The organism is Streptomyces sp. NPDC048637, from assembly GCF_040650675.1.
Lineage (GTDB): Bacteria > Actinomycetota > Actinomycetes > Streptomycetales > Streptomycetaceae > Streptomyces.
In genome coordinates, this window is the sequence record NZ_JBEZHQ010000055.1 from 1 (window position 1) to 45,313 (window position 45,313).

Genomic DNA, 45,313 nt, shown 5'->3' on the forward strand with positions numbered 1-45,313 from the left:
CTTCGCTTTACGTCCCACACCCCTGCCCCTCCGGCCCGTCCCCTCCCGTTGGAGGGTGGGAAAAGGCCGGTGGGGGTGCACGTGAGTGGTGCACCCCCACCGGCCGATGGTTCAGACGGTCTCCGCCACCGCTATCCGGTCCGCCGGAGCGTCCCCGTTCTGCGGGTTCTCGGCCGGAGTGGCCGGGCCGCCGCGCAGCGGTACCTCCTTGAGGAACCAGGCCGCGGCGAAGCCGACGACGCTGATCACGGCGCCCCACAGGAAGACGTGGTGGGTGCCGGTGGCGACCGCGTGCGAGTAGGCGTCCTTGATCACCGGAGGGAGCTGGGCCAGCCCCTTCGGGTCCACCTGGGCGCCGCCACTGGTCATCTTCGCGCCGGCCTTGCCGATCCGTTCGACCATCGTGGCCTGCACCTGGTGGGTGAAGATCGCGCCGAGGATCGCGACGCCGAAGGAGCCGCCGATCGTACGGAAGAGGGTGGCCGAGGATGAGCCGACGCCCATGTCCTTCATCTCGACGCTGTTCTGCGCGATCAGCATCGTGGTCTGCATCAGGAAGCCCATACCGGCGCCGAGCACCGCCATGTAGGCACCCGAGGTGAAGCGCGTGGTGTCGGTGTCCATCAGGGACAGCAGCGTCAGGCCCAGGGTGATCAGGCCGCCGCCGACCACGACGAAGACCTTGTACTTGCCGGTCCGGGTGGTGACCCGGCCCGCGAACAGCGACACGGCCATCATCGCCAGCAGCATCGGGAGCAGCAGCAGACCGGAGTTGGTGGCCGAGGCGCCCTGCACGGTCTGCTGGAACAGCGGCAGGAACGTCATCGACCCGAACATCACAAAGCCGACCAGGAAGCCGATCACGGTGACCAGCGAGAAGTTGCCGTTGCGGAAGATGTGCAGCGGCAGCACCGGCTCGCCGACCTTGCGCTCGACGAGCACGAAGAGGGCCAGCGCGACCACACCGAGGACGCCGAGGCCGATGATCTGGCTCGACAGCCAGTCGTACTCGGTGCCGCCCCAGGTGGTGATCAGCACCAGCGCGGTGATGCCGACGGTGAGCAGCGCGGCACCGACGTAGTCGATCCGGGTCTGCGACCGCTTCTTCGGGAGGTGCAGCACCGCGGTGACCATGGCCAGCGCGATCGCGCCGAGCGGCAGGTTGATGTAGAAGCTCCAGCGCCAGCCCAGGTGGTCGGTGATGGTGCCGCCGACCAGCGGTCCGCCGATCATCGCGACGGCCATGACGCCGGCCATCATGCCCTGGTACTTGCCGCGTTCCCGCGGCGGAATCAGATCGCCGATGATCGCCATGACGCCGACCATCAGACCGCCCGCGCCCAGGCCCTGGACAACGCGGAAGGCGATCAGCTGCCCCATGTCCTGCGCCATGCCGGAGAGTGCGGAGCCGATCAGGAAGATCACAATGGACGTCAGGAAGACACCCTTGCGTCCGTACATGTCGCCGAGCTTGCCCCAGATCGGGGTCGAGGCGGCGGTCGCGAGCGTGTACGCGGTGACGACCCAGGACAGATGTTCCAGTCCGCCCAGTTCACCGACGATGGTCGGCATCGCGGTGCCGACGATCATGTTGTCCAGCATCGCGAGCAGCATCGCGATCATCAGCGCGAACAGCACCATCCGTACGCTGGCCGGCTGCTTCTCCTGGCCCGTGGCCGCTCTCCCCTTCACGGCCGAGGTCTGTCCGTCCCCCGTCGGGGTCGCATACTGCGACTTCCCCATCACTCACTCCCACTTACTTGCCGCCCGGCTAGTTCAGTACAGTGAGGAAGGTAGGCGGCCAACTAGCCGGGCGTCAAGTAAGTTTCTGTGGCGCCCCACTGGGCAGCCCTCTGACCAGTACCGACGACGCAGGAGAGCACACCATGAGCACACAGGCGCGCAGGGGAAATACCCGCCAGCGCATTCAGGACGTCGCTCTGGAGCTGTTCTCCGAACAGGGCTATGACAAGACCTCGCTCCGGGAGATCGCCGAGAAGCTCGACGTCACCAAGGCGGCGCTGTACTACCACTTCAAGACCAAGGAAGACATCGTCATCAGCCTGTTCCAGGACCTGGGCAGGCCCATCGACGAGCTGATCGCCTGGGCCGAGGGACAGCCGCGCACCCTGGAGACCAAGCAGGAGGTGCTCCACCGCTACAGCGAAGCGCTGCGTTCGGCCGAGCCGCTCTTCCGCTTCATGCAGGAGAACCAGGCCGCGGTACGCGATCTGAGCATCGGCGAGACCTTCAAGTCGCGCGTGCTGACCCTCTTCGGCCTGCTCAAGGAGCCCGAGTCGGAGCTGACGGATCAGGTGCGCTGCCTCACCGCACTGTTCTCCATGCACGCGGGCATGTTCGCGATGCAGAACGTGGAGGGCGACCCCGAGGAGAAGCGCAAGGCCATCCTCGAGGTCGCCACAGAACTGGTCACGGCGGCAAACCCGCCGAACCGCCGGCCAGCCCGGCCGGACTCAGCTCAGACGGTGTCGCCGTGAGCCCGCAGGAATCCGGTCGGCTCGATGCCCGACCCGTAGTTGGGGCCGGTGCGGACCTCGAAGTGCAGGTGGGGGCCGGAGGAGTTACCGGTGCTGCCGGACAGGCCGACCTTCTCACCGGTACCGACCTGCTGGCCGACGCTCACGTTGAGCTGTGACAGGTGCGCGTACTGGGTGTACATGCCGTTGGCGTGCTTGATCACGATGGCGTTGCCGTACGCCGGGCCGTCACCGCCACCGTTGGGACCGGCCTTGACGACGGTGCCGGAGTAAGCAGCCTTGACCACGGTGCCGCTCGGCACGACGAAGTCCTGGCCACTGTGGCTGCTCGACCACATGTTGCCGGCCAGACCGAAGGTCGAGCCCAGGGTGTACTTGTCGACCGGCGTCACCCAGGCGTTGGCCTTCTTGGCCGCGGCCTTCTTCGCCTTGGCGGCGGCGGCCTTGGCGTCGGCAGCGGACTTGACCTGCGCGTCGGCCTGTGCGGACACGGTCGAACCGACACCCGAGGTGAGGTTCTGCAGACCCGCGTCGGCGGCGGTGGCAATACCGGCACCCAGGGCGGCGGTAACGCCGACACCGGCGGCGACAACGGCGACGCGATTGCGCAGCGCGAACTTCTTCGAATTGCGGAGAGCGGTGAACTTCGACATGCGGGTTTTCCTCCAGTGAATTGGTTGGTTTCCCGGCTGCGGACCGGGATCGCCATTCCTTGGTAACCCGCCTTCGCCGCCCCGCCAAGGGGCGTTTCTACTAACCCGGCCCGTACGAGATGCCGGGTGACCGAGGCCCTTGCGTGCCCGCCGAACTTCTGCGCGAAACCCCCAAATACGGACATCTCGCAACGCCGCCCGAACCCGCACCACACCCCTTGAGCAGGCCTTTTCTCTATATGCCGCACGGGCCTCACCTCCCCCGCACCCCTCATCCGCCCTCAACCTTGCCCCCGGCCCCGAAAACCCCCACTCCCCCGCGGCCCACTTCCCCTAATTTCTTTAGTAGGCCTCAAATCGCCTGTGTGCCATGTCACCGATAACCAAGATCCAACCCCTTTTCGCACCCCTTTCGGACGCCCGATTCGAGGCCCTGGGCGCTTGTGACGCAGGCAACCCACGCCTTTGTGACGTGGCTTACCCGGCCTTTGTGACCCCGATTACCCGGCATTTGTGACCCGGGTTACCCGACCTTTGTGACCCGGGTTACCCAGGCTCGCCAAATGTCCAAATTGGGCGGGAATGGGGCCCCGATATCCGTGACCGCCGCCACACCGTTCCGCGCCTCGCGTGAACCTGGCCGATCCCCACCCGCCGCCGCGAGAGCCGATCTAGCCTGGCCCGACGCCAGCACCGGCCACGGGGGAGGGCGGACCGCACGATGGACCCGTCAGCAGTGGGTGTCCGACTCGCCTCCGGCGTGGTCGCACCGCTCGTCAGGAAGCTCTTCGTCAAGGAAGGGCCGGGCGCCGGCCTGGTGGCGAAGCCGGTACGGATCTCCGGGCTGGTCAGCTTCAAGGGCGAGCAGCGGACCCTGTCCGACAAGTACCTGCGCAAACTCGCGGCGGAGCTGGTAGACCGGGCCGTACAGTCCGCCGGGCCCGGCGAGCGCCCCCTGGCCGCGGACGAGGAGCGGGCGGTGGCCGATGCCCTGGCCACCACGCTGCGCGGCCTGGGCGACCTCGACATGGACGACGTCCAGGCCGTCCGCCTGGGCGCCACCGCCCTCGCCGAACGCCTGGAGGCGGCGAGCCCGCACGCCGTCCGCGGCCTCTCCCGGGACGCCGGGCTGCTGCACGCCACCCTGCTCGGCACCGCCTGCCTGCACATCGTGCACTTCTTTACCCAGCGGTCGGCTTTCGTGGCCCGCACCCTGGTCCAGCAGAGCAGGAGCCTGGACCGCCTGATCACACTCGTCGACGAGTTCCTGGAGCGGCATCCGTCCCCACGGGCCGCGGACGCCGCGTTCGAGCGCGGCTATCTCGCGTACATCGCCCGTAAGCACGGCCGGCTGACCATCTACGGCATCGATCTCGCCCACTCCCCGGACCGGTGGCGGCTGGATGCCGCGTATATGAGCCTGGAGGCTGCCCCGGCCCCCACCGTCCTCGATTACCAGGACGTCGTCGCCGACCCCGGCCTCGCGGCCCGTGCACGCCCGCCCGCTCCCCTCCCCGCTGACCAGGCCCTGGCCGGCCGCGACCGCGTCCTGCTGCGCGGTGTCGCCGGCTCCGGCAAGAGCACCCTCGTCCAGTGGCTGGCCGTGTCCTGCACCAAGGCCCCCGGCGAGACGGTCCTCCCCCACCTCTACGGCCGGATCCCCTTCGTCCTCCCGCTGCGCACTCTCGCCCGCGACGGTGCGCCGCTGCCCACCCCCGACCGCTTCCTCGCGTCCGTCGGCTGCCCGGTGTCCGGCTCGCAGCCCGAGGGCTGGGCCGACCGCGTCCTGGCCTCCGGGCGGGCCCTCCTGCTGATCGACGGCCTGGACGAGATCCCCGACCGCGAGCGCGAGCTGACCCGCCGCTGGCTGCGCGATCTGACCGACGCCTTCCCCGACAACCTGTGGCTGGTCACCTCCCGCCCCTCCGCCGTACGCGACGACTGGCTCACCGCCGACGGCTTCGGCGAGCTGACGCTCTCCGCCATGAGCCGCACCGAGGTCGCCGCCTTCATCGGCCGCTGGCACGACGCGGCCCGCTGCGACGCCGACGACCCCGAACGCCTCGACGCCTACGAGCAGTCCCTCCTGGCCGCCGTGCACACCAAACAGGACCTCGCCCGGCTCGCCACCAACCCCCTCATGTGCGGCCTGATCTGCGCACTGCACCGGGACCGCCGCGGCTATCTGCCCACCGGCCGCAAGGAGTTGTACGACGCGGCCCTCGGCATGCTGCTCTCCCGCCGCGACCGCGAACGCGATATGGCCGCCCCCACGGGCATCGAACTGAGCGACGAGCCCCAGATCCAGCTCCTCCAGCGGCTCGCCTACTGGCTGATCCGCAACGGGCGCAGCGAACTCGACCGGGAACGCGCCGAACGCATCCTCGGCGAGGCCCTGCCGGCCGTGCCCGCCGCCGCGGAACAGGGCGATGCGACGGCCATTTTCCGCCATCTGCTGTTACGGAGCGGACTGCTGCGCGAACCGGCCCCCGGCTCGGTCGACTTCGTCCACCGGACCTTCCAGGACTACCTCGGCGCCAAGGCGGCCGTGGAGGACGGCGACTTCGGACTGCTGGTGGCGCATGCGGAGGACTCCCAGTGGGAGGACGTGATCCGGATGGCGGTGGCACATGCGAGGCCGCGGGAGCGGGCGGAGATTCTGCGGGGGCTGATGGCGCGCGGGGACGATGCCGGGGACACCAGCGTTCGTCTGCGTATCCACCTTCTCGCCATGGCCTGGAACATGCGACGGAGATCGATCCGCGGGTGCGGGACGAGGTGAATGAGCGCGCACGGCTGATTCTGCCGCCGCGCAGCCGCGAGGAATCGCAGCTGCTCGCCGAAGTGGGGCCCCTTGTGCTGGAACTGCTGCCCGGTCCGGAGGGGCTGGCGGGCGACGAGGCGCAGGAGGTGGTGGCGACCGCCGCGCTGATCGGATCGGACGCGGCGCTGGAGGTCATGAAGCGCTTCCGGAATCACCCTGCGATCGGTGCTCAGCACCAACTCGCCGTGTCATGGCCGCAATTCGATACCACCACGTATGCCCGGGAGATTCTCCGGCACCTCGACGCCAAGGTGACCTTCACCGCGACGTCCCCGGCCGAACTGCACGCGCTCCGGGCGCTCGGACGGCCACGCGTCGCGGTGAGCGGCTCCTTCACGGCTGCTGAAATCCTTGGCGCGTTGCCGCTCGGCCTGATCGAAAGCCTGGACATCACCGAGAACCCGGAGATCGCCGATCTCGCGTTCCTCCATGAGTTCCCCGCACTGGAACGGCTGTGGCTTTGGGACTGCCCGGCGCTCGAAAGCGTCGCCACGCTCGCAGACCTGCCACTCAGCACGCTGGGCTTCTCCGGGCCGCGCAAGAAGAACGTGCCGATTCCGCAAGGCCTTCATCGTCTGCGCCACCTCCGCACCCTGCTGCTTCACTGCGCGCTCCCGCCGGAGGGCTTGGCAGCGCTCCCCGCGGATGCCCCGTTGAGCCACTTGACCCTCAGCCGACCCGTCGGCGCCGAATTCACCGGTATCACGCGCTGGCCCCATATAAGCAGCATGCACCTGCAGCGCCTCACCGATGCCTTCGGTGCGGACCAATGGGGTGCGCTCGCGTCACTGAGCGAGCTGGAGAATTTCTCGTTCGGTCTGGCAGCGGAAGGGGTCCCCCTGCACCTGCCGGCCGGCCTTCGGCTTCCGCAGGTGAAAAGGCTCAGCATTCTCAACGCCGCGCTCCTTCCCCTGTCCGAAATGACCCGCATGCTGAACTCGGCCCTCCCGGCTTTCCCCGGTGTCCGGAAACTCCAGCTCTACAGCAACACCAACGGCTCCATCGACCTCTCCCCCACGACGGTCCTGCCGGAACTCCAGGAGGTTCATCTCTCCTACCTCCGCCCGAAGCCCGGCCACTCCCTCCCTCCCCACGTCAAACTCACCCTCTTCCCCCGCCCCCGCGCATAGGCTTACTGCCAGCGCAGCCCCTCAACCCCCCTATTCAGCACCGCAGTTACGGGGAACCCATGGATCCCACGAACATCATCGCCCGCCTCACGCCCCATGCCGTCGCTCCGCTGATCCGCAAGCTCCTGGCCGCCGACGGGCCGGTCGCCGAGCCGGTCGACCGGCCGGTGCGGATCTCCCGGCTGCTCTCCTTCACCGGCGAGAAGCCGACGCTGAGCGAACGTGAGCTGTACGGCCTCGCCTCGGCCCTCGTCGAGCGGGCGTCGTCCGACCGCCCGGATGCCGAGAACCAGGCCGTCGCCGCCGCCCTGGCCCGCACCCTGCACGCCCTCGCCGCTATCGAGATGGACGATGTCGATGCCGCCCGCCTCCTCCCGGCCGCGTTCGCCCGGCACCTTTGCGAGACGGTGCCCGGTGTCACCCGGCAGCTGACGCACGACGGAGTCCGGCTGCACGGCCTGCTGCTGGACGTCGCCGCCCTGCACCTGCTGTACCTCTTCACTCAGCGGTCGGCCTTTGTCGCCGGGACGCTCGTGGAGCAGACCCGGACCCTCACCGAGCTGATCCACGGGCCGAGCGCCGCCTCCTCCGCCGCCGCCACCGTCGTGCTGCCGCCCCGTACCGCCGACTACCCCACCGCCAAGGAAGCCGCCGATGAAGAAATCACCTTCCAGGACAGCGGCTCCCCGCCCCACTCCTCCGTATCGGATCTCGCCTCCCACGACGCCGCGTTCGAGGCCCGCTACGCCCAGGACACCGCCGCCCTCCACAACCACCTGACGATCTTCGGGATCGATCTGACGCACTCCCCCGACAGCTGGCCGCTGGACGCCGCCTATCTGGGGCTGCAGTGCGAGCCGGTTCCCCAGGACGCCGAGATCACGCCGGACACCGCCGGCCAGGACGATCCGCCGCTCCCCGCGGAGCAGGCGCTGTCCGGCCGCGGCCAGGTCCTGGTCCGCGGTGTGGCGGGGTCGGGCAAGACGACCCTGCTCCAATGGCTGGCCGTCGCCGCCGCCCGTGATGAGCTGCCCGAGGCACTGGCGGGGCTGCGCGGCCGGGTGCCGTTCCTGCTGCCCGTACGCCGCTTCGCCCGTGAGGGTCTCCCCTCCCCGGGCACGTTCCTGAGCGCCGTCGGCCACCGGGACGCCGGGGCGGCGCCGGACGGCTGGACGGAACGGGTGCTCGATGCGGGGCGCGCGCTGCTGCTGATCGACGGGATCGACGAGGCCCCCGAGAGCGAGCGCGAGCAGGTGCGCCGCAAGCTCGGCGAGTGGACGGTGCGCTATCCGGGCAACGTCTGGATCGTCACCTCCCGGCCGTCAGCGGTTCCCGGCAGCTGGCTCGCCGGTGAAGGGTTCAGCGAGGTGTCGCTGGCGCCGATGAGCCGCGAGGACGTCGCCGCGTTCATCCAGCGCTGGCACCGTGCCGCGGCCCAGCGGTGCCCGGCCGACCTCGACCGGCTCGGCCATTACGAGCGGCCCCTGCTCAATGCCGTACGGATCACCCGCGATCTGGGGCGGCTGGCGACCAATCCGCTGATGTGCGGGCTGCTGTGCGCGCTGCACCGTGACCGGCGGGGCTATCTGCCGCATGGCCGGAAAGAGCTGTACGACGCGGCGCTGTCGATGCTGCTGGAGCGCCGGGACCGGGAGCGGGCCATGGTCGCCACCGACGGGGTGGAACTGACCCGGCAGCCCAAGATCCAGCTGCTGCAGAAGCTCGCCCAGTGGATGCTGGTCAACGGCCGCTCGGAGATGGACCAGGGGACCGCCGTCGACACCCTCGGCCGGCATCTGCCCGCGATACCGGACGCGGCCCGCCAGGGCGGCCCGGAGGACGTCTTCCGGCATCTGCTCAACCGCACCGGGCTGCTACGCGAGCCCACCCCCGGCACCGTCGACTTCGTCCACCGCACCTTCCAGGACTATCTCGCCGCCCGCGCGGCCGTGCAGCGGCACGATTTCGCGCTGCTCCTCGACCACGCCCACCACGACGACTGGGAGGACGTCATCCGGATGGCCGTGGCGCTGGCCCGCCCCGATGAGTGCGCGGCGCTCCTGGACGGGCTGCTCGCCCCGCATCCCGGGGTGCGCGCCGCCGAGGCGCGGCACCGCAAGCTCCTCGCGGCGGCCTGCCTGGAGCACGCCACCGAGCTGGACCCGGCGGTCCGGGCGCGGGTGCAGCGCTTCACCCGCGCCATGGTGCGGCCCAGTACCCCGTCCGCGGCCCGTGCTCTGGGCTGGATCGGGCCGATCGTGCTGGAAATGCTGCCCGATCCCACCCAGGTCTCCGACCACGAGGCCTATCTCCTCGCGATCACCGCCACCTCGATCGCCGACGACATGGCCATCGACTATCTGACGGGGCTGCGCGACCGGGCGCATCACGAGGTACGGGCGCAGCTCGCCGGGGCCTGGCGGCGCCATGACACCGCCCGCTACGCCCGCGAGATCATCGCCCACCTCGAACCGGCCGAGCTGTACTTTCCGGTCTCCGACCTGGAGGAGCTGCATGCGCTGCGCCGGCTGGGCGGCCGCCCGCATCTGCAGATCGCAGGGCCTTTCACACCGGACCAGCTCGTCGGGGGCATTGCCCCGGCCGAGGGCCTGACGCGGCTGTGGCTCGCCTACGACCTGGGCGTTTCCATGGAGTGGCTGTCCGCCTTTCCGCATCTGGACACCCTGCGGATCGGCCGCCGTATTCCGCCGGTGAGCGGCGTTCCCGAGGGCATTCGCCTCGTGCAGATGTAGCGTGCGGATGCCTGCCGCACACCGCGTGAACGGCCGAAAACAGCCCCTGCCAAATGCGTGCTGTATTTCCGCGCCGCTAAAGACCGGGGGCACCTACAGAACTGCCCCGGAACCGTAAGAAACGATTCCGGGGCAGTGCCGTAGGCGGGTTATGCGCGTGCTGCGCTGTGCCGCTCAGGCGTCCTTGCTGAGGTTCGGACCTGAACCGCCGGCCGTGGACTCGATCGGCGGGGCGTCGGGCAGTGCCGACTTCTCCTCGCCGCGGAAGGTGAACTTGGCGGTCTCACCCTCGCCCTCGACATCGACGACCACGATGTGGCCCGGACGCAGCTCGCTGAAGAGGATCTTCTCCGAGAGGGCGTCCTCAATCTCGCGCTGGATTGTGCGGCGCAGCGGACGGGCGCCGAGCACCGGGTCGTACCCGCGCTTGGCCAGCAGCGACTTGGCCTCGCTGCTGAGCTCGATGCCCATGTCGCGGTCCTTGAGCCGCTCGTCCACCTTGTTGATCATGAGGTCGACGATCTGGATGATGTCTTCCTCGGTCAGCTGGTGGAAGACGACGGTGTCGTCGACACGGTTGAGGAACTCGGGGCGGAAGTGCTGCTTGAGCTCTTCGTTGACCTTGTTCTTCATCCGCTCGTAGCTGGACTTGGTGTCGCCCTGGGCCGCGAAGCCGAGGTTGAAGCCCTTGGAGATGTCCCGGGTGCCGAGGTTGGTCGTCATGATGATGACCGTGTTCTTGAAGTCCACGACCCGGCCCTGGGAGTCGGTCAGGCGACCGTCCTCCAGGATCTGCAGCAGCGAGTTGAAGATGTCCGGGTGGGCCTTCTCGACCTCGTCGAAGAGCACGACGGAGAACGGCTTGCGGCGCACCTTCTCGGTGAGCTGGCCGCCCTCTTCGTAGCCGACGTAGCCGGGAGGCGAACCGAACAGCCGCGAGACCGTGTGCTTCTCGCTGAACTCCGACATGTCGAGGGAGATCAGCGCGTCCTCGTCGCCGAAGAGGAACTCCGCCAGCGTCTTGGACAGCTCGGTCTTACCGACACCGGACGGACCGGCGAAGATGAACGAGCCGCCGGGACGCTTGGGGTCCTTCAGGCCGGCACGGGTACGGCGGATGGCCTGGGAGAGCGCCTTGATGGCGTCCTTCTGGCCGATGACGCGCTTGTGCAGCTCGTCTTCCATCCGCAGCAGCCGCGAGGACTCCTCCTCGGTGAGCTTGAAGACCGGGATGCCGGTGGCCGTCGCCAGAACCTCGGCGATCAGCTCCTCGTCCACCTCGGCGACGACGTCCATGTCGCCGGCCTTCCACTCCTTCTCCCGCTTCGTCTTCGCGGCCAGGAGCTGCTTCTCCTTGTCGCGCAGGCCCGCGGCCATCTCGAAGTCCTGCGAATCGATCGCGGACTCCTTCTCCCGGCGCACATCGGCGATCTTCTCGTCGAATTCGCGCAGGTCCGGCGGCGCGGTCATCCGGCGGATCCGCATCCGGGAGCCGGCCTCGTCGATCAGGTCGATCGCCTTGTCCGGCAGGAAGCGGTCCGAGATGTAGCGGTCGGCCAGGGTGGCGGCGGCGACCAGGGCGGAGTCCGTGATGGAGACGCGGTGGTGCGCCTCGTAGCGGTCCCGCAGGCCCTTGAGGATCTCGATGGTGTGCGGCAGCGACGGCTCCGCGACCTGGATCGGCTGGAAGCGGCGCTCCAGGGCCGCGTCCTTCTCCAGGTGCTTGCGGTACTCGTCGAGCGTGGTGGCACCGATGGTCTGCAGCTCGCCTCGCGCCAGCATGGGCTTGAGGATGCTCGCGGCGTCGATCGCGCCCTCGGCGGCGCCCGCACCCACCAGGGTGTGGAGCTCGTCGATGAACAGGATGATGTCGCCGCGGGTGCGGATCTCCTTGAGGACCTTCTTCAGGCGCTCTTCGAAGTCACCGCGGTAGCGGGAGCCGGCGACCAGGGCACCGAGGTCAAGGGTGTAGAGGTGCTTGTCCTTGAGGGTCTCGGGCACCTCGCCCTTGACGATGGCCTGCGCCAGGCCCTCGACGACCGCCGTCTTGCCGACGCCGGGCTCGCCGATGAGGACCGGGTTGTTCTTGGTACGGCGGGACAGGACCTGCATGACCCGCTCGATTTCCTTCTCGCGCCCGATGACCGGGTCGAGCTTGGTCTCGCGAGCGGCCTGCGTCAGGTTGCGGCCGAACTGGTCCAGGACGAGGGACGTCGAGGGCGTGCCCTCGGCGGGGCCGCCGGCGGTGGCGGCTTCCTTGCCCTGGTAGCCGGACAGCAGCTGGATGACCTGCTGCCGCACCCGGTTGAGATCGGCGCCCAGCTTCACCAGGACCTGGGCGGCGACGCCCTCGCCCTCGCGGATCAGGCCGAGCAGGATGTGCTCCGTACCGATGTAGTTGTGGCCGAGCTGGAGGGCCTCGCGGAGCGAGAGCTCCAGGACCTTCTTGGCACGGGGGGTGAAGGGAATGTGCCCGGACGGAGCCTGCTGGCCCTGCCCGATGATCTCCTCCACCTGCTGGCGGACCGCCTCGAGCGAAATCCCGAGGCTCTCCAGGGCCTTAGCGGCGACACCCTCACCCTCATGGATCAGGCCCAGGAGGATGTGCTCGGTGCCGATGTAGTTGTGGTTGAGCATCCGGGCTTCTTCCTGAGCCAGGACGACAACCCGCCGCGCGCGGTCGGTGAACCTCTCGAACATCGTTAATCGCTCCTCAGAGCGGTCAGGCAGTTAGGGGTCGGTCCCCTCCCTGTCCTTCCGCATGCTAGTCCCGCGGGGCGGGACAGCTCATTCCAACTGCCGACACCCGTCCGGATCACCCCCGCTCCGGCGGGGAAATTTACTGCCGAACAGCTGACATCTGCTCCAACTCGATGGTGCGAGACGATGTTCCCGCAGGCCAGGCATATACGCCCTCTGCCACTACGCCCGTGGCGAACGCACCCGGTACCGACACGCCGTCCGCCGCCGGCCCTCAGCCGGGGCGAAACGCCTCGGGCGCCGGTCACACCGCCTCTTCCCACTGAGACTGTCTTACCCGCTGCCACTGACACTCCATGCGGCGCGGGCCGCTTCCATCCGCTACGGGCGAACATCCGCACGCCATCGAATGCGCCTCCACGCCCCACCCCGCAGATACGGTGCGTATCCATACCTCTACCCAGCGTAACTTCCTGGGTTTTCGGGAGTTTCACCGGGCATGGCCCGCGTGCTTCCGCGCCCCCACAGCCCCCTCGCCGCCGTTCGCCGGTGGTACGAGGAAGAGCTGGGCTGGGCGACCACCGGAACGGAGCCGGTGGAGCTGCTGACGGGGCAGCGCTTCGATGCCCTGGAGATGCCCGCCGGAGCGGGAAGTGCCGTACTCCGGCGATTGCCGCACACCGGCCCGGTGGCGCTCCTTCGGGCCGGATGCGACGGGAATCACGCGGGTGATCGGCCGAAATTGCTCATGCTCATCGCGGCCGGCGGTGCCGAGGAACTCCCGGGAATCCTGGAATGGCTGGAGTGGGGCGCGCTTGTCCCGGATCTCACGGCGCGTGGGACCGGAGACCGGATGCCCGCGCCGGCGTTCCCCACTGGCGCAGCACCGTCATACGGATTCGGTTCCCGGGAGGCCGCGCGATGGGTGCGACCTCCCCGGCCCGGGTACGAGGCGGAGAATTCCCTGCCCACCACGGGGTTCGGGGCAGGAAACGGGGACGATGGGGACGTCCCCGACCTCGTGCGACTCGTGAGCGCGGCGGCGACGGAGTGCCACCGTGCCCGGTTGATGCGTGCTCGTAATGCCCAATCGGATCGCGCGTACGGCGATCAGCCGTTGGCCTTCTCGAATGCCTCACGAATGTCGGCGGGGACACGGCCGCGGTCATTGACGTTGTAGCCGTTCTCCTTGGCCCAGGCGCGGATCTTCGCGGTGTCCTGGCTGCCGCCGGAGGCCGCACCACGCGCCTTGCCACGACCCGAAGAAGCACGGCCACCGGTACGGCGGCCCGCCTTCACGAAGTCGGCGAGCGAGTCGCGCAGCTTCTGGGCGTTGCTGTCGGAGAGGTCGATCTCGTAGGACTTGCCGTCGAGAGCGAACGTCACCGTCTCGTCCGCCTCGCCACCGTTGAGGTCATCGACAAGAAGAACCTGAACCTTCTGTGCCACCGGTTTCCCTTTCATCGAATGCGGATTACGACGGAAAGCAAACCGCTTTTCCGGGAAAAACACAAACCCTTGGGTAGGGTTCACTTGCCCGCAGAGCGGGGAACGCATGCTTCCGTACCCATGAGATAGGGGAGCGATTCGGACATAGAACACTCATCACAGGTGCAGAAGCATCCGGCTGTTACCCAGGGTGTTGGGCTTCACTCGTTCGAGGCCCAGGAACTCCGCAACGCCCTCGTCATAGGAACGCAGCAGCTCACTGTAGACATCACCGTCTACCGGAGCTTCGCCGATCTCCACGAAGCCGTGCTTGGTGAAGAAGTCGACTTCGAAGGTGAGACAGAAAATGCGCCGGACTCCGAGCCAGCTCGCGGTGCGCACCAGCTTGTCGAGGACTTGGTGGCCGACTCCGGACCCCTTCAGCCGCGGATCCACGGCCAGGGTGCGCACCTCGGCCAGGTCTTCCCACATGACGTGGAGCGCTCCGCAGCCGACCACCTCGGCGTCTTCGTCGCGCTCGGCCACCCAGAACTCCTGGATGTCCTCGTAAAGCGTGACGGTGGCTTTGTCGAGCAGGATCCCGTCGCGTGAGTAGGCGTCGATGAGGTGGCGCACGGCCGGTACATCGCCGGTCCGGGCACGGCGGACGGTGAGGCCTTTTGAATGCGGAGGCATGCCGGGACGCTATCGCCCCTTGCCGGTGGCACTCGCCCCGGGTTCATCCCCTTCGGCGGGCCCGGCTTCACCGGCCCCTTCCGCTGCCGCTTCTGCCGTGTGTTCTTCCGCCGGCGCGGTCTCTTGCGGCTCTTCCGCCTGTTGTTCCGCGTCTTCCGCCGGTTCATCGACTTGGACCATCCGTACGGCATCGCGCAGGGCCTGTCGCTGTTCCGGCGACATCATGCCGAAGAAGGCGACAAGAGCAGCCGCGGGGTTGTCGCTGGCGGACCATGCTTCGTTCATCAGTGCGGCCGCGTAGGCGGCGCGGGTGGAGACCGCCTCATATCGGTAGGCGCGGCCTTCTGCTTCGCGGCGCACCCAGCCCTTCTGGTGAAGGTTGTCCAATACGGTCATGACCGTGGTGTAGGCGATGGACCGTTCCTTCTGCAGATCTTCCAGGACTTCGCGGACGGTGACCGGGCGGTTCCACTCCCAGACCCGCGTCATGACCGCGTCTTCCAGATCACCCAAGCGTCTCGGCACACAAGAACAATAGTGGGAGATGTCGCGAATGCCCGTTGATCTCGTTGCGTTTGGGCCGGAAAAAGGATGTACGACCCGGGACGGTCCATCCCGGGTCGTACGGTGCGTGCGGGCCGCCGAAATGGCGGCGGGCGGCTCAGGCGCCGTGCGCCGTGGGCTCCTGACCGGCGGATTCGGCGCGCGCCAGAGCGGCGTCCACAGCGGCGTCCTCCTTGGCCTTGTTCGCCCCGCCCTGGCTCTTGATGATCGTCATGATCAGGGCGGTGAAGGCCACGGCCATCACTACGGGCGGGAGCAGCGCTGCGACGTAATCCATGGCGTATGCCTCCTTTGGGGCGTGAGATTCCAGAGTACGCAGCGCTCAGGCGGTGCGGCTCTCGGGGGGCGGGGCGGGCTTGCGGCGGGGCGGGAACACTTCGCCCGGTGTGGGGATCGGCCGGTCCCGCTGGGGGCCCTTGGGTCGCGGCGCCGGCGCGGGCTCCGGCTTGCGCTCCGGCTTCGGCTCCCGCTCGGGCTCGGACTCCCGCCCGCTGCGGGTGGCTGAGCGGCCGCCTGGCAGCGCGCGCAGCCGGGTTCGTACGGATTGTTCGGCGAGCTGCTCGCAGTGGCGCAGCAGGGCGCTGCGGCGCTCGCGCCCGGCCGCTGTGCCGGACCGCGGGAGCGAGCGCAGTGCGGCGAGATCGTCGGGGCCGGGGACATGGCCCGCTGCCAGCGCCTCCTTCAGCTGCGCGAGATAGCCGGTGGCCGAGCCGGGCAGGGCCGCGCGGTAGCGGGCGAGGTCGGCGAGGAGGAAGGCGCGCAGCCGGCCGCCTTCGCGGACCGCCTCGTCGACCGCCTCGGCCAGCCGGAGGTATTCCTGGATGTCCTGGGACCGCTCGGTACCGAGGGCGCCGAGCGGGGCGGGGTGGGACGTCGTCTGCAGGGCATGGGCGAGGGCGCGACGGAGCACACGCAACTCATCGGCGCTGAACGCCATGCCGCCGCGGGTTCCGTTTGGCATTGGCATGTGGCGACTTTACGACCATTTCCGACAAAAGCCGCTTAATTCGTGAACGGTGGCGCGGCAGCGAGCCGCACCACCGATCGTCCGGCGCCGGGAAAGGCTTCTGCGGACCGGGCGGAGTTCCGTTACGAGCGGGCGATATTCCGCTCGTAGACCAGCCGCAGACCGATGAGGGTGAGCCACGGCTCGTGCTCGTCGATTTCCGACGACTCACCGAGCACCATCGGCGCCAGCCCGCCGGTGGCGATCACGGTCACGTCGTCCGGGTCGTCGGCCAGCTCCCGCGCCATGCGCTGCACCACCCCGTCGACCTGGCCCGCGAACCCGTAGAGGATGCCGGACTGCATGGCCTCCACGGTGTTCTTGCCGATGACGCTGCGCGGCCGGGCCAGTTCGATCTTGCGGAGCTGGGCGCCCTTGACGCCCAGCGCGTCCACCGAGATCTCGATGCCCGGTGCGATCACGCCGCCGACGTACTCACCGCGCGCGCTGACCGCGTCGAAGGTGGTGGCCGTGCCGAAGTCGACGACCACCGCGGGGCCGCCGTAGAGCTCGACGGCCGCCAGCGCGTTGATGATCCGGTCGGCGCCGACCTCCTTGGGGTTGTCCATGAGGATCGGCACGCCCGTCTTGACGCCCGGCTCCACCAGGACGGCCGGCACATCGCCGTAGTAGCGGCGGGTGACCTCACGCAGCTCGTGCAGGACGGAGGGCACCGTGGAGCAGATGGAGATGCCCTCGATGCCGTCGCCCAGGTCGTCGCCGAGCAGCGGATGCATCCCCATCAGGCCCTGGAGGAGGACGGCGAGCTCGTCGGCGGTGCGCCGGGCGTCGGTGGAGATCCGCCAGTGCTCGACGATCTCCTCGCCGTCGAAGAGGCCGAGAACCGTGTGGGTGTTTCCTACGTCAATGGTCAGCAGCATGGCGGTCAGCGGTCCTCACGCACATCGTCGGCCGCGCCCCGGTCACCCTGCCCGTCGTCCTCGTGCAGGTCGAGACCGATGTCGAGGATCGGGGAGGAGTGGGTGAGCGAGCCCACCGCGAGGTAGTCGACGCCGGTCTCGGCGTAGGCGCGGGCGTTGTCGAGGGTCAGCCGGCCCGACGACTCCAGCATCGCGCGGCCGCCGACCAGGGCCACCGCCTCCCGGGTCTGCTCGGGGGTGAAGTTGTCCAGCAGGATCAGGTCGGCGCCCTCGGCGAGGATCGGCGGGATCTGGTCGATCCGGTCGACCTCCACCTCGATCGGCACCCCGGGGAACTCGTTCCGTACGGCCGTGAACGCCGCGGCGACGCCGCCCGCCGCGACCACGTGGTTGTCCTTGATCAGCGCCGCGTCGCACAGCGACATCCGGTGGTTGACGCCGCCGCCGCAGCGCACCGCGAACTTCTCCAGGGCGCGCAGGCCCGGCGTCGTCTTGCGGGTGTCGCGGACCTTGGCCTTGGTGCCGTCGAGCACATCCGCCCAGGCCCGGGTCGCGGTCGCGATGCCGGACAGCCGGCACAGCAGGTTCAGCGCGCTGCGCTCGGCGGTGAGCAGATCACGCGTGCGGGTGGTGACGCTCAGCAGCGGGGTGCCGGCCGCGACCCGGTCGCCGTCGTCGACGTGCCGCTCGACCGCGAACTCGTCGGTGCAGACGATGGACAGCACCGCCTCGGCGATCCGCAGCCCGGCGACCGTACCGGCCTCGCGGGCCGTGAAGTCGCCGGTGGCGACCGCGTCTTCGGGGACGGTCGCCACGGTCGTGACATCCACGCCCTGGTCGAGGTCCTCGTCGACGGCGAGATGCGCGATGTCCTCGACCTGGACGGGGTCGAGGCCGGCGGCCACCAGGAGCGCGGCCAGGTCGGGGTCGAGGCCGCAGGTCAGCGGGTCGATCTCGTACGCGCTCTCGTCGCCGCCACAGCCGCAGGCGTCGCCGCAGCCTCCGGCGGGGGCGCCGCCGGTGGCGCCGCCGGTGGGCCCGCCGATCTGGAGGAGGGGGAGGTCGTCGGGGGTGCTGCTCACGGGGTGGGCTCCGTATTCGGGAAGGTGGGTGTGCGGTGCGGTCTGTCTCGGCAGGCGGTGGGATCGGTGGCTACGGGGTGACGGTCGGCGGGAATTCGGCGGTCGCCGTCGTATGGATGGTCAGCGCGCGGTCCGCTTCCAGGGTGATGCGGAAATGGCGGCGCCAGGAGGCATCGTCCCGGTCCGGGTGGTCCTCGCGCCAATGGCAGCCGCGGGTCTCCGCCCGGCGCTGCGCCGCGGCGACCAGCACCCGGGCGACGCACAGGAGGTTGGTGGCCTCCCAGGCTTCCACGCCGGGCTCGGGGGCCTTGCGGTCGGCGGGGGCGGCGGCGCTCCCGGTGGCGGTCGCACCGGCCGGTGCGTGACGGCCCGTCGGGCCGGCCGCCGTGGTCGCCTCCCGGTGGAGGCGGTCCAGTTCGGCGGCCGCCCGGGCGAGGCTCTCCGCGCTGCGCAGCACCCCGGCGCCGGCGGTCATGGTCCGCTGCACGGCCGTACGGGTTTCCGGGGCGAGCAGCGGAAGGGCGGTGCGGGGCGCGGACGGGGCGGGGGGCGCGGTGTGCTCGGTGTGCTCCGCCCAGCCGTGCGACGGCGTGCCGGAGGCGCCGCCCGCCGCGGCTTCCGCGGCGTGGGTCCCGGCGATGTCCGAGGCGATCCGCTCGGCGAAAACCAGGCCCTCCAGAAGGGAGTTGGAGGCGAGCCGGTTGGCACCGTGGACGCCGGTGCAGGCCACCTCGCCGCAGGCGTAGAGGCCGGGGACCGTGGTGCGCCCGCGCAGATCGGTGCGTACGCCGCCGGAGGCGTAGTGCGCGGCCGGGGCGACCGGTATCGGCTCGGTGACCGGGTCGATGCCATGGCTGCGGCAGGCGGCGAGGATGGTCGGGAAACGGGTCGCCCACATCTGGGGGCCGAAGTGCCGGCCGTCCAAATACATGTGCTCGACGCCCTGTTCGTGCGCCCGGCGCATGATCTCCTTGGCGACGATGTCACGCGGTGCCAACTCGGCGAGTTCGTGCCGGCCGACCATGAAGCGGGTGCCGTCGGCGTCAACGAGGTGGGCGCCCTCGCCCCGTACTGCCTCGGAGATCAGCGGCTGCTGGCCTTCCGCTTCCGGCCCCAAATACAGGACGGTGGGGTGGAATTGGACGAATTCCAGATCGGAGATTTCCGCACCGGCGCGCAGTGCCAGGGCCACCCCGTCGCCGGTGGAGACCGCCGGGTTGGTGGTCGCGGAGAAGACCTGCCCCATACCCCCGGTGGCGAGCACCACCGCCGGGGCGTGGACGGCCCCGACGCCGTCGTGCTGGCCCTCCCCCATGACGTGCAGGGTGACACCGGCCGTATGGCCGTCGGCGTCCGTGAGCAGGTCGAGGACCAGCGCGTTCTCGATGGTGCGCAGCCCGGCGGCGCGGACCGCCTCGACGAGCGCACGGGAGATCTCGGCCCCGGTGGCGTCGCCGCCGGCGTGCGCGATACGGCGGCGGTGGTGGCCGCCCTCGCGGGTGAGCGCTATCTCGTCGCTGCCCGGTGCGGTGTCGAAGCGGGCTCCGGTGCCGATCAGCCGGTGGACGGCGTCCGGGCCTTCGGTGACCAGGGCCCGTACGGCGGCCTCGTCGCACAGACCGGCGCCCGCCACGAGGGTGTCGGCCAGATGCTGCTCCGGGGTGTCGCCGTCGCCGAGCGCCGCCGCGATCCCGCCCTGTGCCCAGCGCGTGGAGCCGTCGTCCAGACGGGCCTTGGTGACGACGACGGTCCGGCGGCCGGCCGCGGCGCAGCGCAGCGCGGCGGTCAGCCCGGCCACCCCGGAGCCCACCACGACGACATCCGCTTCGATGGACCAGCCGGGGGCGGGGGCAGTCAGGCATATGCCGGTGCCTGCTGCGGGGCCGGGTCCGGTACCTGTTCCGGTGGCGGTCATCGGGTCGCTCCGAGGGGGCCTTGGGGGGTGGTGGGAGGTGCGGCGGGTGAGCCGGAAGCGGGGCCGTCCGAAGTGGCAGCGTCTGGAGTGGCAGCGCCCGGAGTGACGGCGTCCGGAGTGGCGGCGTCCGTGAGGGTGCCGTCCTGGGGGGCGGCCGTCGGGCCGGATCGTCCGCCGGCTCCGAAGACGAGACGGATGTTGTCGATCAGCCGGGTGGTGCCGACCCTGGCGGCGACCGCGAGGAGGGCCTCGCCCTCGTAGGCGTCCGGGATCTCGGTGAAGTCGGACGGGTCGACCAGCGCCAGGTAGTCGAGGGTGAGCGGCGGGTCGAGGCGGGCGGCGTCGTCCAGTACGGCGCGGGCCGCGGCCCGCGCCGTAGACGGGCCGTGCGGGGGCCCCGCGGCGGCGTAGGCGACGGCATGGGCGTCGGCGGCGGCCCGGTCCTCGCCGAGGGCGGCCAGCGCCGCGGCACGGTCCTGCGCCGGGTGGCCCGTGGAGGCGGCGCGGGCGCGCAGCGCCTCCTCGGCGGCGAGCCGGTCGCGGGCCGCGAACAGCGCCGCCGACAGCGCGAGCGCGGTGCGCCGCTCCGGGGCGGAGAGGTAGCGGTTGCGGCTGGAGAGGGCGAGGCCGTCGTCCTCGCGCACCGTGGGGACCCCGACGATCTCGGCGGGGAAGTTGAGGTCGGCGGCCATCCGTGTGATGACCGCGAGCTGCTGGGCGTCCTTCTGCCCGAAGAAGGCGAGGTCCGGCGCGGTCAGATGCAGCAGCTTGGCGACGACGGTCAGCACCCCGTCGAAGTGCCCGGGGCGGCTGGCGCCCTCCAGGAGGGTGCCCATGGGGCCCGCGGCGATCCGGATCTGCGGTTCTCCGCCCGGGTAGACCTCGTCGGCGGACGGGGCGAAGACGACATCCGCGCCCGCGGCGGCCGCCAGCTCCGTGTCCGCGTCCAGGGTGCGCGGATAGCGGTCCAGGTCCTCGCCCGCCCCGAACTGCAGCGGATTGACGAAGACCGTGACGACGACCTGGCCCTGCGGACCGACCCGGCGGCGGGCGGCGCGGATCAAGGTGGCATGGCCCTCGTGCAGCGCGCCCATGGTCATGACGACGGCGCGGGCTCCGGTGCCGCGGGGCAGATCGCGGAGGGCGGCGGCGGTGTGGAGGAGGTGCACGGGGCGGGAGGGGTGGACGGGCCGGGCGGGGTGGACGGGCTGGGCGGGGCGGCTCTCGTCCATGGGCTGGTCCGGCTCCTGGTTCATGGCGTCCGGGTAGGGACCCGGTCCGGGGGGCGGGCTCAGGGGCGAGGAGGTCATCGGTCGCCTCCCTCGGGGCCGTGGCCGGGAGCGTCGGGGTCCGGGCCGGAGGCGTCCGGGGTGCCGGGGGCGGTGCCGGGGCCGTCGTCGGAGTCGGCGAGCACATCGAGCAGGTCCTCGGCCAGTTCCGGCTTCAGCAGACCGTGGGCCAGCGCCCGGTCCGCGGTCGTACGGGCCATGGCGAGGTACCCGGAGACGCTCTGCGGCGCGTGCCGGCGCAGCTCGGCGATATGGGCGGCGACGGTGCCGGCGTCGCCCCGTGCGACCGGGCCGGTCAGCGCCGCGTCACCGGACCGGAGCGCATTGTCGAGGGCGGCGCCGAGCAGCGGTCCCAGCATTCGGTCCGGGGCCTGCACCCCCGCGTCGTGCAGCAGCTCCATCGACTGGGCGACGAGCGTGACCAGGTGATTCGCGCCGATGGCAAGCGCCGCGTGGTAGAGCGGGCGGGCGGATTCGGCGATCCACTCGGGCTCCCCGCCCATCTCGATGACCAGTGCCTCGGCGGCCATCCGCAGCTCGTCGGGCGAGGTCACACCGAACGAGCAGCCGGCCAGCCGCTGGACGTCCACGGAGGTGCCGGTGAACGTCATGGCCGGGTGCAGGGCGAGCGGCAGGGCGCCGGCGCGGGTGGCCGGGTCCAGGACCGCCGTTCCGTACCGCCCCGAGGTGTGCACCAGCAGCTGACCGGGCCGTACGGCGCCGGTCTCGGCGAGGCCGCTGACCAGGCCGGCCAGGGCATCGTCGGGGACGGTCAGCAGGACCAGGTCGGCGCGGGCGAGGACCTCGGCCGGGGCGACCAGCGGAACGTCGGGCAGCAGCTCGGCGGCGCGGCGTACGGAGGTGTCCGACACGCCCGACACGGCAACCGGGCGATGCCCTGCGAGCTGCAGCGCAGCGGCGAGAGCGGGCCCGACACGGCCCGCGCCGACGACCCCGACGGTCAGCCGGGCGGGGCGGTCCTGGGCCTCGAGGGGTGGGATTGCATTCACGCGGCAATGGCCTTCCGTTCCAGTCCGCGGGGGGTACCGGACGATTCCTCGCCATGCTACGCGAGTGTTTCCGGTGGCTTTCAGAGCTGTGCGGAAGGTGAGACCGGGGTCTCTCCCGAGAGTTATCCACACGGGTCGCGGGGCCGCGCGGGGCTGGGCGAGGATCGATGCGACGGCACGCGAAGGCGCGGGCCGGGGCAGGGCACGACGGGGGGTGTGAGGCGGATGAAGGAAGCAGGCGGACGCGGCACGGACGGGGGCTCACGGGGAGCTTCGGGCGGTGCCTCGGGGGACGCGTGGGGCGGTGCTTGGGACGGCGCTTCGGGGAACGTGTCGGACGGCGCTTCGGGGAGCTCGTCGGGCGGCGTTTCGGGGGACTCGTCGGGCGGCGTTTCGGGGAGCTCGTCGGGCGGCGTTTCGAGCGGGGTGGCGCGGGAGGGCTCCGGGCGTCCGGCGAGCGGGGCGGGGAGGGACGGTTCGGGTGGTGCCTCGCAGGGTGCCGGGGGCGGTGCTCCGGGCGGCGCTCCGGCCGGGGCCGGGGTCGCTCGCGTCGAGCGGGAGCGGATGCGCGCGGCGTTCCGCGGCGCACGGCGTGTGCTGTCGGACGGCGTGCGGCGGGAGACGGTCCGCGAGCGGCTGGACCGCCTGGTGGCCGACGCCCCGGCCGCCTACGACCTGGACGGCTGGACGGACGTCTACGGCAACGACGACGGCATCATCGGCGAGCTGGAGCGCCGGACCGCGGGCGCCCTGGGCACCGAGGCCGCCGCCTTCTTCCCGACCGGCACGATGGCCCAGCAGGTGGCGCTGCGCTGCTGGGCGGGGCGTACGGGCAACGCGACGGTCGCCGGCCATCCGCTGTCGCATCTGGAGATACATGAGCGCGATGCCTGTGCGGTGGTCAGCGGGCTGCGCATGGTGCATCCGACGAACGCCCCGCGGCCACCGACCGCCGCGGAGATATACGCCCTGCCGGAGCCGTTCGGGGCCCTCGCCCTCGAACTCCCGCTGCGGGACGCCGGATTCGTGCTGCCGACATGGGACGAGCTGACCGCGACGGTGGAGGCGGCGCGGGACCGTGAGGCGGTGGTGCACATCGACGGCGCGCGCCTGTGGGAGTGCGGCCCGCACTTCGGCCGCCCGCTCCCGGAGATCGCGGCCCTCGCGGACAGCGTGTATGTCTCCTACTACAAGTCGCTGGGCGGTATATCGGGCGCCGCGCTCGCGGGCACCGAGGACTTCGTCGAGGAGGCGCGGGCCTGGCGGCACCGGTACGGCGGCCAGTTGTTCCAGCAGTGGCCGGCCGCGCTGGCCGCCCTGGCCGGGTTGGACCGTGAGCTGCCACGGCTGCCGGAGTACGTGGCCCATGCGAAGGTCGTGGCCCATGCGCTGGGCGAGCGCCTGGCCGAGGCCGGTGTGCCGTGGTTCCGGGTGCATCCCGGGGTGCCGCACACCCACCAGTTCCAGGTGTGGCTGCCGCACCCACCCGAGCTGCTGAACGAGGCAGTCGTGCGCCAGGCGGAGGAAACCGGGACCGCGCTGTTCGGCGACTGGTACGAGCCTGCCCCGTCCGGCCCGCCCGGGGTGGCGCTGACCGAGATCACGGTTGGTACGTCCGCCCTGGACTGGACGGACGGCGACATCCGCTCGGCAACCGGGGTGTTCGTGGACTTCGTGAGGCACATGGGGGGGATGAGGCACATGGGGGGATGAGGCGCATGGGGGCATGAGGCGCGTGGGGGCATGAGGCGCGTGGGGAGATGAGGCGCGTGGGGAGATGAGGCGGGCGGGGGGGAATCAAGACGCCCTGGACGTCGGCACCGTCGCCCCCGCGGACACCGACCCCGCCGCCCCCCCCCAGGCGTCACCCCCGCCGCCCCCCAGGCACCGCCCTCGCCGACCCCCCGCGGAGCAAAGCCGCCGCCGCTGAACGTACAGCTGAACGTACGGCGCGGCGGATGCGGGCGGGCAGGCGGTCGGCGGGGGCCGTGACGATGGCTCGGAAGCGGTACCACTGCTGGATCTCGCGGGTGGTGCGGGCGGTGTGGGTGCCCGGGGCGGGTGGTGCGGCTTCGCCCCGCTGGGCGGCGCGGTAGGTGTCGAGGAGGTGCTGCTGACCGGCGTTCATGTCCCTCACTGTGCGGTGGTCCGGTCGCTCGTGGCGCGTCGATTGACGGGAGCCGTCAAATGACGTCCGTGCAGGTGGGGGCCTCGCGCATGATGGGCGCATGTCCAACGTCATCGACATCACCGGGCTGCCGCCGGAGCGCGTCGTCTTCTCCCCGTCCCCCTTGGCGGAGCTGGGCGCCGCGCTGCATGCGCTGTCCGAGCCGGGGCACCACCCCGGGCTGCACGGCTGGGTCACCGCCACCAACGCGGCGCTGAAGGCCGACCTCGCCGACCGGTTGTGCGAGGCGGATTTCCTGTGGCGGTCCTCCCGTTCCGACATCCTGCTGCCGGCCCGCCCCGGGGCGACGCTGTCCGAGGAACTGGACGAGCTGGACAAGATCGACGACGGGCAGTTCGTGGCCGCCGCGTTCGAGATCACCTGCTCGGCGCGCTACACCCGACCCACCCCGTCGCCGCTGGTCGACGCGGACGAGCGGGCGCGGGTACGGGAGATGGCCGCCGCGCGCGGCCCGCGGCAGGCGGCCTTCACCGACCGGATGCTCACCGACCCCGACGGCCTGCGGGTGTGGCTGCGCCGCCTGTTCGAGGACTGCGAGGAGGCGTTCTTCGGGGACATCTGGCGACGGGTGGGCATCCAACTGGCGGCCGATGCCCGGCACAAGACCGAGTTGCTGCGCCGCAAGGGCCTGGCCGAGACGCTGAGCGCGACGTCGAAAGCGTTGTCCCTGGAGGATGTGCCGGACGGCGGCGGTACCCGCATCGTGCTCGACAAGCTGGCCCGGGGGCGTGGGACGGCGTTCGCGAACGCGGCGGACCCGGGCGTCACCTTCCTGCCGACGTCGTTCGGCTGGCCGCATCTGCTGTTCAGCCATGCTCCGGGCTGGCGCCCTGTGCTGCAGTACCCGGTCGCCGGCCCCGAGTTGCCGGCGCCGGCCGCGCTGGAACTCGTCCAGCAGCGGCTGGAGGCGCTGGGTCATCCGATGCGGATGCAGCTGTGCCGGACGCTGTCCCGGGGGCCGCATACGACGGGGGAGCTGGCGAACGCGTTCGGCATCACCTCCCCGGAGGTGTCGCGGCATATCGCCACGCTGAAGAAGGCCGGGCTGATCCAGACGCGGCGCCGGGGGCGCTATGTGCTGCACCAGCTGGACCTCCAGGTGGTGGCCCGGCTGGGCAGCGACTTCCTTGAGGGCGTGCTGCGTTGAGCGCGCGGCCCCGGGGCGTCGGGGGCCCGGGGCACCGCCCCGGCGGCACCGGCCCGGCGGCGCTTCCGTCGCGCACCGCGCAGTGGTTCCGAAGGAACCGCCGCCGTGCCCTTCGCCGCGAGTGCGTCGCCGCGGCTGACCGCGGCGCAGCGGCTCTCGACCGGTGAAGCCCAGATCGGTGGCCCTCAGGCCCCCGCTCCCCCCGCCCGCACCAGCCCCGTCTCATACGCCAGCACCACCGCCTGGACCCGGTCCCGGAGGCTCAGCTTGGTCAGGATGCGGCCCACATGGGTCTTGACCGTGGCCTCGGAGAGCACCAGCCGCGCCGCGATCTCACCGTTCGACAGGCCCTGGGCGACCAGCAGCAGCACCTCCCGCTCGCGGTCCGTCAGCCGGTCCAGCTCGGGCCGGGACGGTTCGCTGGAGGTGGCGGGCAGCATCGGCGTGAAACGGTCGAGGAGCCGGCGGGTGGTGGACGGTGCGACGACCGCGTCGCCGCTCTCCACCGCCCGGATCGCGCCGAGCAGTTCACTCGGCGGCACATCCTTGAGCATGAAGCCGCTGGCCCCGGCCTTGAGCGCGGAGAAGGCGTACTCGTCCAGGTCGAAGGTGGTCAGGATGAGCACCTTCGGGGCGCCCTCCTTCTGCCCGCCCTCGCAGATCCGCCGGGTGGCCTCGACACCGTCCAGATGCGGCATCCGTACGTCCATGAGGATCACATCGACCTGGGTGCTGCGCAGCACCTCCAGGGCCTCCACCCCGTTGCCCGCCTCCGCGACGACCTCCATGTCGGGCTGGGCGGCCAGCACCATCCGGAAACCGGTGCGCAGCAGCACCTGGTCGTCGACGAGCATCACGCGGATGGCCATGGCAGGGGGTCCCTTCGAGCAGGAGTGGGGGCTGAGCGTACGTGGTGGAGTGCGGGTGGGTCGGGTGCGTCGGGTGCGTCGGTGGTCCTCACCGGTAGGACGCCGACCCGTCCGGGCCGGTTCGCGCCCTCACGGGGCCGGTTTGCGCGGGAGTACGGCGCTGACGCGGAAGCCGCCGCCCGGCCGCGGCCCCGCGGTCAGGGTGCCGCCGACCATGCCGACCCGCTCGCGCATCCCGATGAGGCCGTGGCCGAGGCCGTCCGCGCCGCCCTCGTCGTAGAGCTCGCGCTGCGCGCCTCGTCCGTCGTCCTCGACGAGCAGATCGAGATCGTCGTCCCGGTAGGAGAGCCGGACGGTCGCCCTTACATCGGGGCCGCCGTGTTTGCGGGTGTTGGTGAGCGCTTCCTGGACGATGCGGTAGACGGTCAGTGCGACGCTGCTGGGCAGCTCGCGGGGTTCGCCCTCCACCTGGAAGTCGACCTGCAGTCCCGCGCTGCGTACCTGGTCCATGAGGTCGGTGAGCTGTTCGACGCCCGGCTGGGGGACGTATTCGCCGCCCTCTGGCTGTTCGCCGGTGCGGAGCACGCCCAGCAGGCGGCGCATTTCGGCCAGCGCCTGGCGCCCCGTGCCGGAGATCGTCTCCAGGGCCTGCCGGGTCTGCTCGGGCGCGGCGTCGAGGACATAGGCGGCGCCGTCGGCCTGGACGACCATCACCGAGACGTTGTGGGCGACGACATCGTGCAGTTCGCGGGCGATCCGGGCGCGCTCGGCCGCGACCGCGATCCGGGACTGCGCCTCGCGCTCCTTCTCCAGCCGGGCAGCCCGCTCTTCCAGCTGCGCCCAGTAGGCGCGGCGGGTGCGCATGGAGTCGCCGAGCACCCAGGCCAGCACGAAGGGCACAGTGAGCAGCACGGTGATGACCAGGCTTTCCCCCGTCCCCCTGCCGTCGACTTCGTCCTGGAAGCGCCAGAAGGAGAGGGCGGGGCCGAAGACGGCGCCGACGAGCGCACAGCGGGAGGCCCAGCGGGGGACGGTGGGCCCGGATGCGACGGTGTAGGTGATCGCGAACATCGCGGCGTCGCCGGGGTTGGTCTCGATGGCGAAGACCAGTTGGCCGACGCCGATGACGGCCGTCAGCAACAGCATCTTCACGGGGGCCTTGCGGCGCAGCGCGACGACGAGGCTCAGGCCGAGGGTGAAGATCATGGCGATGGCCTGCTGGGGCCCTTCGGTACGGCTCGCGACCCACAGACTGGTAATCCCGAAAAGGGGGACGGCCCAGAAAGTGTCCACCCCTGTCGGGTGCCTGCGGAGAAAGTCGTAGAGGCGCTGCACGTAACCCAGCGTAGGCACCGTGGATACGTGTACGAGTCAACCGAGCGAGCGATCCTGTGCGCCGGGCCTACTCCCCAAGGTGGAGACTTCCTGCACCAAATGTGTCGGACCGCTGGACGGGCGGCACGTCGTGCCGTCGGTACGGGCCGGCGCCCGCCCGTACCGTGGGGCAGGTGACGAACGAGTGGTGCGGGTGGCGCGAGGCCACGGAGCGGGCGCTGTACGGCCCGGACAGCGGCTTCTACACCCGGCCCGGCGGCCCCGGCCCGGCCGGCCACTTCCGCACCTCCGTCCATGTCTCGCCGCTCTACGCGGGCGCCGTCGCCACCCTCCTGGGCCGCGTCGACGCCGCGCTGGGCCACCCGGACGAGCTGGCGCTGGTCGATGTGGGCGCGGGGCGCGGCGAACTGCTCACCGGCGTGCTGGCCGCGCTGCCCGCGAAGCTCTCCGCGCGGGTGCGCCCGTACGCGGTCGAGCGGGCCGCGCGCCCCCAGGGGCTCGATCCGCGGATCGACTGGCGGGGCGAGCTGCCCGCGCCGGGTTCGGTCACCGGCCTGCTGTTCGCGAACGAATGGCTCGACAATGTGCCGGTCGAGGTCGTCGAGACGGATGACGACGGGGTGCCGCGCCGGGTGCTCGTCCGCGCCGACGGCACGGAGCGGCTGGGCGGGCCGGTGGACGGCGCGGACGCGGAGTGGCTCCGCCGCTGGTGGACACCGCCCCTGGCCCCCGGCGCCACCGGAGGCGCCTCCCCCGGTGTGCGCGCCGAAATCGGCCGCCCCCGGGACGAGGCCTGGGCACGGGCCGTCCGTACGCTGCGCGCCGGTCTGGCCGTCGCCGCCGACTATGCGCACGAACGGGGCGGCCGTCCGCTGTTCGGCACGCTCACCGGCTTCCGTGACGGCCGCGAGGTGCGTCCCGTCCCGGACGGCAGCTGCGACATCACGGCGCATGTGGCACTGGACGCCTGTGCCGGACCGTCGGCCGAGCGGCTGCCCCAGCGCGAGGCGCTGCACGCCCTGGGCGTGGACGGCCGACGCCCGCCGCTCACCCTGGCCGCCACCGATCCGGCCGGGTACGTACGGGCGCTCAGCGCGGCCGGGTCGGCGGCGGAGCTGACCGATCCGGCGGGCCTCGGCGGCTTCGGCTGGCTGCTGGAGCCGGTGGGCGGGGCGTGCGCGGGGCTGCTCGGTGCCGGGGGCGCCGCCTGAGGGCCAGGGCGGCTGCCGGGTGGGCGTGCTGCAAGACTGTTCCCATGACGGAGACGACGGTCGGCATCGGCGGCGCGGCGGAGAGCACCGACATGGTGCTGAACATCGGCCCGCAGCACCCCTCGACGCATGGCGTGCTGCGGCTGCGCCTCGTCCTGGACGGCGAGCGTATTCAGCACGCCGAGCCGGTGATCGGCTATATGCACCGCGGCGCCGAGAAGCTCTTCGAGGCGCGCGACTACCGCCAGATCATCATGCTCGCCAACCGGCACGACTGGCTGTCGGCGTTCTCCAACGAGCTGGGCGTGGTCATGGCCGTCGAGCGGATGCTGGGCATGGAGGTGCCCGAGCGCGCCGTCTGGCTGCGGACCCTGCTCGCGGAGCTGAACCGCGTGCTGAACCATCTGATGTTCCTCGGCTCGTACCCCCTGGAGCTCGGTGGCATCACCCCCGTCTTCCACGCCTTCCGGGAGCGGGAGGAACTCCAGACCGTCATGGAGGAGATCTCCGGCGGCCGGATGCACTACATGTTCAACCGCGTCGGCGGCCTCAAGGAGGACCTGCCGGCCGGCTGGCTCGGCCGGGCGCGGCAGGCGGTGGCCGATGTGCGTTCCCGGATGGATGTCTTCGACAACCTGGTCCTGGGCAACGAGATCTTCCGTGGCCGTACCCGCGGGGTCGGTGTGCTCGCGCCGGAGACGGTGCATGCGTACGGGGTCTCCGGGCCGATCGCCCGCGCCTCCGGTGTCGACTTCGATCTGCGGCGCGACGAGCCGTATCTGGCGTACGGGGAGCTGCAGTCCACGCTGCAGGTCGTCACCCGGGAGGAGGGCGACTGCCTGGCCCGCTTCGAGTGCCTGCTGGCGCAGAGCCACAATGCGCTCGATCTGGCCGACGCCTGCCTGGACCGGATCGCGGAGCTGCCGCCGGGGCCGGTCAACCAGCGGCTCCCCAAGGTCCTGAAGGCCCCCGAGGGCGCGACGTACGCCTGGACCGAGAACCCTCTCGGCATCAACGGCTACTACCTCGTCTCCAAGGGCGACAAGACCCCCTACCGCCTCAAGCTGCGCTCGGCGTCGTTCAACAACATCCAGGCGCTGGTGGAGCTGCTGCCGGGCACGCTGGTCGCCGACATGGTCGCCATCCTCGGCTCGCTGTTCTTCGTCGTCGGCGACATCGACAAGTAGGCGGGCAGGGCGCCGACAAGGAGGCGGGCAGGGCGCCCGACGGGCCTCCTGGCGGACGGACCGACGGGCCGCGGCCGTGAACGCCTGCCGGATTTCGGTCTGCTCCCGGCGCTCCCGGCACTCCAGGCGCTCCCGTCCGCACGACGAGCCATCCACACCCTGTGGACAACGAGGGCCCACCGAGCACGGAAGGCCGCCGGCCCGGGAAACAGTCCGGCCCCGGAGCTGACGAACGCTCCGGGGCCAGGCGGCTGTCCGACCGGGTCAGGAGATGGCGGTGCGCAGTGCGCCCAGGTCGAGCTGTTCGGTCTCGTCGTGCGCGGTCAGGTCGATGACCTCGCCGCTGCCGGTGGTGGTTTCTCCCTCGGTCTGCGCCTCCTCGGCCCCGGTGCGCTCCGCGGACGGCTGCGTACGGGCCGACTGTTCGGCGAGGGCCTCGTCTCCGACGACGTCCGCCAGATCCTCCTCCAGCGGCGCGGTCAGCTGCCGGGGGCCGGCGGCGGTCGCATTGCCGAAGAAGTCGAAGCCGCCCATCGCACGGGAGGCGGTGGGGCGGGCCGGGGTGAGGGCAGCGGCGGTGGCCGGTACCGGGCGGAGCGCGGGTCCGGCGGCGGTGGCCGTACGGGCGTGGTCGGTCTCGCCCGTGCGCTGTGCGGCTGCCGCCGGGTTCTTCCCCCGGCCCTTCTCACCGTCCTGGCCGCCCTGGTCCTCGCGGCCGGCGGGCGGTCCGGAACGGGTGCCCCCGTCGGCTCCGGCACCGCCCTTCGGCGACCGCCCGGACTTCTGGGCGGCGCGCTGCCGGGCGGCGTTGCGCGCCAGCCGGCGCAGCGCCTGGTCGGCCTGCGCGAAGGTGGCGGCGGCCGGGCGGTCCGCGGCCGTGGCGGGCTCGCGCCGGGCCGGGACGGTGGCCTCCCCCGTGCCTGGTGCTTGCTCCTGCCCGCGCGGCGCCGGGCGCTTGGCGGAGTGAAGGGCCCGGGAAAGGCCGGCGACGGCCGGCAGTGCCTTGGCCGGGGCGGCGGCCTCGATGGCGAGCAGCCGTCGGCCCTCCAGAGCGGTGGCCCGCTCCGTCTCGGCGGTGGCGTATCGACGGAGCAGCTCGGCGTGTTCGCTGCGCAGCCGGGCCAATTCGGCGCGCTTGGCGCGCAGTTTGGTCTCCAGGCCGTTCCGGATCTCGCGGGATTCCTCGACGTCCGTTTCGAGTTCGGCTATCCGCTCCTCGGTGCGCCACTCGTCGCGTACCCGGGCGCGGGTGAGTTCGGCAACTCGTCGGCCGGCGTTGCGGTCCCAGTTCCGCAGAAGGACGGCGCCGGTGAGTGCGGCGGCCGCCGCGCCCGCGGCGAGCACCCGTTGCACCAGGTCGTCGCCGACAAACCACGCGCCCGCGGCGCAGGCAATTGACGCACCGGCGACCGCTGAGGGAGGAAGCAGCCGGTGGAGGGGTGGTGAATGGCGGTGGCGTCCTCGTGGCATGGCCAGAAACTTACCGTGCGTGCGGGATCTATGGGGCCCTGCACACCGATCCGTTTCCCGCTGGTTACTTCTTGACCATTCTCTTGGACTCGGCCGGTGCGCACAGCTCGCGAGAGGCCGGGGTCTGCACCCGCATGCGGTGTACGGCGACGCTGCCGGGCGCCCCGCGACGCCGTTAACCGCCGGTTCGCCGGCGGGGCGGGACCGGCGTCACACCGCCGCGTCCACCCCGCCGTTGCCGTCCTCGTCCGGCAGCTTGCACACCCGCTCCAGGAAGATCGCCGCGGCGACCACCGCCGCACCGGCGACCACCGACAGCGCGGCGTAGATCGCCTGGTCCCGGCGCGGTGTGACCTCGAGCCCGGACGTCAGCAGAAAGCTGCCGACACCGCCGTACAGCCCCGCGACCAGCGATGCCACCAGCGCGCTGGCCTGCCCGAAGACCACCGCACGGGCGGCCACCAGCGGTTCGACGCCCTTGGCGCCCGGCCGGCGCTCGCGCTGTGCGCGCAGCCGCGACCGGAACGAGAACGCGGTGGCGGCGAGCACCGCGGCGATCAGTGCCAGCACGATCGGGGCGGCCACCGGAACGCTGGGCAGGGTGCCGAACGAGTCCCACAGCCGGGCGCCGCCCCAGGCCAGCACCCCGGCCGCCAGGAACAGCCCGACCAGCACCTTGATGTGTAGCTGCTTCACCGAGCGATCGCCCCTCGCGCCGTCATGCCCTTCCCTGCCGTCACAACCGTCCCTGTCGTCATGGCCACCATGTCCGTTCCGTACGGATGCATCCCGCAGGGAGCCGGCCCGCAACCTTAACGACTACTCCGGCAGCCGCAGTTCCAGGTCCGCCCGCGGTTCCACTCCGTCGCGGCCGACCGCGGACAGGAGTTCGGCCACCGCGCCGTGACCGGGGACCACGGCCTCCGGGTCGATGTCGTGCCACGGCACCAGCACGAACGCCCGCTCGTGGGCGCGCGGGTGCGGCAGCGTCAGCCGCGGTTCGTCGGAGACCACGTCCTGATACGCCAGGATGTCGACGTCGATCGTGCGCGGGCCCCAGCGCTCGTCGCGGACCCGCTCGAACGCCTCCTCGATCGCCTGCCCGCGCTCCAGGAGGGAGTCCGGCGGCAGCGTCGTCTTGATCAGCACCACGGCGTTGAAGTACGTCGGCTGGGAGCCGGGGTCCACGCCCCACGGCACGGTCTCGTAGACCGGGGAGACCGCCTTGACCCGCAGGCCGGGGGTGTCCTCCAGCGCGTCGACGGCGCCCTGCAGGATCTCCAGGCGGTTGCCGAGATTGCTGCCGAGGGAGATCACGGCGCGTTTGGGGTTGGAGAGCGTCACATCGGCGGCGTCCACCTGCTCCACTACGGAGGCGGGCACCGGCTGCACGGTCGGGTCACCCAGGCCGGGGCGGTGCGCGACGGCTCCGTGCGGGGTGGTGGTCGGGTGGCGGGTGGGCTTCATACTCGGCTCCGAGTGATGGTGATGGTCACGTCGTCGAAGGGGACGGTGATCGGCGCGTCCGGCTTGTGCACCACCACCTCCACCTCCTGCACGCCCTCGTGCTTGAGGCACTGGTCGGCGATGCGCTCAGCCAGGGTCTCGATGAGGTCGACGGGCTCGCCCTCCACGACGGCCACCACCTCCTCGGCCACGACGCCGTAGTGCACGGTCTTCGCGAGATCGTCGCTGGCCGCGGCCTCGCGGGTGTCCAGACCGAGCGCCAGGTCGACGATGAAGGTCTGGCCTTCCTCGCGCTCCCGGGGGAACACCCCGTGGTGGCCTCGGGCCTTCAGCCCACGCAGCGCGACACGATCCACGCGAATCACTCCCACTGGTCCACGGCACCTCTGGCGCCACTGTTCATCGGATTCCGGGCAGCCGCCGGAGCGATCCGGCAACACTGCCCCGCGTCGAATCTACCTTCGAGTACCGGCAGTCCTCGCCCACGGGGGCTATGGACAAGATCCCGTCCTGCTGCTAGGCGCTGCCCCACGGGACAGCAGCGAGCGGGCCGGGAGATCGTCCGCGCGGCCCTCTTACCCCCCTGCCCACGCCCCACCCCTACCCGTGCCGCACTTGGCTCGAACGGGTGCGCCCTCACCCAGATGGCTGACACCGACCACTGACAGTGGCGCAGCCCCGTGCCCCGGGCGCAAGGGCGGGCGGCCATGGCAAGGCTCACACCCCGCCCGCGCCCGGATCCGCCCCCGTCCGGCGGCAGCCTCCCGGAAAGCACTCAGAGGGCCTCCTCGCCGCCCTCGCCGGCTCCCCCGTTCTCGTCGTCCTCGTCCTCGTCCTCGCGGTCCGCCAGCACCGGCGAGCCGTGGTGCGACCACACCCGCCAGCCGTCCTCCGTACGCCGGAAGACATTGGTCGCCACGACCAGCTGGCCGATCAGCGGCCCCACGGAGCCGTCGTCCTCGGCCGGCCCGCCGCTGAGGATGTTCTCGGTGCAGGTCACCAGTGCGGTGTCACCGATGACGTCGATCTCCACGTCCGTGAGGAAGAACTGGATGTACTCGGTGTTCGCCATGATCAGGGCGTACGAGCGCAGCACCTCGCCGCGCCCCCGCAACACCGGCCACCCCGGGTGGACCACACTCACCTGACCGTCCAGCCACAGCTCGGACAGCGCCTCATGATCACCGCGCTCGATGGTCTCGTACAGGGTGGTGTTCGCCTGCTCGACCAGCTCGATGTCCGTCTGTGGGCCCAAGCCGCTCACACCGTTCCCGTCGTCGCCGTCGTCCCGCTCGCCTCGCTGCCACCGGCCGTAACGGCCGCTGCCGCGCTCTCCACGGCACGGGCCACCCGTACCGCATCCGCGCTCGCCCTGACCTCGTGCACCCGCACCGCCCAGGCCCCCTCTCGCGCCACGATCGCCGACACCGCCGCCGTCGCGGCATCCCGCTCCCGGGCCGGCGGTGGGGCGGCTCCCTCGCCGCCCGCCAGCACCCTGCCCAGGAACCGTTTCCTCGATGCGGCCACCAGCAGCGGCCGGCCCAGCGCCCGCAGCCGCGCCAGCTGGGCGACCAGCGCGAGATCGTGCCCGGCTTCCTTGGCGAAGCCCAGGCCGGGGTCGATGACGATCCGGTCCGGGTCGATCCCGCCGGACACCGCGCGCTCCATGCTCTGCCCGAGCTCGTCGACGACCTCGGCGACCACGTCCCCATAGACGGCACGGTTGTTCATGTCGATGGACTGGCCACGCCAGTGCATCACGACGAACGGCACGTGGTGCGCGGCCACCACCGGCACCATCGCCGGGTCGGCGGCGCCCCCGCTGACGTCGTTGACCAACCGCGCCCCGGCCTCCACGGCCTGCTCGGCGACCGCTGCCCGCATGGTGTCCACGGAGACCGTGACACCGGCCGCGGCCAGCTCCCGGACGACCGGCACGACCCGGCGCAGCTCCTCGTCCCGGTCCACCCGCGCCGCGCCCGGCCGGGTCGACTCGCCGCCCACGTCCACCATGTCGGCGCCCTGCGCCACCAGGTCGAGACCGTGTTTGACGGCGAGTTCGGTATCGAACCAGTCGCCGCCGTCGGAGAACGAATCGGGCGTCACATTGACGACGCCCATCACCGCGCAGCGTTCCCAGTCCGGCAGTCCGGCCACCCGGCCACGCAAGGTACTCATGGCACCAGCGTAGGCCGTGTGCCGACCGGCCGGATTGCGGCCACCGCATGCGGGGACGTCAGGGGCGCCGGCCCGCCGCACGCCGTACGGGACGGCCCGCCCGCCCGGTCGTCCGGGCCCCGTCAGGCAGCCCGCCCGGTCGTCCGCACCCCCGTCAGGCGGCCCGCTCGACCGCGCCCGGCGAGGCGGCCGCGCGCGGCACATGCGCGCACGGCCGGGGCTCAACGGCCTTCCTGCGCCGCAGGACGCGCGGCAGGCCCAGCTCCAGATAGCCCTCGGCCTGCAGCGCCGCCAGGCCGATCCGGGGGATGTCACGGCTGTTGCGGAAGACCACGAAACGGGGCTCCCAGCGCGGCCGGAACTTGTCGTTGAACTTGTACAGCGACTCGATCTGGTACCAGCGGGACAGGAAGATCAGCATCCCGCGCCAGACCCGGATGACCGGCCCCGCGCCGAGCTTCTCGCCACGCTCCAGAGAGGAGCGGAAGACCGCGAAGTTCAGCGACACCTGCTTGATCTTGAGGTCCGGGGCGGCCTGCAGCGCGGCGACGATCAGCAGCTCGTTCATCCCGGGGTCGGCGCTGCGGTCGCGCCGCATCAGCTCCAGGGAGATCCCGCTGTCGCCCCACGGCACGAAGTGCTGCATCGCCTTCAGGTCCCCGTACGGGCCGGGCTCCTCGCCCTCGGCGGCCGGCAGATGCGCGGTGGCGATCACCGCGTCGCCGTCGGCCACCGCGTCGATCCGGCCCAGCGCCATGGAGAAACCGCGCTCGGTGTCGGTGTCCCGCCAGGCGTCCGCGGCCATCTGGAGCTGCGCCAGCTCATCGGGCGCCAGGTCGCGCACCCGCCGCACCCGCGTCTCGTAACCGTTGCGCTCGATGCGCTTGACCATCTGCCGTACGTTGCGCATCGCGCGGCCGGTGAGGGTGAAGTCGGCGACGTCCACGATCGCCTCGTCGCCGAGCTCCAGCGCGTCCATACCGGTCTCCCGGGTCCACACCTGGCCGCCGGTCTCGCTGCAGCCGGTGACCGCCGGGGTCCAGGAGTGCGCCTTCGCCTCCGCCATGAAGCGCTCGATGGCGCCCGGCCAGGCCTCCACATCGCCGATCGGGTCGCCGCTGGCGAGCATCACACCGGAGATCACCCGGTAGCAGACCGCGGCCTTGCCGGTCGGGGAGAAGACCACGCCCTTGTCACGGCGCAGCGCGAAGTAGCCGAGCGAGTCCCGGGCGCCGTGCCGGTCGAGCAGCGCACGCAGTTGCTGCTCGTCCTCGTCGGTCAGCCGGGCCGCCGGGTGCTCGGGGCGGAAGGCGAGATACGCGGTGGTGGCGACGGTCAGCAGGCCGAGCGCGCCGAGCGAGTAGCCGACGGTGTAGTCGACGTGATGGGTGTAGCCGATCGGGCCCTCGAAGCCGCACAGGCCCCACAGCACGTGCTGGACACGCTCCCAGACGGAGGGCGAGCCGACGGTCTTGTGGGGGTGGGAGCTGACGATGATCATGCCGATGCCGACGCTGACACCGCCGAGGACGACGAAGTTGGCCACGGCCTTCCAGCGGCTGCGCGGGTCGGGCAGCGCCGCGAACTCCCGCCGGTGCCACACCAGGAACACCAGGAGCGCCAGCGAGAGCACCGCTCCGAACACGGAGTGGCGGAAGACCAGCTGGGCGGCGATCCCCACCGGAAGCAGCGCCACGGCCGCTCCCCAGGCCCGCCGCTTACGCCGCTTGAGCCCGTGGGCCAAAAGGAGCAGCAGGATGCCGACGACGATGGAGGCGGCGGCCGCCAGCGGGCTCACCGCGCCCGGCAGCACCTCCGCCAGGGCGTGCATCCGGCTGTGCCGGAACCGCGGGAACACCCCTGCCGCCAGGTTCAGCAGGCCGACGACCGCACCGGCCGTACCGACGCACGCCGGCACCGCTTCGGGCCGCGGGCCCCGGAGCCAGCGTGGCGTTCGCCACGCAACCGTCTCCGAATTTTCGCCATCTAGCCTGTCAGACATCACTTTCCCGTCGCCCCGGTCGAGAGAACGTGCGAGCCTTGTCGCAGCATCTGGACTTTTTGCGCCCTGTATGACGGCGTTTCAGGGCTCGGGGTTCCACCAGCGGTACGGATGGCCGGGCCGCCCGGAAGAAAGCACCACATGGGTCTGACCAGTAAGAAAGTGCTGCTTCTCGCCGTCCTCGTAGCGGTGGCACTGTTCGTCCTCACCATTTGGCTCTGGCCGCGCCTGTCCCAGAAGAACTGGCGCGCCGTTCTCGGGCGTATCGGGCTCCTGGTGGCGACGCAGCTCACTCTCTTCGCCACGATCGGTCTGTACGCCAACAATTCCTTCGGTTTCTACGCGTCCTGGGCCGACCTCTTCGGCCAGGAACAGGAGCCGGGCGTCGTGACCGATTACCAGACCGGTCCGAACGGCACCAAGCTGCGGATGCTGGGCACCCAGCGGGTCAGCGTCCAGAACGGTGCCCAGCCGGCGACCGGCGGCCGGATCGACAAGGTGCTGGTCCACGGCGAACACTCGCAGATCGCCAGCCCCGCGTTTGTCTATCTGCCGCCGCAGTACTTCCAGAAGAAATACGCCCACCAGAAATTCCCGGCGGCCCTGGTGCTCACCGGTTACCCCGGCACCGCAGAGGCGCTCTACAAAAAGCTGCATTTCCCGCAGACCCAGCACGAACTGCTCAAGCAGCAGAAGATGCGGCCGACCGTCCTGGTCATGATGCGCCCGACGGTCGCACCGCCCCGCGACACCGAGTGCATGGACATACCGAACGGCCCGCAGACCGAGACGTTCTTCACCAAGGACCTGCGCACGGATATCTCCGAGCACTACCGAATAGGCCGCGAGGCAAAGAGCTGGGGTGTCGTCGGTGACTCCACCGGCGGCTACTGCGCGCTGAAGATGACGATGCGCCACCCCGAGGCATTCTCCAGCGCCGTCGCCCTCTCCGGCGCCTACAAGGCCCCGCGCGACGCCACCACCGGTGACCTCTTCGGCGGCAACCCGCAGCTGGAGCGCGAGAACAATCTGCTCTGGCGGCAGCGGCATCTGCCCGCGCCCCCGGTGAACCTGCTGGTCACCAGCAGCAAGCAGGGCGAGGGGAATTACCAGCAGACGCTGCGGTTCATCCAGCAGACGAAGTCGCCGAGCCGGGTCTCGTCGATCATCCTCGACAGCGGCGGCCACAACTTCAACACCTGGCGCCGGGAGATCCCCGCCGCCCTGGCGTGGCTAGGCAACCACCTCAAGGCCTGACGGGCCGGCGCCTGCGCGCACCGACACCGGCAACGGCCGGGTCCCTCCTGTGAGGGGCCCGGCCGTCCGGTTTCGGGTGCGGGACCGGCCGTCCGACGGCGCTCGGCAGGCCGGTCGTACGGGCCGGGGGCCCGATGGCTCAGCGGGCCAGTATCAGGCTCATCGCCTCGGCGCGCGTGGCGGCGTCCCGCAGCTGGCCGCGCACGGCCGAGGTCGTCGTCTTGGCACCCGGCTTGCGCACCCCGCGCATGGTCATGCACATGTGCTCGCACTCGATGACGACGATCACGCCGCGCGGCTCCAGGATCTCCATCAGCGAGTCCGCGATCTGCGTGGTCAGCCGCTCCTGGACCTGCGGGCGCCGGGCGTACACATCCACGAGTCGGGCCAGCTTGGACAGGCCGGTGATCTTGCCGTCGGCGGACGGGATGTAGCCGACATGGGCCACACCGACGAACGGCACCAGGTGATGCTCACAGCTGGAGACCAGCTCGATGTCCTTGACCAGCACCATCTCGTCGTGGCCCAGGTCGAAGGTGGTCGTCAGCACGTCCTCCGGCTTCTGCCACAGGCCGGCGAAGATCTCCTTGTACGCCCGTGCCACCCGCGCCGGCGTCTCCAGCAGCCCCTCGCGGTCCGGGTCCTCGCCCACCGCGATGAGCAGCTCGCGTACGGCGTTCTCGGCGCGCTTCTCGTCGAATGTGCCGATCGTGCCGTCGACGTCCAGCGTCACAGGGTCCGTCATGTGGTGCCTCGTTCCTTCTGTGCCCGCTCGAATCGCGGAGGAATCGCGGAATGCCGCGCCCCCCAGGCTAAACCTGGGGGGCGCGGCATTTATTCCGGGGCCCGGGCCGGGGCCCGGGGGACCACCGGGATCAGCTCTCGGGACGCTGCTCCTCGGGTGCTTCCGCCTTCTCCGTGGAGACGGTGGCGGTCGTGGTCACCGAGCCGTTGGCCGGGGCCAGCTCCTTCGGCGACAGCACCGGCGGGCGGCTGGAGGGCGTACGGCGGGACGAGCCGGTCCACGCCGGGCGGGCCGGGCGCTTGACCACGTGCTTGAAGAGCTCGGCGATCTCCTCCTTGTTGAGGGTCTCCTTCTCCAGCAGCGTCAGCACCAGGTTGTCGAGCACATCGCGGTTCTCGACCAGGATCTCCCACGCCTCGTTGTGCGCGGTCTCGATGAGCCTCTTGACTTCCTCATCGACCAGCGCGGCGACCTCTTCCGAGTAGTCGCGCTGGTGACCCATCTCACGGCCCAGGAAGGGCTCGGAGTTGTCGGTGCCGAACTTGATCGCGCCGAGCCGCTCGGTCATGCCGTACTGCGTGACCATCGCGCGGGCCGTGGCGGTGGCCTTCTCGATGTCGTTCGCGGCACCCGTGGTCGGGTCGTGGAAGACCAGCTCCTCCGCCGCGCGCCCGCCCAGCATGTACGCCAGCTGGTCGAGCATCTCGTTGCGGGTGGTGGAGTACTTGTCCTCGTCGGGCAGGACCATGGTGTAGCCCAGGGCCCGGCCGCGGGACAGGATCGTGATCTTGTGGACCGGGTCGGAGTTCGGTGAGGCCGCCGCGACCAGGGCGTGTCCGCCCTCGTGGTACGCGGTGATCTTCTTCTCCTTCTCGGACATGATCCGGGTCCGCTTCTGCGGGCCGGCCACGACGCGGTCGATCGCCTCGTCCAGGAAGTGGTTGTTGATCAGCTTCTCGTCGCTCCGGGCCGTCAGCAGCGCGGCCTCGTTGAGGACGTTCGACAGATCGGCACCGGTGAAGCCGGGGGTGCGCTTGGCGACGGCCTTGAGGTCGACGTCCTGGGCGACCGGCTTGCCCTTCTGGTGGACCTTGAGGATCTCCAGACGGCCCTGCAGATCCGGACGGTCGACGGCGATCTGCCGGTCGAAACGGCCGGGGCGCAGCAGCGCCGGGTCGAGGATGTCCGGACGGTTCGTGGCGGCGATCAGGATCACGCCGCCCTTCACGTCGAAGCCGTCCATCTCGACCAGGAGCTGGTTGAGGGTCTGCTCGCGCTCGTCGTGGCCACCGCCCAGGCCCGCACCGCGGTGCCGGCCGACGGCGTCGATCTCGTCGACGAAGACGATCGCCGGGGCGTTCGCCTTGGCCTGCTCGAAGAGGTCACGGACACGGGAGGCACCGACACCGACGAACATCTCGACGAAGTCGGATCCGGAGATCGAGTAGAACGGGACGCCTGCCTCGCCGGCGACGGCGCGCGCCAGCAGCGTCTTGCCCGTTCCGGGCGGGCCGTACAGCAGCACGCCCTTGGGGATCTTGGCGCCGACGGCCTGGAACTTCGCCGGCTCCTGGAGGAACTCCTTGATCTCGTGGAGTTCCTCGACGGCCTCGTCCGACCCCGCGACGTCGGTGAACGTCGTCTTGGGGGTGTCCTTGGTGATCAGCTTCGCCTTCGACTTCCCGAAGTTCATCACCCGGGAGCCGCCGCCCTGCATCTGGTTCATCAGGAACAGGAAGACGACCACGATGAGGACGAAGGGGAGCAGCGAGAGCAGCACCGACACGAACGGGTTCTGCTTCGACGGGGAGACGGTGTACCCGTCCTTGATCTCGCCCGTCTGGTACTTGGCCTGCAGGTTCTTGGCCACATCGACGCCCTGGTCGCCGATGTAGCTCGCCTGGAGCTTGTTGGAGCCGTCGATCTTGTTGGAGCCCGACAGCTCGATCTTGATCTTGTTCTCGTCACCGGTCGTCAGCTCGGCGGATTTCACCTTGTTGTCAGCGATCGCCTTGACGACCTGACCGGTGTCCACCGTCTTGTAGCCGCCGGACGAGCCGACGACCTGCATCAACACGACCACGGCGAGGACGGCCAGCACGATCCACATGACCGGCCCACGGAAGTATCGCTTCACGTCCATCCATACGGAGCCGCTGAGGCCCCGTCCCTCCTGCCACAGTGAGGCACAACGCCCTCGGGAGGGCTGGTCGTGCGTACGGTGTATTACTGGCCCGAAAAAGAATTGCCTTCGGACGGTACCCCAGCATTGTCACCCGGCGCCTGCGCCGAGGGTGAACACGAAGCCGAGGATTCCGTTCTCCCTGCTCCAACGGCGGGCGGCCCCGAAGGGTTCCCGCCGGGCCGCAGCGGACGGTCCGGGGCTCGCCCGGCCACACCGGCCGGACGAGCGCAGGGACGCTCTCAGCCGCCGTAGACGTGCGGCGCGAGAGTACCGACGAACGGCAGATTGCGGTACTTCTCCGCGAAGTCGAGCCCGTACCCCACGACGAACTCGTTGGGGATGTCGAAGCCGATCCACTTCACGTCGATGGCGACCTTGGCCGCGTCCGGCTTGCGCAGCAGCGTGCAGACCTCCAGCGACGCCGGCTCCCGCGAGCCGAGGTTCGACAGCAGCCAGGACAGCGTCAGACCGGAGTCGATGATGTCCTCGACGATCAGGACGTGCTTGCCCTTGATGTCGGTGTCGAGGTCCTTGAGGATGCGGACCACGCCGGAGGACTGGGTGCCCGCGCCGTACGACGACACGGCCATCCAGTCCATCGTGACGGGGGTGGACAGCGCGCGCGCCAGGTCCGCCATCACCATCACGGCGCCCTTGAGGACACCGACGATGAGCAGGTCCTTGCCCGCGTACTCCGCGTCGATCTTCGCCGCCAGCTCCGCCAGCTTCGCGTCGATCTCTTCCTTGCTGATGAGTACCGACTGAAGGTCGGAACCCATGTCCTTGTCGTCCACCCGTGCCACTCTCGCTCTGTTCGGTGTTCGCGTCAGTCGTGAGACTTCGGATGCGGGGCAGCGTCTGCGGCTCAGCCCTGCCGAATCACCAGTCTGCCACCCTGCCGTCGCACACCCACGCGCCCGGGGAGGTTGATGGCACCCTGCCCCCGCCAGGCCGTGATCAGCCGGTCCACTTCCTCGATATGGCGGGCGAAGAGCGAACCGGCCGGTGCGCCGGCGCCGATGACGGCCCGGCGCAGCACCCGGCGGCGCACCGCGGGGGGCAGGGCGAACAGGGCGGCGATGTCGAGGGAGCCGTTGTCGTCGAGCACCGAGCCCTCGGCGTCGGCGGCCCAGGCGTCCAGGGCGTCGGCGTCGTCGCGGGAGAGCTGGGCCGTGCGGGCCAGCGCCTCGACGACGCCCTTGCCGAGCGCCTTCTCCAGGGCGGGCAGACCTTCGTGGCGCAGCCGTGAGCGGGTGTAGGCGGGGTCGGCGTTGTGCGGATCGTCCCAGACGGGCAGCGCCTGGATCAGACAGGCCTTACGGGCAGTCTGGCGGTCCACGTCGAGGAAGGGCCGGCGATAGCGCCCGTCCCGGCCGCTGGTCGCGGCCATACCGGAGAGCGAGCGGGTCCCGGAGCCGCGGGCGAGACCGAGCAGCACCGTTTCGGCCTGGTCGTCGCGGGTGTGGCCGAGGAGGACCGCGGTGGCGCCATGGCGCTCGGCAGCGGCGTCGAGGGCGGCGTAGCGGGCGTCACGGGCGGCGGCTTCCGGCCCGCCCGCCGGCCGGCCGCCCGTCCCCCGGTACGAGGCGCCGTGCGCCACCCTGTTCGACTCGCCCACGTCGACGGCGACGATCTCTACGGGGTCGAGACCCAGGGCCCGCAGCCGCAGGGCGACCTCGGCGGCGCGGAGGTCCGAGCCCTCCTGGAGGCCGTGGTCGATGGTGACACCCCCGGCGCGGACCCCCAGCTTGGGGGCCTCGAAGGCGAGGGCGGAGGCGAGCGCCATGGAATCGGCGCCGCCGGAGCACGCGACGAGCACGAGCGGGGGCTCCTGCCGGTCCAGCGCGCAGTGGTGGTTGAGCACGTCGTGGAGTACGCGGCGGACCGCCAGGCGTATCGCGGCGACCGCTGGATGGGGACCCATGTCCGTTTCCAATCGTTCAGCTGGGGAGCCTCGGGCCGTGGACGGCACTTCGTCACACAGAGTGCCTAGATGGTGACAGAGGCGAGCGGTTCCCCGAGCATTGCACGCCTATCCATCGGTAACGGTCCCTCAGACGGGTGATTGAAGGGGCGCTCTACTGCCACGCGGCGTGCCCAGCTCACGCCATTCGCTTACGGTGCCCCGTCCGCCTTGCGGTGCACCCGCGCGATCCAGTCCGCCGGTTTGGCGATCTCTTGTTTGGTCGGGAGGGTGTTCGGCGACGTCCAGACCCGGTTGAAGCCGTCCATGCCGACCTCCTCGACGACCGCGCTGACGAACCGCTCACCGTCGCGGTACTGCCGCAGCTTGGCGTCCAGGCCGAGCAGCTTGCGCAGTGCCTGGTCCAGCCGGCCGGCACCGCTGGCCCGGCGCTTCTGGAACTTCTCCCGGATCTCGGCGACCGACGGCACGACATCGGGCCCCACGCCGTCCATCACGTAGTCGGCGTGGCCCTCCAGCAGGGACATCACCGCGGTCAGCCGGCCGAGGATCTCGCGCTGCGCAGGTGTCTGGACGAGATCGACGAGGGAGCGGCCCTCGTCCTCGCCCTCCTCGCCCTCGGGCTTGGCGCCGGCCAGCGACTGGGCGGCCTCCCGCAGCCGCTCCAGGAGGGTGCCCGGGTCGATGTCCGTCTCACCGAGGAACGACTGGATCTCGCCCTCGATGTGGTCCCGCAGCCACGGGACGGCGGTGAACTGGGTGCGGTGGGTCTCCTCGTGGAGGCACACCCACAGCCGGAAGTCGTGCGGGGCCACTTCGAGCTCGCGCTCCACGTGCACGATGTTCGGCGCGACGAGCAGCAGCCGGCCGCCCTGTGCCGCGGCCGGCAGATCCCGCGAGGCCGGCGCGAACGTCTCGTACTGGCCGAGCACCCGCGAGGCCAGGAACGACAGCAGCATGCCCAGCTCCACACCGGTCACCTTGCCGCCGACCGCGCCGAGCACCGCGCCGCCGGGGACCGTCGAGCGGCGGTCCTCCATCTTGGCCAGCAGCGGCTTGAGCACGGCCCGGAACCCGGCGACATTGGCCTTGATCCAGCCGGGCCGGTCCACGACGAGGACGGGCGTGTCATGCGGCGCCTCGCCCGTCGCGTCGGGCTGTGCCATCCGCGTGAACGCGCGGACATGCGCCTCGGAGGACTTGGCGTGCTTGCGCAGCTCGGCGACGATCGCGCGCGCCTCGTCCCGGCTCACCTCTGGCCCCGGCCGCACGAACCGGGTCGCGGTCGCGACCGCAAGATTCCAGTCGACCATCTCGGTTCCACCGATGCTCGTCATGAGTTCACCGTACGTGGGCGGGTGGCGTGGGGGTAGCCGGTTCGCTGCGCTTTGCCCTTGTCCCACGTGTTCGGCCTTCCCGCCGTGGGGGTTGCTCGCCGTTTCGCCTGCGGCGGGCCGGTCCGCTGCGCTTTGCCTCGGCCCCACGTCGTCGGCCTTCTCGCCGTTGCGCCTGGCGGCGGGCCGGGGCGCTGCGCTTTGCCTCGGCCCCACGTCGTCGGCCTTCTCGCCGTTGCGCCTGCGGCGGGCCGGGGCGCTGTGTGGGCCTCGGCGTGTTTCGGCCGTCCCGCCGTTGCGCCTGCGGCGGGCGGGGCCGCTGCGCGGGGCTGTCGGGGTGCGGTGACGGGCCGGAGGGGCAGGGGTGTGGGACTGCTTCGCTTTA

36 protein-coding genes and 1 pseudogene are annotated in these 45,313 nt (G+C 71.0%); 9 read left to right on the forward strand and 28 right to left on the reverse strand.

Annotated features, from left to right (window positions below; genetic code table 11):
• Positions 1-111: 111 nt before the first annotated feature.
• Positions 112-1,641: an MDR family MFS transporter gene (locus AB0C46_RS37495; RefSeq protein ID WP_362833623.1), complete on the reverse strand. Its 1,530-nt coding sequence runs from the start codon at positions 1,639-1,641 to the stop codon at positions 112-114.
• 245 nt (positions 1,642-1,886) lie between these two features.
• Here AB0C46_RS37495 and AB0C46_RS37500 point away from each other — a divergent pair, with 245 nt between their 5' ends.
• Entirely contained in the window at positions 1,887-2,498 is a 612-nt protein-coding gene (locus AB0C46_RS37500) for a TetR/AcrR family transcriptional regulator (protein WP_362833593.1), read from the forward strand.
• Here AB0C46_RS37500 and AB0C46_RS37505 read toward each other — a convergent pair.
• Positions 2,480-3,151: a M23 family metallopeptidase gene (locus AB0C46_RS37505; RefSeq protein ID WP_362833594.1), complete on the reverse strand. Its 672-nt coding sequence runs from the start codon at positions 3,149-3,151 to the stop codon at positions 2,480-2,482. The genes AB0C46_RS37500 and AB0C46_RS37505 overlap by 19 nt on opposite strands.
• Positions 3,152-3,872: 721 nt before the next feature.
• On the opposite strand from AB0C46_RS37505, the pseudogene AB0C46_RS37510 reads away from it, so the two are divergent.
• Together AB0C46_RS37510 and AB0C46_RS37515 are read left to right on the forward strand one after the other, a co-directional pair.
• Positions 3,873-7,105: pseudogene (locus tag AB0C46_RS37510) on the forward strand (NACHT domain-containing protein).
• A gap of 59 nt (positions 7,106-7,164) precedes the next feature.
• Positions 7,165-9,858: an NACHT domain-containing protein gene (locus AB0C46_RS37515; RefSeq protein ID WP_362833595.1), complete on the forward strand. Its 2,694-nt coding sequence runs from the start codon at positions 7,165-7,167 to the stop codon at positions 9,856-9,858.
• Positions 9,859-10,032: 174 nt separating this feature from the next.
• Here the strand turns inward: AB0C46_RS37515 and AB0C46_RS37520 are convergent, their stop codons facing one another.
• Positions 10,033-12,558 (reverse strand): ATP-dependent Clp protease ATP-binding subunit, encoded by a 2,526-nt coding sequence (locus AB0C46_RS37520; RefSeq protein ID WP_362833596.1) that lies wholly within the window; start codon positions 12,556-12,558, stop codon positions 10,033-10,035.
• Between the two features lie 499 nt (positions 12,559-13,057).
• Between AB0C46_RS37520 and AB0C46_RS37525 the strand changes: the two genes are divergently transcribed.
• Positions 13,058-13,738 (forward strand): SCO3374 family protein, encoded by a 681-nt coding sequence (locus AB0C46_RS37525; protein WP_362833597.1) that lies wholly within the window; start codon positions 13,058-13,060, stop codon positions 13,736-13,738.
• On the opposite strand, the gene AB0C46_RS37530 is transcribed toward AB0C46_RS37525, so the two are convergent.
• From AB0C46_RS37530 to AB0C46_RS37575, 10 genes are all read right to left on the reverse strand, one after another.
• Complete coding sequence (locus AB0C46_RS37530) at positions 13,669-14,007, reverse strand: Lsr2 family protein (RefSeq protein WP_018092985.1); 339 nt, start codon at positions 14,005-14,007, stop codon at positions 13,669-13,671. The genes AB0C46_RS37525 and AB0C46_RS37530 overlap by 70 nt on opposite strands.
• A 156-nt stretch (positions 14,008-14,163) precedes the next feature.
• Entirely contained in the window at positions 14,164-14,682 is a 519-nt protein-coding gene (locus AB0C46_RS37535; RefSeq protein WP_362833598.1) for an amino-acid N-acetyltransferase, read from the reverse strand.
• 9 nt (positions 14,683-14,691) lie between these two features.
• Positions 14,692-15,207 (reverse strand): BlaI/MecI/CopY family transcriptional regulator, encoded by a 516-nt coding sequence (locus AB0C46_RS37540; RefSeq protein WP_362833599.1) that lies wholly within the window; start codon positions 15,205-15,207, stop codon positions 14,692-14,694.
• Between the two features lie 136 nt (positions 15,208-15,343).
• Positions 15,344-15,523 carry a hypothetical protein gene (locus AB0C46_RS37545; protein WP_362833600.1) on the reverse strand — a complete coding sequence of 60 codons (180 nt, stop codon included), beginning with the start codon at positions 15,521-15,523 and terminating at the stop codon, positions 15,344-15,346.
• Positions 15,524-15,568: 45 nt separating this feature from the next.
• The gene (locus tag AB0C46_RS37550) at positions 15,569-16,213 is read right to left on the reverse strand and encodes a hypothetical protein (RefSeq protein WP_362833601.1); all 645 of its coding nucleotides are present in this window, start codon (positions 16,211-16,213) and stop codon (positions 15,569-15,571) included.
• Positions 16,214-16,335: 122 nt separating this feature from the next.
• Positions 16,336-17,133, reverse strand: a complete 798-nt coding sequence (locus AB0C46_RS37555; protein WP_042150267.1) for a type III pantothenate kinase — start codon at positions 17,131-17,133, stop codon at positions 16,336-16,338.
• A gap of 5 nt (positions 17,134-17,138) precedes the next feature.
• Complete coding sequence (gene nadC, locus AB0C46_RS37560; RefSeq protein ID WP_362833602.1) at positions 17,139-18,215, reverse strand: carboxylating nicotinate-nucleotide diphosphorylase; 1,077 nt, start codon at positions 18,213-18,215, stop codon at positions 17,139-17,141.
• Positions 18,216-18,285: 70 nt separating this feature from the next.
• Positions 18,286-20,130 (reverse strand): L-aspartate oxidase, encoded by a 1,845-nt coding sequence (locus tag AB0C46_RS37565; protein ID WP_362833603.1) that lies wholly within the window; start codon positions 20,128-20,130, stop codon positions 18,286-18,288.
• Positions 20,127-21,299: a pantoate--beta-alanine ligase gene (gene panC / locus AB0C46_RS37570; protein ID WP_362833624.1), complete on the reverse strand. Its 1,173-nt coding sequence runs from the start codon at positions 21,297-21,299 to the stop codon at positions 20,127-20,129. Before panC ends, AB0C46_RS37565 begins: the two co-directional genes overlap by 4 nt.
• A 137-nt stretch (positions 21,300-21,436) precedes the next feature.
• Positions 21,437-22,429, reverse strand: coding sequence for a DUF2520 domain-containing protein (locus AB0C46_RS37575; protein ID WP_362833604.1), 993 nt, complete (start codon positions 22,427-22,429; stop codon positions 21,437-21,439).
• Between the two features lie 564 nt (positions 22,430-22,993).
• Between AB0C46_RS37575 and AB0C46_RS37580 the strand changes: the two genes are divergently transcribed.
• Complete coding sequence (locus AB0C46_RS37580) at positions 22,994-24,142, forward strand: beta-eliminating lyase-related protein (RefSeq protein WP_362833605.1); 1,149 nt, start codon at positions 22,994-22,996, stop codon at positions 24,140-24,142.
• Positions 24,143-24,293: 151 nt separating this feature from the next.
• Here the strand turns inward: AB0C46_RS37580 and AB0C46_RS37585 are convergent, their stop codons facing one another.
• On the reverse strand, positions 24,294-24,557 hold the full coding sequence (locus AB0C46_RS37585; RefSeq protein WP_362833606.1) for a hypothetical protein: 264 nt from the start codon (positions 24,555-24,557) through the stop codon (positions 24,294-24,296).
• A gap of 100 nt (positions 24,558-24,657) precedes the next feature.
• Between AB0C46_RS37585 and AB0C46_RS37590 the strand changes: the two genes are divergently transcribed.
• Entirely contained in the window at positions 24,658-25,764 is a 1,107-nt protein-coding gene (locus tag AB0C46_RS37590) for a DUF5937 family protein (RefSeq protein WP_362833607.1), read from the forward strand.
• Between the two features lie 185 nt (positions 25,765-25,949).
• Here the strand turns inward: AB0C46_RS37590 and AB0C46_RS37595 are convergent, their stop codons facing one another.
• Both AB0C46_RS37595 and AB0C46_RS37600 read right to left on the reverse strand, forming a co-directional pair.
• Complete coding sequence (locus AB0C46_RS37595) at positions 25,950-26,633, reverse strand: response regulator transcription factor (protein WP_362833608.1); 684 nt, start codon at positions 26,631-26,633, stop codon at positions 25,950-25,952.
• Between the two features lie 129 nt (positions 26,634-26,762).
• Positions 26,763-27,968 (reverse strand): sensor histidine kinase, encoded by a 1,206-nt coding sequence (locus AB0C46_RS37600; protein WP_362833609.1) that lies wholly within the window; start codon positions 27,966-27,968, stop codon positions 26,763-26,765.
• A gap of 173 nt (positions 27,969-28,141) precedes the next feature.
• On the opposite strand from AB0C46_RS37600, the gene AB0C46_RS37605 reads away from it, so the two are divergent.
• Complete coding sequence (locus AB0C46_RS37605; protein WP_362833610.1) at positions 28,142-29,179, forward strand: SAM-dependent methyltransferase; 1,038 nt, start codon at positions 28,142-28,144, stop codon at positions 29,177-29,179.
• Between the two features lie 44 nt (positions 29,180-29,223).
• Positions 29,224-30,366, forward strand: a complete 1,143-nt coding sequence (locus AB0C46_RS37610) for an NADH-quinone oxidoreductase subunit D (protein WP_362833611.1) — start codon at positions 29,224-29,226, stop codon at positions 30,364-30,366.
• A 264-nt stretch (positions 30,367-30,630) separates the two neighbouring features.
• Here AB0C46_RS37610 and AB0C46_RS37615 read toward each other — a convergent pair whose 3' ends face one another.
• The 7 genes from AB0C46_RS37615 to AB0C46_RS37645 form a co-directional block, all read right to left on the reverse strand.
• Positions 30,631-31,836: a hypothetical protein gene (locus tag AB0C46_RS37615; RefSeq protein ID WP_362833612.1), complete on the reverse strand. Its 1,206-nt coding sequence runs from the start codon at positions 31,834-31,836 to the stop codon at positions 30,631-30,633.
• Between the two features lie 210 nt (positions 31,837-32,046).
• A complete protein-coding gene (locus AB0C46_RS37620; protein WP_362833613.1) occupies positions 32,047-32,532 on the reverse strand; it encodes a DUF3180 domain-containing protein in 486 nt (161 codons plus the stop codon).
• Between the two features lie 123 nt (positions 32,533-32,655).
• Positions 32,656-33,414: a 2-amino-4-hydroxy-6-hydroxymethyldihydropteridine diphosphokinase gene (gene folK / locus AB0C46_RS37625; protein ID WP_362833614.1), complete on the reverse strand. Its 759-nt coding sequence runs from the start codon at positions 33,412-33,414 to the stop codon at positions 32,656-32,658.
• Positions 33,300-33,659, reverse strand: a complete 360-nt coding sequence (gene folB / locus AB0C46_RS37630) for a dihydroneopterin aldolase (protein ID WP_362833615.1) — start codon at positions 33,657-33,659, stop codon at positions 33,300-33,302. The genes folK and folB overlap by 115 nt, the downstream gene beginning before the upstream one ends.
• A 419-nt stretch (positions 33,660-34,078) precedes the next feature.
• A complete protein-coding gene (locus tag AB0C46_RS37635) occupies positions 34,079-34,558 on the reverse strand; it encodes a nuclear transport factor 2 family protein (RefSeq protein ID WP_362833616.1) in 480 nt (159 codons plus the stop codon).
• 5 nt (positions 34,559-34,563) lie between these two features.
• Positions 34,564-35,481: a dihydropteroate synthase gene (folP, locus tag AB0C46_RS37640; protein ID WP_362833617.1), complete on the reverse strand. Its 918-nt coding sequence runs from the start codon at positions 35,479-35,481 to the stop codon at positions 34,564-34,566.
• A gap of 154 nt (positions 35,482-35,635) precedes the next feature.
• On the reverse strand, positions 35,636-37,483 hold the full coding sequence (locus AB0C46_RS37645; protein ID WP_362833618.1) for a phosphatidylglycerol lysyltransferase domain-containing protein: 1,848 nt from the start codon (positions 37,481-37,483) through the stop codon (positions 35,636-35,638).
• Between the two features lie 141 nt (positions 37,484-37,624).
• On the opposite strand from AB0C46_RS37645, the gene AB0C46_RS37650 reads away from it, so the two are divergent.
• Positions 37,625-38,740, forward strand: coding sequence for an alpha/beta hydrolase-fold protein (locus AB0C46_RS37650; protein WP_362833619.1), 1,116 nt, complete (start codon positions 37,625-37,627; stop codon positions 38,738-38,740).
• A 139-nt stretch (positions 38,741-38,879) separates the two neighbouring features.
• Here AB0C46_RS37650 and folE read toward each other — a convergent pair whose 3' ends face one another.
• From folE to AB0C46_RS37675, 5 genes are all read right to left on the reverse strand, one after another.
• A complete protein-coding gene (gene folE / locus AB0C46_RS37655) occupies positions 38,880-39,485 on the reverse strand; it encodes a GTP cyclohydrolase I FolE (protein WP_362833620.1) in 606 nt (201 codons plus the stop codon).
• Between the two features lie 130 nt (positions 39,486-39,615).
• Positions 39,616-41,628, reverse strand: a complete 2,013-nt coding sequence (ftsH, locus tag AB0C46_RS37660) for an ATP-dependent zinc metalloprotease FtsH (RefSeq protein ID WP_362833621.1) — start codon at positions 41,626-41,628, stop codon at positions 39,616-39,618.
• A gap of 281 nt (positions 41,629-41,909) precedes the next feature.
• Positions 41,910-42,449: a hypoxanthine phosphoribosyltransferase gene (hpt, locus tag AB0C46_RS37665; protein WP_030077134.1), complete on the reverse strand. Its 540-nt coding sequence runs from the start codon at positions 42,447-42,449 to the stop codon at positions 41,910-41,912.
• Between the two features lie 86 nt (positions 42,450-42,535).
• The gene (gene tilS, locus AB0C46_RS37670) at positions 42,536-43,594 is read right to left on the reverse strand and encodes a tRNA lysidine(34) synthetase TilS (protein ID WP_362833622.1); all 1,059 of its coding nucleotides are present in this window, start codon (positions 43,592-43,594) and stop codon (positions 42,536-42,538) included.
• Between the two features lie 191 nt (positions 43,595-43,785).
• Positions 43,786-44,931, reverse strand: a complete 1,146-nt coding sequence (locus AB0C46_RS37675; protein WP_018092952.1) for a zinc-dependent metalloprotease — start codon at positions 44,929-44,931, stop codon at positions 43,786-43,788.
• Positions 44,932-45,313 lie beyond the last annotated feature (382 nt).

What these genes read in the sequence shown, in the direction of transcription:
- AB0C46_RS37495 (WP_362833623.1), bottom strand. Translation starts at nt 1,641, where the DNA reads ATGGTGCTGTTCGCGCTGATGATCGCGATGCTGCTCGCGATGCTGGAC.
- AB0C46_RS37500 (WP_362833593.1), top strand. Translation starts at nt 1,887, where the DNA reads ATGAGCACACAGGCGCGCAGGGGAAATACCCGCCAGCGCATTCAGGAC.
- AB0C46_RS37505 (WP_362833594.1), bottom strand. Translation starts at nt 3,151, where the DNA reads ATGTCGAAGTTCACCGCTCTCCGCAATTCGAAGAAGTTCGCGCTGCGC.
- AB0C46_RS37515 (WP_362833595.1), top strand. Translation starts at nt 7,165, where the DNA reads ATGGATCCCACGAACATCATCGCCCGCCTCACGCCCCATGCCGTCGCT.
- AB0C46_RS37520 (WP_362833596.1), bottom strand. Translation starts at nt 12,558, where the DNA reads ATGTTCGAGAGGTTCACCGACCGCGCGCGGCGGGTTGTCGTCCTGGCT.
- AB0C46_RS37525 (WP_362833597.1), top strand. Translation starts at nt 13,058, where the DNA reads ATGGCCCGCGTGCTTCCGCGCCCCCACAGCCCCCTCGCCGCCGTTCGC.
- AB0C46_RS37535 (WP_362833598.1), bottom strand. Translation starts at nt 14,682, where the DNA reads ATGCCTCCGCATTCAAAAGGCCTCACCGTCCGCCGTGCCCGGACCGGC.
- AB0C46_RS37545 (WP_362833600.1), bottom strand. Translation starts at nt 15,523, where the DNA reads ATGGATTACGTCGCAGCGCTGCTCCCGCCCGTAGTGATGGCCGTGGCC.
- AB0C46_RS37550 (WP_362833601.1), bottom strand. Translation starts at nt 16,213, where the DNA reads ATGCCAATGCCAAACGGAACCCGCGGCGGCATGGCGTTCAGCGCCGAT.
- AB0C46_RS37555 (WP_042150267.1), bottom strand. Translation starts at nt 17,133, where the DNA reads ATGCTGCTGACCATTGACGTAGGAAACACCCACACGGTTCTCGGCCTC.
- AB0C46_RS37565 (WP_362833603.1), bottom strand. Translation starts at nt 20,130, where the DNA reads ATGACCGCCACCGGAACAGGTACCGGACCCGGCCCCGCAGCAGGCACC.
- AB0C46_RS37580 (WP_362833605.1), top strand. Translation starts at nt 22,994, where the DNA reads ATGCGCGCGGCGTTCCGCGGCGCACGGCGTGTGCTGTCGGACGGCGTG.
- AB0C46_RS37585 (WP_362833606.1), bottom strand. Translation starts at nt 24,557, where the DNA reads ATGAACGCCGGTCAGCAGCACCTCCTCGACACCTACCGCGCCGCCCAG.
- AB0C46_RS37590 (WP_362833607.1), top strand. Translation starts at nt 24,658, where the DNA reads ATGTCCAACGTCATCGACATCACCGGGCTGCCGCCGGAGCGCGTCGTC.
- AB0C46_RS37595 (WP_362833608.1), bottom strand. Translation starts at nt 26,633, where the DNA reads ATGGCCATCCGCGTGATGCTCGTCGACGACCAGGTGCTGCTGCGCACC.
- AB0C46_RS37610 (WP_362833611.1), top strand. Translation starts at nt 29,224, where the DNA reads ATGACGGAGACGACGGTCGGCATCGGCGGCGCGGCGGAGAGCACCGAC.
- AB0C46_RS37615 (WP_362833612.1), bottom strand. Translation starts at nt 31,836, where the DNA reads ATGCCACGAGGACGCCACCGCCATTCACCACCCCTCCACCGGCTGCTT.
- folP (WP_362833617.1), bottom strand. Translation starts at nt 35,481, where the DNA reads ATGAGTACCTTGCGTGGCCGGGTGGCCGGACTGCCGGACTGGGAACGC.
- AB0C46_RS37645 (WP_362833618.1), bottom strand. Translation starts at nt 37,483, where the DNA reads ATGTCTGACAGGCTAGATGGCGAAAATTCGGAGACGGTTGCGTGGCGA.
- AB0C46_RS37650 (WP_362833619.1), top strand. Translation starts at nt 37,625, where the DNA reads ATGGGTCTGACCAGTAAGAAAGTGCTGCTTCTCGCCGTCCTCGTAGCG.
- folE (WP_362833620.1), bottom strand. Translation starts at nt 39,485, where the DNA reads ATGACGGACCCTGTGACGCTGGACGTCGACGGCACGATCGGCACATTC.
- ftsH (WP_362833621.1), bottom strand. Translation starts at nt 41,628, where the DNA reads ATGGACGTGAAGCGATACTTCCGTGGGCCGGTCATGTGGATCGTGCTG.
- hpt (WP_030077134.1), bottom strand. Translation starts at nt 42,449, where the DNA reads ATGGGTTCCGACCTTCAGTCGGTACTCATCAGCAAGGAAGAGATCGAC.
- tilS (WP_362833622.1), bottom strand. Translation starts at nt 43,594, where the DNA reads ATGGGTCCCCATCCAGCGGTCGCCGCGATACGCCTGGCGGTCCGCCGC.
- AB0C46_RS37675 (WP_018092952.1), bottom strand. Translation starts at nt 44,931, where the DNA reads ATGACGAGCATCGGTGGAACCGAGATGGTCGACTGGAATCTTGCGGTC.